This is a genomic window from Mucilaginibacter sp. P4_A11 (assembly GCF_056402535.1).
Map to the genome: position 1 here is coordinate 230,686 of NZ_JBFUHE010000007.1, position 57,671 is coordinate 288,356.

Annotated in this window: 45 protein-coding genes, 2 tRNA genes and 2 riboswitches (2 of these 49 only partly in view); of the genes, 22 read left to right on the forward strand and 25 right to left on the reverse strand. The window is 42.9% G+C overall.

Features of this window, described 5'->3' with window-relative positions:
* The 4 genes from metH to murQ all read right to left on the reverse strand — a co-directional run.
* Positions 1-3,190, reverse strand: the 5' portion of a protein-coding gene (gene metH / locus AC1DUD_RS15955; protein WP_477376021.1) for a methionine synthase. 515 nt of this gene lie to the left of the window's left edge; 3,190 of the gene's 3,705 nt are visible here — the first part of the coding sequence; its start codon is at positions 3,188-3,190; the stop codon falls past the left edge of the window.
* Between the two features lie 170 nt (positions 3,191-3,360).
* A riboswitch (SAM riboswitch) is annotated at positions 3,361-3,470 on the reverse strand.
* A 133-nt stretch (positions 3,471-3,603) separates the two neighbouring features.
* Positions 3,604-4,335, reverse strand: a complete 732-nt coding sequence (locus AC1DUD_RS15960; protein ID WP_477376023.1) for a Bax inhibitor-1/YccA family protein — start codon at positions 4,333-4,335, stop codon at positions 3,604-3,606.
* Positions 4,336-4,521: 186 nt separating this feature from the next.
* The gene (locus AC1DUD_RS15965) at positions 4,522-5,088 is read right to left on the reverse strand and encodes a hypothetical protein (protein WP_477376025.1); all 567 of its coding nucleotides are present in this window, start codon (positions 5,086-5,088) and stop codon (positions 4,522-4,524) included.
* 105 nt (positions 5,089-5,193) lie between these two features.
* Positions 5,194-6,000 carry an N-acetylmuramic acid 6-phosphate etherase gene (gene murQ / locus AC1DUD_RS15970; protein WP_477376027.1) on the reverse strand — a complete coding sequence of 269 codons (807 nt, stop codon included), beginning with the start codon at positions 5,998-6,000 and terminating at the stop codon, positions 5,194-5,196.
* 106 nt (positions 6,001-6,106) lie between these two features.
* Between murQ and AC1DUD_RS15975 the strand changes: the two genes are divergently transcribed.
* On the forward strand, positions 6,107-7,693 hold the full coding sequence (locus AC1DUD_RS15975; protein WP_477376029.1) for a S41 family peptidase: 1,587 nt from the start codon (positions 6,107-6,109) through the stop codon (positions 7,691-7,693).
* A gap of 155 nt (positions 7,694-7,848) precedes the next feature.
* On the opposite strand, the gene der is transcribed toward AC1DUD_RS15975, so the two are convergent.
* Together der and era are read right to left on the reverse strand one after the other, a co-directional pair.
* On the reverse strand, positions 7,849-9,150 hold the full coding sequence (gene der / locus AC1DUD_RS15980; protein ID WP_477376032.1) for a ribosome biogenesis GTPase Der: 1,302 nt from the start codon (positions 9,148-9,150) through the stop codon (positions 7,849-7,851).
* A gap of 165 nt (positions 9,151-9,315) precedes the next feature.
* Positions 9,316-10,191: a GTPase Era gene (era, locus tag AC1DUD_RS15985; RefSeq protein ID WP_477376034.1), complete on the reverse strand. Its 876-nt coding sequence runs from the start codon at positions 10,189-10,191 to the stop codon at positions 9,316-9,318.
* A gap of 148 nt (positions 10,192-10,339) precedes the next feature.
* Between era and AC1DUD_RS15990 the strand changes: the two genes are divergently transcribed.
* Positions 10,340-10,412 (forward strand) — tRNA-Met (locus AC1DUD_RS15990).
* A gap of 66 nt (positions 10,413-10,478) precedes the next feature.
* Here AC1DUD_RS15990 and AC1DUD_RS15995 read toward each other — a convergent pair.
* The 5 genes from AC1DUD_RS15995 to AC1DUD_RS16015 form a co-directional block, all read right to left on the reverse strand.
* Positions 10,479-10,895, reverse strand: coding sequence for a hypothetical protein (locus AC1DUD_RS15995; protein WP_477376036.1), 417 nt, complete (start codon positions 10,893-10,895; stop codon positions 10,479-10,481).
* 69 nt (positions 10,896-10,964) lie between these two features.
* Positions 10,965-11,369 carry a DUF4267 domain-containing protein gene (locus AC1DUD_RS16000; RefSeq protein WP_477376038.1) on the reverse strand — a complete coding sequence of 135 codons (405 nt, stop codon included), beginning with the start codon at positions 11,367-11,369 and terminating at the stop codon, positions 10,965-10,967.
* Positions 11,370-11,434: 65 nt separating this feature from the next.
* Entirely contained in the window at positions 11,435-12,010 is a 576-nt protein-coding gene (locus AC1DUD_RS16005) for a Crp/Fnr family transcriptional regulator (RefSeq protein WP_477376040.1), read from the reverse strand.
* 338 nt (positions 12,011-12,348) lie between these two features.
* Positions 12,349-16,020, reverse strand: a complete 3,672-nt coding sequence (locus AC1DUD_RS16010; protein ID WP_477376043.1) for an ABC transporter permease — start codon at positions 16,018-16,020, stop codon at positions 12,349-12,351.
* A gap of 143 nt (positions 16,021-16,163) precedes the next feature.
* Positions 16,164-18,452, reverse strand: a complete 2,289-nt coding sequence (locus AC1DUD_RS16015; RefSeq protein ID WP_477376045.1) for a T9SS type B sorting domain-containing protein — start codon at positions 18,450-18,452, stop codon at positions 16,164-16,166.
* A gap of 250 nt (positions 18,453-18,702) precedes the next feature.
* Between AC1DUD_RS16015 and AC1DUD_RS16020 the strand changes: the two genes are divergently transcribed.
* A complete protein-coding gene (locus AC1DUD_RS16020; RefSeq protein WP_477376047.1) occupies positions 18,703-19,287 on the forward strand; it encodes a C40 family peptidase in 585 nt (194 codons plus the stop codon).
* 98 nt (positions 19,288-19,385) lie between these two features.
* Here AC1DUD_RS16020 and AC1DUD_RS16025 read toward each other — a convergent pair whose 3' ends face one another.
* Positions 19,386-19,799 (reverse strand): hypothetical protein, encoded by a 414-nt coding sequence (locus tag AC1DUD_RS16025; protein WP_477376049.1) that lies wholly within the window; start codon positions 19,797-19,799, stop codon positions 19,386-19,388.
* Positions 19,796-20,353 (reverse strand): RNA polymerase sigma factor, encoded by a 558-nt coding sequence (locus AC1DUD_RS16030; RefSeq protein WP_477376051.1) that lies wholly within the window; start codon positions 20,351-20,353, stop codon positions 19,796-19,798. The genes AC1DUD_RS16025 and AC1DUD_RS16030 overlap by 4 nt, the downstream gene beginning before the upstream one ends.
* 125 nt (positions 20,354-20,478) lie before the next feature.
* Here AC1DUD_RS16030 and AC1DUD_RS16035 point away from each other — a divergent pair, with 125 nt between their 5' ends.
* Positions 20,479-20,811 (forward strand): DUF6249 domain-containing protein, encoded by a 333-nt coding sequence (locus AC1DUD_RS16035; protein ID WP_477376053.1) that lies wholly within the window; start codon positions 20,479-20,481, stop codon positions 20,809-20,811.
* 131 nt (positions 20,812-20,942) lie between these two features.
* Positions 20,943-23,366, forward strand: a complete 2,424-nt coding sequence (locus tag AC1DUD_RS16040; protein ID WP_477376055.1) for a TonB-dependent receptor domain-containing protein — start codon at positions 20,943-20,945, stop codon at positions 23,364-23,366.
* 160 nt (positions 23,367-23,526) lie between these two features.
* Here AC1DUD_RS16040 and AC1DUD_RS16045 read toward each other — a convergent pair whose 3' ends face one another.
* From AC1DUD_RS16045 to AC1DUD_RS16060, 4 genes are read right to left on the reverse strand one after another with little or no spacing between them, the layout of a single operon-like run.
* Entirely contained in the window at positions 23,527-23,784 is a 258-nt protein-coding gene (locus AC1DUD_RS16045) for a Trm112 family protein (protein ID WP_477376057.1), read from the reverse strand.
* On the reverse strand, positions 23,765-24,433 hold the full coding sequence (locus tag AC1DUD_RS16050; RefSeq protein ID WP_477376059.1) for a thiamine phosphate synthase: 669 nt from the start codon (positions 24,431-24,433) through the stop codon (positions 23,765-23,767). Before AC1DUD_RS16050 ends, AC1DUD_RS16045 begins: the two co-directional genes overlap by 20 nt.
* Positions 24,433-25,485 carry an AIR synthase family protein gene (locus tag AC1DUD_RS16055; protein WP_477376062.1) on the reverse strand — a complete coding sequence of 351 codons (1,053 nt, stop codon included), beginning with the start codon at positions 25,483-25,485 and terminating at the stop codon, positions 24,433-24,435. Before AC1DUD_RS16055 ends, AC1DUD_RS16050 begins: the two co-directional genes overlap by 1 nt.
* 9 nt (positions 25,486-25,494) lie before the next feature.
* Positions 25,495-26,208, reverse strand: coding sequence for a class I SAM-dependent methyltransferase (locus AC1DUD_RS16060; protein ID WP_477376064.1), 714 nt, complete (start codon positions 26,206-26,208; stop codon positions 25,495-25,497).
* Between the two features lie 96 nt (positions 26,209-26,304).
* Positions 26,305-26,406, reverse strand: a riboswitch (TPP riboswitch).
* 101 nt (positions 26,407-26,507) lie between these two features.
* On the opposite strand from AC1DUD_RS16060, the gene AC1DUD_RS16065 reads away from it, so the two are divergent.
* Positions 26,508-27,533: a hypothetical protein gene (locus AC1DUD_RS16065; protein ID WP_477376066.1), complete on the forward strand. Its 1,026-nt coding sequence runs from the start codon at positions 26,508-26,510 to the stop codon at positions 27,531-27,533.
* 47 nt (positions 27,534-27,580) lie between these two features.
* On the opposite strand, the gene AC1DUD_RS16070 is transcribed toward AC1DUD_RS16065, so the two are convergent.
* Positions 27,581-27,997, reverse strand: coding sequence for a nuclear transport factor 2 family protein (locus AC1DUD_RS16070; protein ID WP_477376068.1), 417 nt, complete (start codon positions 27,995-27,997; stop codon positions 27,581-27,583).
* Between the two features lie 219 nt (positions 27,998-28,216).
* Between AC1DUD_RS16070 and AC1DUD_RS16075 the strand changes: the two genes are divergently transcribed.
* Both AC1DUD_RS16075 and AC1DUD_RS16080 read left to right on the forward strand, forming a co-directional pair.
* A tRNA-Met gene (locus AC1DUD_RS16075) sits at positions 28,217-28,289 on the forward strand.
* Positions 28,290-28,591: 302 nt separating this feature from the next.
* The gene (locus AC1DUD_RS16080) at positions 28,592-31,042 is read left to right on the forward strand and encodes an ABC transporter permease (protein ID WP_477376070.1); all 2,451 of its coding nucleotides are present in this window, start codon (positions 28,592-28,594) and stop codon (positions 31,040-31,042) included.
* A gap of 264 nt (positions 31,043-31,306) precedes the next feature.
* On the opposite strand, the gene AC1DUD_RS16085 is transcribed toward AC1DUD_RS16080, so the two are convergent.
* A complete protein-coding gene (locus tag AC1DUD_RS16085; RefSeq protein ID WP_477376072.1) occupies positions 31,307-31,900 on the reverse strand; it encodes a carboxylesterase family protein in 594 nt (197 codons plus the stop codon).
* A gap of 113 nt (positions 31,901-32,013) precedes the next feature.
* A complete protein-coding gene (locus AC1DUD_RS16090; RefSeq protein WP_477376074.1) occupies positions 32,014-32,349 on the reverse strand; it encodes a hypothetical protein in 336 nt (111 codons plus the stop codon).
* Positions 32,350-33,012: 663 nt separating this feature from the next.
* Between AC1DUD_RS16090 and AC1DUD_RS16095 the strand changes: the two genes are divergently transcribed.
* Both AC1DUD_RS16095 and AC1DUD_RS16100 read left to right on the forward strand, forming a co-directional pair.
* On the forward strand, positions 33,013-36,447 hold the full coding sequence (locus AC1DUD_RS16095; protein ID WP_477376076.1) for an ABC transporter permease: 3,435 nt from the start codon (positions 33,013-33,015) through the stop codon (positions 36,445-36,447).
* 313 nt (positions 36,448-36,760) lie between these two features.
* On the forward strand, positions 36,761-37,168 hold the full coding sequence (locus AC1DUD_RS16100; protein ID WP_477376078.1) for an EthD family reductase: 408 nt from the start codon (positions 36,761-36,763) through the stop codon (positions 37,166-37,168).
* 187 nt (positions 37,169-37,355) lie between these two features.
* Here the strand turns inward: AC1DUD_RS16100 and AC1DUD_RS16105 are convergent, their stop codons facing one another.
* Positions 37,356-38,138, reverse strand: coding sequence for a carboxylesterase family protein (locus AC1DUD_RS16105; RefSeq protein WP_477376080.1), 783 nt, complete (start codon positions 38,136-38,138; stop codon positions 37,356-37,358).
* 786 nt (positions 38,139-38,924) lie between these two features.
* Here AC1DUD_RS16105 and AC1DUD_RS16110 point away from each other — a divergent pair.
* The 9 genes from AC1DUD_RS16110 to AC1DUD_RS16150 all read left to right on the forward strand — a co-directional run bounded on the left by AC1DUD_RS16110 (position 38,925) and on the right by AC1DUD_RS16150 (position 48,818).
* Positions 38,925-40,208: an MFS transporter gene (locus tag AC1DUD_RS16110; RefSeq protein WP_477376082.1), complete on the forward strand. Its 1,284-nt coding sequence runs from the start codon at positions 38,925-38,927 to the stop codon at positions 40,206-40,208.
* Between the two features lie 204 nt (positions 40,209-40,412).
* Complete coding sequence (locus tag AC1DUD_RS16115) at positions 40,413-41,597, forward strand: acetyltransferase domain-containing protein (protein WP_477376084.1); 1,185 nt, start codon at positions 40,413-40,415, stop codon at positions 41,595-41,597.
* An 80-nt stretch (positions 41,598-41,677) separates the two neighbouring features.
* Positions 41,678-42,076 carry a (R)-mandelonitrile lyase gene (locus tag AC1DUD_RS16120; RefSeq protein ID WP_477376086.1) on the forward strand — a complete coding sequence of 133 codons (399 nt, stop codon included), beginning with the start codon at positions 41,678-41,680 and terminating at the stop codon, positions 42,074-42,076.
* A gap of 9 nt (positions 42,077-42,085) precedes the next feature.
* Positions 42,086-42,544: a putative quinol monooxygenase gene (locus AC1DUD_RS16125; protein WP_477376088.1), complete on the forward strand. Its 459-nt coding sequence runs from the start codon at positions 42,086-42,088 to the stop codon at positions 42,542-42,544.
* A gap of 362 nt (positions 42,545-42,906) precedes the next feature.
* Positions 42,907-43,827, forward strand: a complete 921-nt coding sequence (locus AC1DUD_RS16130) for a Dyp-type peroxidase (protein ID WP_477376090.1) — start codon at positions 42,907-42,909, stop codon at positions 43,825-43,827.
* Positions 43,828-44,068: 241 nt separating this feature from the next.
* Entirely contained in the window at positions 44,069-45,196 is a 1,128-nt protein-coding gene (locus AC1DUD_RS16135; RefSeq protein ID WP_477376092.1) for an acyltransferase family protein, read from the forward strand.
* Between the two features lie 202 nt (positions 45,197-45,398).
* Positions 45,399-45,947 (forward strand): hypothetical protein, encoded by a 549-nt coding sequence (locus AC1DUD_RS16140; RefSeq protein WP_477376094.1) that lies wholly within the window; start codon positions 45,399-45,401, stop codon positions 45,945-45,947.
* Between the two features lie 156 nt (positions 45,948-46,103).
* The gene (locus AC1DUD_RS16145; RefSeq protein ID WP_477376096.1) at positions 46,104-48,347 is read left to right on the forward strand and encodes an FG-GAP-like repeat-containing protein; all 2,244 of its coding nucleotides are present in this window, start codon (positions 46,104-46,106) and stop codon (positions 48,345-48,347) included.
* 90 nt (positions 48,348-48,437) lie between these two features.
* Complete coding sequence (locus AC1DUD_RS16150; protein ID WP_477376098.1) at positions 48,438-48,818, forward strand: hypothetical protein; 381 nt, start codon at positions 48,438-48,440, stop codon at positions 48,816-48,818.
* A gap of 132 nt (positions 48,819-48,950) precedes the next feature.
* Here AC1DUD_RS16150 and AC1DUD_RS16155 read toward each other — a convergent pair whose 3' ends face one another.
* Entirely contained in the window at positions 48,951-50,297 is a 1,347-nt protein-coding gene (locus AC1DUD_RS16155) for a BamA/TamA family outer membrane protein (protein WP_477376100.1), read from the reverse strand.
* A 234-nt stretch (positions 50,298-50,531) separates the two neighbouring features.
* On the opposite strand from AC1DUD_RS16155, the gene AC1DUD_RS16160 reads away from it, so the two are divergent.
* Positions 50,532-52,271, forward strand: a complete 1,740-nt coding sequence (locus tag AC1DUD_RS16160; RefSeq protein WP_477376101.1) for a glycoside hydrolase family 13 protein — start codon at positions 50,532-50,534, stop codon at positions 52,269-52,271.
* A gap of 157 nt (positions 52,272-52,428) precedes the next feature.
* Here the strand turns inward: AC1DUD_RS16160 and AC1DUD_RS16165 are convergent, their stop codons facing one another.
* The 3 genes from AC1DUD_RS16165 to AC1DUD_RS16175 all read right to left on the reverse strand — a co-directional run bounded on the left by AC1DUD_RS16165 (position 52,429) and on the right by AC1DUD_RS16175 (position 55,942).
* A complete protein-coding gene (locus AC1DUD_RS16165) occupies positions 52,429-54,060 on the reverse strand; it encodes a GH35 family beta-galactosidase (protein ID WP_477376103.1) in 1,632 nt (543 codons plus the stop codon).
* A 100-nt stretch (positions 54,061-54,160) separates the two neighbouring features.
* Positions 54,161-55,180, reverse strand: a complete 1,020-nt coding sequence (locus AC1DUD_RS16170; protein WP_477376105.1) for a nucleoside hydrolase — start codon at positions 55,178-55,180, stop codon at positions 54,161-54,163.
* A 63-nt stretch (positions 55,181-55,243) separates the two neighbouring features.
* A complete protein-coding gene (locus tag AC1DUD_RS16175) occupies positions 55,244-55,942 on the reverse strand; it encodes an SMUG2 DNA glycosylase family protein (RefSeq protein ID WP_477376107.1) in 699 nt (232 codons plus the stop codon).
* Between the two features lie 123 nt (positions 55,943-56,065).
* On the opposite strand from AC1DUD_RS16175, the gene AC1DUD_RS16180 reads away from it, so the two are divergent.
* Both AC1DUD_RS16180 and AC1DUD_RS16185 read left to right on the forward strand, forming a co-directional pair.
* Entirely contained in the window at positions 56,066-56,995 is a 930-nt protein-coding gene (locus AC1DUD_RS16180) for a hypothetical protein (protein ID WP_477376109.1), read from the forward strand.
* A 206-nt stretch (positions 56,996-57,201) separates the two neighbouring features.
* On the forward strand, positions 57,202-57,671 hold the 5' portion of the coding sequence (locus AC1DUD_RS16185; RefSeq protein ID WP_477376111.1) for an SDR family oxidoreductase. Its footprint extends 274 nt past the window's final position; the window shows 470 of its 744 coding nt (coding positions 1-470); it begins with the start codon at positions 57,202-57,204; its stop codon lies off the right edge, out of view.

Genomic DNA, 57,671 nt, shown 5'->3' on the forward strand with positions numbered 1-57,671 from the left:
CGCCGCTTTCTTTTGGTGCGATAAAATCCGACAGGGCATAATACGGATCGTTCTTCACCTTTTCGGCCTGCTGGCGTAGGGTGTGGATACGGGTTAGCACCTCCGCGCGGGTTTCATCAGTATACAGCTCAATATCATCCCCCACGCTGTTTGCCGGCCAAAAACCGATAACACCGCTGGCTGTTAATAATTTGTCTTTTACAATGCGTTTCATGAGCACTTGTGCATCATCAAATAGCTTTTTGGCTTCAATGCCTACAAACTTATCATCAAAGATCTTTGGATAGCTGCCGCGAAGTTCCCAGGTATGGAAAAATGGTGTCCAGTCGATATAAGGCAATAATTCTTCCAGCGGATAGGCTTCAAATACTTTAGTGCCGGTGAATGCCGGTTTCGGTGCCACATCGCCATCCAGACTGATCTGGAATTTGCCTGCGCGGGCTTCGTCGATAGTTACGAAGCGCTTGTCGGATTTTTTATTGGCATGTGCCTCGCGGGCTTTGGCATATTCGTCCTTAATGCCCTGGATGTAGCCATCGCGGTTATCCTTGCTCATGAGGTTGCTGCACACGGTAACACTGCGGGATGCATCCAGCACGTGAATAGCTGCGCCCGAGTATTGAGGGGCAATTTTTACCGCAGCGTGGATGCGTGAAGTGGTAGCGCCGCCAACAATAAGCGGAATAGTAAACCCTTCGCGTTCCATCTCTTTGGCGAAATGTACCATCTCATCAAGCGAAGGGGTAATTAAACCACTCAGGCCAATGATATCAACGTTTTGTTTTTTAGCTTCTTCAATAATACGTTGTGCAGGTACCATCACGCCGAGATCGATCACCTCGAAGTTGTTACAGGCCAGCACCACGCCAACTATGTTTTTACCGATGTCATGCACGTCGCCTTTTACGGTAGCCATTAAAACCTTACCGGCGTTGGAGCGCTGATCGGCATTGGCGTTGTTTCTTTTCTCTTCTTCAATAAAAGGCAGCAGGTAAGCCACAGCCTTTTTCATAACACGGGCCGATTTTACCACTTGTGGCAAAAACATTTTCCCTGCGCCAAATAAGTCACCTACGATGTTCATGCCATCCATCAGCGGACCTTCAATTACTTCAAGCGGTTTGCTGTAGGCCTGTCGGGCTTCTTCCACATCATCGTCAAGGTATTCAACAATCCCTTTTACCAGCGAGTGGGAGAGGCGCTCCTGAACGGTACCTTTGCGCCATTCTTCATCGCGTACAATTTCTTTTCCTTTACTTTTGATGGTATCAGCAAATTCGACCAGGCGTTCGGTAGCATCCTGGCGGCGGTTAAGCAGCACGTCTTCTACCAGTTCAAGCAGATTTTTAGGGATCTGTTCGTAAACTTCCAGCATCCCGGCGTTTACGATACCCATATCCATACCGGCTTTAATAGCGTGGTACAGGAATGCCGAGTGCATAGCCTCGCGCACCGTATTATTACCCCTGAACGAGAAGGAAATATTACTCACCCCGCCGCTTACTTTAGCATGGGGAAGGTTTTGTTTGATCCAGCGGGTGGCTTCAATAAAATCAACCGCGTAGTTGTTATGTTCTTCCAAACCGGTAGCAACGGTAAGGATGTTAGGGTCAAAAATGATATCCTGCGGCGGGAACCCCACTTCATTCACCAAGATATCGTATGATCGTTTACAGATCTCGATCCGGCGTTCCAATGAATCGGCCTGGCCTGTTTCATCAAAAGCCATCACTACAGTTGCTGCACCATAGCTCAGGATCTTGGCAGCTTGTTCTTTAAACTTTTCCTCTCCCTCTTTAAGGGAAATGGAGTTCACGATGCCTTTACCCTGCACGCATTTCAAACCGGCCTCGATCACCGTCCATTTTGAGGAGTCGATCATGATAGGCAACTTGGCGATATCGGGTTCGGAGGCTACAAGGTTCAGGAATTTCACCATCACCGCTTCCGAATCGATCATGCCCTCATCCATGTTAATATCGATAACCTGCGCACCGCCCTCTACCTGCTGCAAGGCAACAGATAAGGCTGCTTCATAATCTTCGGCAAGAATAAGTTTAGAGAACTTTGGCGAGCCTGTAATATTGGTACGCTCACCCACGTTCACAAAAATACTTTTGGGTTTTATGGTAACGGATTCCAGGCCGCTCAGGCGCATATCCGGTTCAATTTCCGGGATAAGCCTGGGTGGATATTTGGCAGCTTTATCAGCAATGCATTTAATGTGTTCGGGTGTGGTACCGCAGCAACCACCAACAATGTTAACCAGCCCGGCTTTGATAAAATCATCAACCTGGTGAGCGGTTTCATGCGGGGTTTCATCGTACTGACCAAACTCGTTGGGTAAACCGGCGTTTGGATAGGCGGATATAAATACGCCTGCTTTTTCGGAAAGCTCGGCAAGGTGAGGGCGCATTTCCCTGGCACCCAAAGCACAGTTTAAACCTACCGAAAGCAGGTTAGCGTGGCTTATCGAATTCCAGAAAGCTTCAACCGTTTGCCCCGAAAGGGTACGGCCCGAAGCATCGGTAATAGTACCAGAGATCATGATGCCACCGCTATCGCGAAAAGCAGGAAAATCCTTACCTGCAGCTTTACATTCCAGCTCATAGCGTTTTATGGCGAAAAGTGCAGCCTTGGCATTCAGGGTATCAAAAATGGTTTCAACCAATAATAAATGTGAACCGCCATCAACCAAACCACGCACTTGGTCGTAATAAGCATCGGCCAGGTCATCAAAAGTAACGGCACGGTATCCCGGATCGTTTACATCCGGCGATAGGGAAGCCGTTCGGTTTGTTGGGCCTACGGCACCGGCTACAAAGCGCGGCTTGGCAGGATTGCGTAGAGTATACTCATCAGCTACTTCACGGGCAATGCGAGCGCCCTCGTAGCTTAGTTCATAAGCCAGCTCTTCCAGGTGATAATCGGCGAGGGAGATTACCTGCGTACTGAACGTGTTGGTTTCAATGATATCTGCCCCGGCTTCTAGGTATTCGGCGTGGATAGCCTTGATAATATCAGGACGTGTGATATTGAGCAGGTCATTATTGCCCTGCAGGTCGCTATGATGATCGCGAAAACGCTCTCCCCGAAAATCCTTTTCGGTAAGCTGGTACCGTTGTATCATGGTACCCATTGCCCCATCAATCACCAGGATGCGTTTCTGTAATTCTTTTCTAATGTCCATTTTTTGATTTCACCGATTTTTTATTTGATGATTTCACTGATTGGTTTGATTTTAAAGATTATTATGATCTACTGACGTATTAAGCAAATAGCTGGTCAGTCGTATCAAATCAGTGCAATCACAAATAAATAAAAAGCTTATCTCGAAAAGTCGGGTGTTATCATGACTTTCGCTTATCTGTCCCAGTGCCGTTTGGCTGCTGAGTAGAATGTAGCACCTTGTGAAGCACAGGTTGCTAAGACATCGCAGGGTCTAATCCCTCCGTCTTTCTCCATAAGCACTGCAAAGTTGCGCAATAAAGTTATCATTTGCAAGTGTATAACGTTTACGATATATCATAGCTAAGCCACATTGTTAAACAAAAAAAGCCGCCCTTTTTGAAGGCAGCTTTTTGATCGAATTTCTTAATGAGATTATCTTCTTCTGCCGAATAAACGGAGGATCATCAGGAAAAGATTGATAAAATCAAGATACAATGTTAAACCGCCTAAAAGGGCCATTTTGCTTGTTGATGATGTGCCGTATTCAAGACCTGCGCCTATGCGCTTAAGTTTCTGAACATCATAAGCAGTTAAACCTACAAATACTGCAATGCCAACATAGCTAATGATATATTCTAACTGGGTGCTATGCATAAACATGTTAAACAGTGAGGCAACGATTATACCAATAAGGCCCATCATCATGATTGATCCAAACTTGGTCAAATCTGTATTGGTGGTATAACCAGCTACAGCCATTATGCCAAAAACAACAGAAGTTGTAATAAATACGCCAAGTACCGAGCTTTCTGTATATACTCTTAGTATATAGCTTAAGCTGATGCCCATAACTGCTGAAAATGCGATGAACAACAATGCTGCTACACCATATGATAAGCGGTTAAAGCCAAATGATATAATAAGTACAAAAGCAAGCGGCGCAAACATAACAATAGTGCCTAAGCCTGTATTGCCGCCTGTAATTGGGTCCCTAAGCATTTCATATAATGCCTGGTTGCCTGAAAATATGAACGCGCATAAGGCTGAAAGCCCCAGGGCAACAAACATCCACACAAATACATTAGCTATGAATTTGCGCGATGCATCTTGTTCATTTAATTGTATTACGTTTTTATAAACGTATTCGGGATCTTTAATTTCCATTTTTTGTTATTAAATAATATACGAATTTATGAATAAAAAGTGAATGTAAGGTGAAGAGATAATACGGCTATCTACATCACGTCATTGCGAGGTACGAAGCAATCCCCAAGAAGCAGAGCGGCTATGCAGATTTCTCTGTACTGTCGGAGATTGCTTCGTACCTCGCAATGACGCGGTGGTTTAACGTTAATTCAGCCTCCTCATTAACTGCTCTTCTACCTTTTTGAAAACCTGTACGGGTTTCAACGCCCGCCAGCCAAGGTTATCGAGCTCGCCGCCGAAGTTGATGTAATAGTCGATGTTGTTGCGTTTAAATTCGTCAATCACGTGGTCGCGGAAGTTGATGCCTGCTATCCAGCCATCTTCTACATCCTGGAACCACTCTTCATAATAACAATCATCGCTTGAGTGAAAGTTGAGTACGTTTTCACCTATCAGGATAAAATGCGTGATGCCATTATCGATCATCAGGTCGAGTAGCTCACGCTTCAACAGCATGATGTCGTTATTAATGGCATCATTCCATTCACCTATCAATTCAATAATAGTGTAGCCTTTGTCATAATCGGCAAAAAGCACTTTAAGATAAAGTGTATTAGAGCCGAATGAATCCCACTGGGGATGCAGCAGGTAATTGTAAACCTGTTTGTCAAATTCAAATTCGCTGTATTCGGTAGCATAGAAAGGCGAAAACTCATCTTCAGATGCTACATAGTCATCTCGCCAGCGGTAATATGGTTCAATTTCGTGCATTGTGTTAGTTTCAATTTTCTGAACCTGAATTTTTTGAATTTAAAAATTTATCGAATGCGGCCTGGCATCTTCAAATTTTCAAATCAACACATCTTCAAATTCAGTTTATTTTTTAAAATGATCAACAGCGTTCCGTACGCTGCCGTATTGTTTCAATAACCCGGCTGCTTCTTCTTCGCTCAGCCCGGTTTCGTCCATTACCATGTGTGTGCCCCTGTTCACCAATTTATGGTTGCTTAACTGCATATCAACCATCCTGTTCCCTTTTACGCGGCCAAGCTGGATCATTACGCTTGTGCTCAGCATATTTAAAACTAATTTTTGCGCGGTACCGGCTTTCATACGGGTTGAACCCGTTAAAAACTCAGGCCCGGTCACCACTTCAACCGGGTATTGCGCCACGGCCGCTACCGGGCTGCCGCTGTTACAAACAATGCAACCTGTAACGATATTATGTTCATTAGCAGTTTTTAGGCCGCCAATTACATAAGGCGTAGTGCCCGAAGCTGCAATGCCAACCACCACGTCTTTTTCATTTATATCAAATTCCTGCAGATCTATCCATGCTTGTACTGCATCATCTTCGGCAAATTCAACTGCTTTACGGATAGCACCATCACCTCCCGCTATCAAACCCACCACCATATCAAACGGAACGCCGAATGTTGGCGGGCATTCTGAAGCGTCAACCACACCTAACCTGCCGCTGGTGCCGGCACCTATATAAAACAACCTGCCGCCGTTTTTCATCCTTTCGGCGGTGATGGTTGCAAGGGTTTCTATCTGCGGTAGGGCCTTTTCAACAGCAAGGGGAACCGTTTTGTCCTCGTTATTAATGTTTTCTAAAATTTCCCTAACGGTCTGTTTTTCGAGGTCTTTATAGTGCGATTCCCTTTCGGTGGTGGTTTCCATAGCCTATTTTCAAATAATTTATAACAAAATTCGGTAAAAATCATCAAATGCAAGGGTGCAGGTAAAAATTATTGACCTTGCATTTGTTAACTTTGTGTTATAAGTTATGAAGAGGACCGCGGGTGTAATTTTCCGGACAATGATCCTGCTATTTTTGGGGATAATGATAGGCTTGTTGCTTAACAGGGATTTTGCGACCCATAACCTCGGTCTTTCATTTACTTCCAATAGTAAAATTGCCAAGGTGCTGCAGTTAGTTGACCGCAACTATGTTGACAGCGTTAACATTGACAGCATTGAAGGAGTATCAGTAAATAACCTGCTTCAAAACCTCGACCCGCATTCGCTTTATTTACCGCAGCAGCAGGCTCAATCTATAAATGAACGGTTAGATGGTGGTTTTAACGGCATCGGTATCGAATACCAGTTGCTTCGCGATACCCTGATCATTACGCAGGTTTATGCCGGTGGCCCGGCCGAAAAGGCAGGATTGCTGGTAGGGAGTAAGGTGATCAATGTTGATGATAAAAAGTTTTCGGGCAGTAAACTTACGGCTGCCCGGATAAATGGTGTTTTCAGGGGCGAGAAGGATGCCGAAATAAAGTTGACCGTATTGCCTCCTTTAAGCAAAAACCTGGAAATGCTTAAGGTTAAACGCGGTCATGTGGATTTGAGCAGTGTTGACGCCGCTTATATGGCCGATGCCCAAACAGGCTATATCAAGATCAGTAAGTTTTCGGCTACCACAGATATTGATTTCAGGAAGGCGTTAACCACGCTGAAAAATGACGGGATGGACAAATTACTGCTTGATTTGAGGGGCAATGGCGGCGGTTACCTAAACGCGGCTACCTCAATGGCCGATGAATTTTTAACCGGCGGAAAGCTGATAGTTTATACCAAAGGCATCCACGAGCCACGTACTGATTATTTTGCCACAGATTCGGGCATGTTTCAGAAAGGAAAAGTCACCGTACTTATTGACGAATATTCGGCATCGGCAAGTGAAATTTTAGCTGGCGCTTTGCAGGACCTGGACAGAGCGACTATCGTTGGCCGCCGGTCGTTTGGGAAAGGCCTGGTGCAACAGCAGTTTGCTTTTGACGACGGATCGGCAGTGAATTTAACGGTGGCAAGGTATTATACCCCGTCGGGTCGTTCTATCCAAAAATCATACAAAAACGGTGTGGATAGCTATCGCAATGAACTGGCCCAGCGCATGCAAAAGGGCGAGCTTTTTTCGGAGCAAAGCAACCTGAACGATAGTGTTTTTAAAGGAACGCCGTCATACCACACTTCCATCGGGCGTAAAGTTTTTAGCGGCGGCGGTATCATGCCCGATGTTTTTGTACCGGCCGATACCAGCAGGTTTACGCCACTCATCCAAGACTTAAGCCAGCAGCAACTATTTACCGCATACGTTATTGACCGGCAGCAGCAACTGTTTGAAAAATACTCTACCGAGCGCGAATTTTTAACACAGTACGCGGTTAGCAATGATGAGGTAGATAAATTTATACTGTATGCTTCACAAACTATTAAAGAAATGGATTCGCACGAAGTGCAGATATCCAGAGAGCCTATAAAAATTATCCTTAAAGCCCAGACCGCGCGCTTTAAATGGGGGGATAATGCTTACTTCAAGGTGATAAACACCGATGACGTAGCATTTAAAAAAGGGTTGGAGCAGTAGGAATCCTGATTTTCTTGATTTGAGGATTTCCTGATAGAGCTATAAAAAACATGAGTTAAAGCAGGATGCTTCTACTGTAGAAGGGCATCCTGTTTTAACTCATGGTAATCCTCAAATCCTAAAAATCAAGGTTCATATCTTAAAGCAGGTTCAGATTACTTTTGCCTGAACCAAACTTGTATCGGCGCACCCGAAAACTCAAAGTTTTCCCTTAGCTTATTTTCGATAAAGCGGTAGTAAGGTTCTTTAACGTATTGCGGCAAGTTGCAGAAAAACGCAAACATTGGCGAAGTACCTGCAATTTGGGTAATGTATTTTATTTTAACGTATTTACCTTTTATTGACGGCGGAGGATAGTTTTCGATGATAGGCAGCATTACCTCATTCAGTTTTGAAGTAGGTATTTTGCGCGCACGGTTTTTGTAAACCTGGTTAGCTACATCTAAAACCTTTAATACCCTTTGCTTTTCGGTAACCGAGGTAAATACAATAGGCACATCACTAAAAGGAGCTAACTTTTCACGGATCTGCTCTTCAAATACTTTTGAAGTTTTATTGTTTTTCTCAATTAAGTCCCATTTATTAACCACAACCATCACGCCTTTTTTGTTCTTTTCGGCCAGGTGGAAGATGCTGATATCCTGCGATTCAAAGCCTTCAACAGCGTCAATCATCAGTATCACTACATCGGCTTCTTCCAGCGCTTTGATTGTACGCATTACTGAGTAAAACTCAATGTTTTCCTTAACCTTGGTTTTTTTACGCATCCCGGCAGTATCTATCAGCATAAAATCATGACCGTATTGGTTATAATGGATATGGATAGAATCGCGGGTGGTGCCGGCTATAGGGGTAACGATATTACGGTCCTTACCGATAAGGGCATTAATAATAGATGATTTGCCTACGTTTGGCCTACCGACAATAGCGTATTTAGGACGGGTGTTTTCTTCCAGTGCTTCATCTTCAAAGTGTTTTACCACTTCATCCAGCAATTCGCCGGTACCTGAGCCGGTCATTGACGAAATGCTGTAGATCTCACCAAGGCCGAGGCTGTAAAATACCATGGCATCGGCAACCTGGTTGTTGTTATCCAGCTTGTTCACCACTACAAAAACAGGTTTTTTGCTTTTGCGCAGACGGTTGGCGATCTCGTCGTCCAAGTCGGTGATACCGGTGGTAACATCAACAACAAATAAGATCACGGTAGCTTCTTCAATAGCAATATCAACCTGCTCACGGATGGCGGCTTCAAAAACATCGTCGGAATTGGCTACATAGCCGCCTGTATCAATAATAGTAAAGTTGTGGTTAAGCCATTCGGCAACACCGTAGTGCCTGTCGCGCGTGACACCGCTAAAGTCATCAACGATAGCCTTGCGGCTTTCGGTTAAGCGGTTATATAATGTTGATTTGCCTACGTTGGGCCTGCCCACTATGGCTACTATGTTACTCATTGTGTTATATTAAGAGTCAGGATGTAAGTGATCGAGATTCAAGAATTATGCAAATCTATCTAACTTAACAATCCGGTTCTATGAAAATTAAATTTTTATTGAATGAAACAGGATAGGAAGTGTGGATATCTTGCATCCTGCTTCTCAATGTCCTGTATCTTCTCCCTATTCGTACCCGAATTGTTTGAGGTAATTCTTTTTGGTACGCCAATCGGGAATCACCTTTACAAACGTTTCAAGGAAGATTTTTTTCTGGAAAAACTCCTCCATGGATCGACGGGCGTAGGTGCCTACTATTTTCAGCATTTCACCGTTTTTACCGATGATGATATTTTTTTGCGATTCGCGCTCAACAATGATCTCTGCACTGATGCGGTAAAGTTTCTCGCCTTCAATAAACGCCGTTACAATAACCTCGGTGCTGTAAGGAATTTCTTTTTTGTATTGTTTAAACACCTGCTCGCGGATCATTTCTGAAGCGAAGAAGCGGTCGTTACGATCGGTCAATGCATCTTTTTCGTAATAAGCCGCATGCTCGGGCAGGTTCCCGATCACAAAATCCATAATGGCCTTGATGTTGTGCCCATGCAATGCTGATATGGCGAAAATGGCTTTAGGGTTTAGTTTTTCCTGCCAAAACTCAACTTTCTTTTTTACGGTTTCCTCATCGCTCTGGTCAATTTTATTGATCAGAATAGCAAGAGGGGCCTCAGAGCGTTCCAGTTTTTTAAGAACGTCTGCTTCGTCATATTCCTCATAGATGTCGGTAACCAGCAAAATAAGGTCGGCATCAACAATAGAGCCATCAACCTGGTGCATCATGCTTTCGTGCAGGGCATAGTGCGGTTTGATAACACCGGGCGTGTCCGAAAACACGATCTGGTAGTTTTCATCATTTACAATACCCAAAATACGGTGGCGTGTAGTTTGCGCTTTAGGGGTAATGATGGACATTTTTTCGCCCACCAGCGCGTTCATAAGGGTTGATTTCCCTGCGTTGGGTTTACCTATTATACTTACAAAACCTGCCTGATGAGCCATAAAAAAATAATTAAAAATATATTTGGACTGCAAAGAAACGAATTATATCTTTGCAGTCCAATTAAAACGGAGTGCAAATTTGCATTTTGATAATTGGAAGGACCTTTCCGGGGTTATGACCGGATCTTAATTATATAGCACAATACAGTGCGGGATGGAGCAGTTGGTAGCTCGTCGGGCTCATAACCCGAAGGTCGTAGGTTCGAGTCCTGCTCCCGCTACAAGTTAAAAGCCTCAAGTCGAAAGATTTGAGGCTTTTTGTTTTTGCTGAAGGCATAGTTTGCCACTTAATTAAACTTAAAAACGGCCATTAACACCACAATAAAGAAGATGCAAAGCTGAATAAAATGAAACCTGATCATGGTACGGATTGCATCTTCTACCTGCTGGGTTTTCGCAATGTTGCCTGTCATCAAGCTTTGTTTGAGCCGGTTCCCGCTCTTTCGCCCCATTAGGATGCCGTTAAGTACAAGCCCAAGTACAAATATCATCTTAATTTTAAACCATAGCTGACTTCCAAAGGCATTATGCGTAATAATCAGAAAACCTGTTCCTGAAAGCACTAATAGTATACCTCCGATGAGTAGTAAAACGGAAAGTTTTGATAGTATACCAATTTGGTGCACTGCGGCATCTTTACTAGTTTGATAATTTTTTAAAATATTCCTGAAAGCGACGAACTCAACAATATCGGTTCCTGCCATTAGCGTGAGACCGGCAAGGTGCATAAGGAGGCATATTTGGAAAAGAGTGTACGAATTCATAAAAATTAATTAAGATTTAAACAATAAAAAACTGGTGATAGCTATGTAGGCCACAGTTAACCCATGGATCATTAAATGAGAAATATCTGAAGATCCGTTTGCTGAAAGCACAATCACGAAGTCGGCTGCCGGAACGATGATTGCCGATGTAAGTACCCAGGCTGTTGCCTTACGCATACGCAATAATAAAAGGGGCAGCAGCGCCACTCCCGAAAAAATGTCGCGGATGCCTTTTATTCTTCCAAATGGTAAATCATCGTTACTAATGAGGGGGACACCATAGCCTATAGCGCCGGTGCCGGGGCTTATTATAAAGCGGACACCGATAAAAATGATGCCCACTGCGATGAAGAGGGTCATCCAAAAGGATGCCGACCGGATGCCCCATTGTTGTGTTTCGTGTATTGTTTTCATGTACTGTTATTTTTAACAGTACAAAACTGGGCAATGGAAATCTTCCATTCATTCACCCAGGTTAATTAATGCTTGCCCGAGATCCGTTTACGGATACGGCTTAGCGATTGTGGTTTAATACCGACATAGGAGGCTATATAGTACTGAGGAATACGTTGTGCAACATCGGCATAATCACTTAAAAATTTCGTATACCTGGTTTCAGGCAGATCCGTATATAAAGAACCTATCTGGTTGATTACACTTACAAACACCTGTTCTATTGCCAGGCGGCCAAATCTTTCGCCTGCTGTTACCTCTTTATAAAATTGCTGTATACCAACGTAACTGATCACCCAGATAGTGGTATCCTCTAAGGTTTGTATATTAACGTATGAGGGACTTTGGGGCAGGAAACTCATGTAGTCACATACAAACTCGTTTTCTTTGTTAAAATAATTGGTTTGTTCTACTCCATCATTGTTGATATAATATCTCACAAGCCCGGTTTCGATAAAAAAAATGTAACGGCAAACATCGCCCGCTTTTAGTAGATGTTCGCCCTTTTTTAGCGCTTTCTTGTGAAATAAAGTGCGCACTATGCCTTCATCATCAAAAGAGAGCGGCACATAACTCTTGATCTTTTCTATTAACGACTCCATTACGCTAAATTAAATTACCGTATCGTTAAACCCAAACTTGTATTATCCTGATATCGTCATTCTGATGGTCAAGCCCAAGCCATCCTGCTAAACAGCGTTCTCCCAACAGCAACAAGAGCAACGTTCCAATAGGGGCGGAGGTTTTATGTAAAAGAGAGAAGCGTTTTGTTACCAAATGGAAAAACTCTCGGAAGTTATAAAGGAAGTACCTGCATGGAGTCCAGCCAGGGATGCATCAAATAATGTCATAGATGGAATGGTATTATTTGATGTAGAGAAAGCATCCTATTACATTTTAACTAAATCCTTAATGCCATGTAATGCTCTCGCAAGCTTCATTATTCATTTCTTAAACTTTTCACCGGGTTAGCCATTGCTGCCTTTATTGCCTGGAAACTTATGGTTGCCATTGCAATAATTATTGCAGCCATCCCACCTGCGGCAAACAGCCACCAGCTGATGTTGATGCGGTAAACATAGGCTTGCAGCCATTGGTGCATGTAATACCATGCAATGGGCGTAGCAATTACAAAGGCAATTGCAATAAGTATGACAAACTCTTTTGAAAACAAAAAAACGATGTTGGCCGCTGTGGCGCCAAGTACTTTCCGGATACCGACTTCTTTTATGCGCTGTACGGCCATAAATGAAGCTAAGCCATACAGCCCCAGGCAGCTAAGGAATATCGCGATTGCCGCGAAAATTTTATATAGCTGCGATAGCTGATTTTCCTGCTTGTAAAAGCTTTCGATCTTTTCATCAAGAAACTTGTACTCATAAACAAAATCAGGAAATGTTTGCTCAAACACTTCTTTAACAGATTTTATGGCCGAAGCAATGTTCGTAGTGGCCAGTTTTATTCCCGCCTGGTTATACATGGTGTTGTTTGTGCTGATAAGCAATGGTGCAAGATCATTGCGAAAAGATCTGTTATTAAAATCTTTCAAAACACCAACAACCGGGCATTTTATCTGACCGTTCCAGATACTTATTTCTTTATTCAATATTTCGTCAGGGCTTTTTATTCCCAGACTTTTCATCAGCGACTCATTTATCAAAAACTCCCTCGTATAATTTGAAGATTGTAAATCTCTTCCGGCTATTAAAGACAGCTTGTAGGCAGATACATAGTCCTTATCGGCGAATTTGGTAATCACTTTAAAGCCTGCATCTTTTTGAGCATGGTCAAATTTGAGGGTACTCCAGGTATCATTACCATTTTCAACCGGCGTGTTGGAGCTGTAGCTTACGGTTTGCACGCCGTTTACCGATAACAGCTGTTTCTTTAAATAATCCAGCTTGCTAATGCGAAGGCTATCAACACGGAAAGGAACATTTACAATTGCATCTTTATCAAAACCCAATGGTTGATTCATAAAGTAATTCATTTGCTTTACAATGATGAGTGTCCCGATAATGAGTGCCTGCGCTATGATAAATTGAAACACAACCAGTCCTCGTCTTAATGAAATCCCGTTTGTAGTATTTACGGTGAGTTTGCTCTTTAAAGCATTGACAGGATTAAAACGCGATAAAACAATAGACGGATAAAAACCGGCAAGCGCGGTTACAGCGATGGTTACCGCCAAAAGAAATAAAATAATGGATGGATTGCCGAGTACGTTGAAGGAAAGTGAAAGTTCCAAAAGCCGGCTTACGGAAGGCAATGCAAAAATGGTGAGCACAACGGCAAGCATTACCGCACCGGTAACTATCAAAAATGTTTCAACAATGAATTGGATCTGCAATTGAGATTTACTGCTCCCCAAAACTTTTCTTACGCCAATTTCCTTGGCTCGGTTAACAGCCTGCGCTGTGGAGAGGTTGATGAAATTTACGCAGGCAATTAGCAGAATGAATGCCGCGATGAGCCATAATACATTGAGCAGTTCACGACTGATGGTTTTGTTACTGTAATCGCCTGTTTGCACATCATAGTGTACAGCACTTAATGCCTGTATAATATGAGTATCTTTATTATCGGGAGATTTTGCCTTTTGTGAGTATGCCTTTAATTGCTGATTAAAATTGTAGGCGGAAGTATTTGGAGGCAGTAAAACATAGCAACCAAAATCAGTTACTGTGCTATTCCAATCGGTATTTTTAGCTAAGAAATCGCCGGTAAACCCTGTCCCAAAGCTAACGACCAGTTTTAATTGAAAATCTGAATTTGCAGGAATACTTGCCAGGATGCCTGAAACTTTCAGCACATCGGTACCGTGCTCAAACATGTAGCCGCCCATTTGCAGTTTGATGGTTTTGCCCATTGCTGCTTTCCAGTCACCAAAATATTTTTCGGCAATCTCTTTGGTAAGGAATACATTATCCGGATCTTTTAAGGAGGTGTATGAGCCTGCGAGCAACGGAAAGTAAAATATTTTAAAGAATGAAGGGCCTGTATAGAATACTCCTCTCTGCTCTTTGAATACTTTTTTCGGGGTCCCATTATCGTCAGGTATGAGCAGCTGATCATTTTGGCTTGCAAAAATTGGCGCTACCTGTTCTATTTCAGGGAAAGCCGTTTTCAAGCTTGCGGGCATTGGAAAGGGAACATCTTTTCCATATGCAATATTTGCGGCCTCTGTATGATGATATTCGGTTAACACACGGTAGATGCGATCTTTCTTTGAGTGAAAATTATCGAAGCTTGTTTGATATTGTATAATGATAAAGATCACCATACAAACGGCTATGCCAACAGCCAGGCCGGTAATATTAATAGCAGCATAACTTTTATTGCGTACCAGGTTACGCCGGGCTATTTTGAAATAATTTTTAAACATATAATTGCGGTTTAATTTGTCATGAGCTCCCATGGAAGGGGCTTCACGATTCAAAATTACCGGCGCAAATCGGGGCTGGCTTCCCAAGTTATAAGATGGCTGCTCTTTTTTTAGCTCATTTTTATATTCCAAGGGGCTTTTTCCGGTCATTTGTTTGAAAATGCGGTTAAAGGTGCTTTGGGAGTTGAATCCCGATTCATATCCAATCCCGAGCAGAGTAAGATGGTCATAAACAGGATCCTGCATTTTTTGGCTCGCTGCCTTAACACGATATTCGTTAATGAAATCATTGAAACTTTTTTTGAGCACCGTGTTGAGGATCCGGGATAATTCATGGGTATGAAGACCAAGTTTTTCGGCAAGTGAACTTAAGCTGAGTTCCGGGTCCTGGTAATAGTGGTTTGCTTTAACAACTCCCTTTAGCCAGGTACCTTTTTGCTTCAGATCAGCCGGTAGAGATGGTTTTAAAACCGGCACAATATCAGCTGATGAACCAATTTCCGGCCTTAAAAATGCCCTTGCTGCCATCCAGGTGATCATCGATATTAAAAGGAGGTACAAGGGGTAATAAAACTGGGTGCCCGATTGGTGCTTGTAATAAAAGTAATCTGTGGCTATAAAAGGGACCCATAATAGCCATAACAGCCCAAGGCATGTCAATAGATTATGCAGCCACTGCAGCTCATGCCGATAGCGGTCGCTTTCGGTGAATTTTATTTGCCGGTAAAAGTTTTCAATTAGCTTGTGGCACCGATATAGGTAGATAGCCACAGAAATGAACGCCAGTAGCTGCAATACAGGATTTAACCGGTGAAACATCAACGTATCATAAGTTGTCGCCCCTGTTTGTATGCTTTCGATGGTCTCTAATCCATGCACGCTTAATTCCAGCAGTAAGGGGCTGAAATGCAGCAGGTACCTGACCTGGAATTTATGATCCGGCCGGGTTATTTTAAGCACATAAAAGAAAATAAGGGGGCCAAGTGCCAGGGAAAATTGCAAGGGCAACCGGCTCCAAAAAGGGAGGTAGGCAGCGAGGTCAATGTCAATTGCCAAGATCCGGGCTATCCACAATGTAGCGATAGCCAGCGCTGCGGCCAGAAAGCGATTTGCAGATCGATTTGATTTCCTGGTGAACCACAAAAGCAGGAAAAAAGTGAAGCTGATAAACAGCATTCCAAAGAGCGCAGCATCACAAAGGGTAATATGGAATGTGTAGTATTTCAAGCAGGTTAATTGGCTCAATCATCTCAAATCTATAAAACAATAACAGATAAAACGTTAATATTGAGGGGAAAATAGATGGCATGCCTAAGCCAAACGAAACTTTTTATCGATTTCAGCGGTCTTGATACCTTATTACGCCCTCACTACCTTAAAATGCTAACCTCCCCGCTGCGCAAAGGGCTGCCATCTTTTAAATTAATAACATAGTAATATGCGCCTGTTGGCAATGGCCGGCCATTGAAAGTGCCGTTCCATGCTTTAGGATAGCCCTTACTTTGAAATACGATTCCTCCATTGCGATTGTAAACGGTTACGGTGCCGGTTGTATAGCCATCTAAATATTCGATGCTCCATAAATCATTAATCCCGTCGCCGTTAGGTGTAAAGGTATTGGGTATTTCGATATGAGGAATCACTTTTACTGTTACTTCAACTTTGGCATCGCAGCCACCAATCGAAGTTACAGTTAGCGTATAAGTGGTAGTAACCTCGGGGCTCGCTACCGGAAATTCTGAAGCTGCATCACTAAGCCCGGTTGAGGGTGTCCATGTATAGGTTGCTATATCGCCGGTTACTGACGGACTTAGGGTTACACTATTGCCTGAAAGGATTTCCTCCTTCGGTTTAAGTGTAATCACCGGCTCCGGGTTTACATTGATTTGGAGGTCAAGGCCAAGATTGGGGATGCCGCAGCCATTCCCGGTGGCAACGGCACAGTTTACGAGGTCACCATCCTTCAGGTTGTTTGTTGTAAATTTAAACGAATTGGGGCCAACGGGCTGGTCATTCACAAGCCATTGGAAAGATGTACCCGGATCGCCATTAATTACATCGGCGGTAAAGGTTACGGGATTGCCCGCACAAACTTTTAACGAAGGCGTGGACACTGCTACTGATCTGCCCGGCGGTGCTGCTGCATACTTGGCAGTGGCCATGAACGAGGTTGTAGCGACGCCCCCGGTTTTGTCAATCGCGGTTAACGTTACCTGTACGGGCACATTATTGTAGATGGTGGAGTTTGGCGCAGGTGTTTGCGTGATTTTGATTCGGCTATCAGGGCAGTTATCAGTTACGGATGCTTTTACGGCATAATTGGCCAGGTTGGCACAATCCTGAAGCGTAACATCGGTATATGCAGAAGTAAACGCAGGCGTACTCTGAACATCAACAGGTATAATGGCGGCGGATTGCCAGCAGGTGCTTGATCCTATATTGCCGGTGAGATGGTTAGGATCGCCGCCGGCTGTGGTTGAAACAAAAGCCCCAAGAGTAACTTTCCTGATGCGGTTGTATACTTCGTCGGCTACGTAAATGTTTCCGCACAGGTCCATGTCAATTGCACATACCTGTCCAAACAGGGCCTGGGTGCCGGGGCCGTCTACATAGCCAAAGCCTGCATAGCCGGCAAATGTTCGGGCTTTACCATATTTATCAAGAATTTTTATCATGCCTCCGTCGCCAATAAATAAATTTCCGGCCCTATCAAACTTTAGCGCGGTTGGGCCTACAACAAAAGCGTTTGCGGGGTCGGTAATATCATCCCCATACATTTTGCCAGGATTAAAATAAGTAGATACAGTACCGTCGGGCGCTATTCTTTTTACCTTTACTTTGTCGCCTACCTTAAACTCCAAAATACCCACAAAAACGTAACCGGCATCGTCAACAGCTATACTATAGATACAGTGGAACCTGGCTAATTTACCGGGGCCATCTACATCTCCATCGATTGTCCCGGCAAGTGTTTGAAGTACTCCGGCTGGCGTAATTTTATAAACTACGTATTCGGTATTTGATGCAACGTACAAGTTATGTTGCTTATCAAGCGCTATGGCACCAGGCTTCGTTATCATAACAAAGTCCGTTACCGTACCATCGGGGCTTAACTTCTTTACTTTGTTATTATCGATGTCTGAAAAAAAGACGTTACCCACATCATCACAAACCATCCCGCCTTGTGGTATACGTCCAACTGTGCCCGCTGAGCCTGTAAATATATTGCCGCCTGTGCCTGGTGGCCCGCCCGCAAAAATGCTCACTGTGCCATCAGGCGCTATTTTCCGTATCATTTGTATGCTTGCCCCTCCAAAATACAAGTTGCCTGCCGGATCAAAGCAAAGAGCAGTTAGGTCGGTTATACGAATGGCATCGGGGTGAGGCGCTGTTGATACCCCATTGGTTGCAGCAGCTACGGTAACTGTTTGGGGACCTGTTGTACTGCAATCAAAGGTTTCAGGCGCGAACCTGAATTTAGTAGTTGAATCCGTAGTATTGGTAACCGTTGCAAGGTCGGTAACAAAAGCAGGATGATCGCCGGAGGATGTGACTGTGTACTTACCCCCGGCATCGAGCTTCAATACAATTGATTGGTTTTTGGGCGTAATTACAGGAACCTGGGCAAAAACAGATACCCGCATGCAAAAGCATAGCATTGTAAATGCAGATCCAACTATTTTATAACTGATCAATTTTGGCCTTTGGGTTAATTGGTTTTGGCTCAGGTAAATATAGGTGAAAATAAAGGCCGTTTAGATAATCTGTTTGCCGCGATACATTTAAGCCGCCAAAAGGGCAACCATCTTTTTTACAATTCGATTACTATCCGTGGAAATTTTTACCTATCATTACAACATGCATTTTGTAATTGGTTCCAAACTCTTCCTTGTAGCTTGTTTATCACTTATGAAGCCGGCAAAGCCTGCTGTACTTCACGCATCAAAAAAACATAAGGCAAATAAAACGGTAAAGTTGCATAGCCACTCAAGGTTGAGGCATCATTATGCCGAAGTGGAGGCCAATTACGAAACCGGCGATGTTACACCTGCCGAACTCGTTGAGTTTGCGCAAACGCTTAAAGGCATCAGGTACCGATATGGCTCAAGCAATCCCGAAAATGGGTTTGATTGTTCGGGTTTTGTTAATTACGTTTTTACACACTTTGGTATTTCTATTCCGCGTAGCTCATCGGATTTTGCGCCGGTTAAGGGTATCGATATTAAAGATGCCAAATTTGGCGATCTGATATTATTTACCGGTACCCGCAGCCATAACTACCGCAGTGCAGGCCATATAGGTATCATTATATCTCAACCCGGCAAACCATTGGTATTTATCCACTCTACATCGGGCGATGAAAATGGTGTTACAGAAACTGCCATGAATGACCGTTATCAGCGCAGGTATATCAAAACCATTCGTGTGTTTAAGGAAGAAACAGAGACCCCGGAAGAGGAAATGGCTCCTGATGCAATAGAAGAAGCCCGTTAATATTTTTATGTAGAGACGCATAATTGCGTCTCCCGTTTGCAGATCATCAAACATGTGAGTCCGCCCCGTATTTTCAAAGACGCTATTATGCTAACTATCTAATAACTCCTCTTCACCAACCGCTGATCGATAAAAAGAAAGGCAAAGAAGCCAATACCCAAAGTTGCCAAAACCCATTTAAAGCTGATCACGGCATTTAAAAACATATCGCCGCTTTCGGGGCTGATCACCGAGAGCATGCCATAAGCAAGCGTTAACCCCAATACAAATATCGATAGGGCGATCAAATTAAAACGCAGGTCGCTTTTGCGGTTAGCCTGTTCCTGCAATTTTCGTCTTAGGTTTGTTGCGAAGCTCATAGGCAACCCTTGTTCCGGCTCGCTGCTCAGCGCGGTAAATAAGTTTTGATAAGCATGCAGGTCGTCCTTGTCTTCTTCCGAAAGTGTTTTGCTATCCGGAACCAAACCATTGTTTAATAGTTCCTGTAGTTCGTCGTCATCCAGCTCTTTCATCTGTTTTCTTTCTTAAGGTCTTTTTCAATTTTTTCTTTCAATAATTTGCGCGCCCTGAAAAGGTAGCTTTTCACCGTTCCTTCGGGAATACCGGTGATCTCCTCAATTTCCGCACAGGAAAACTCATTAAGGTGGTATAGTGTTAGTACTGTTTTATACTGATGCGGCATTTGTTCAATAAGCAGGTTAACATAAGCCGCTGTATTCTTTTTTATCAGTTCCTGTTCAGGTGTTTCATCGGTAAAGTGATAATTGTCAATATTTTCAGGATATTCGGAAGAAGAATTGTTCTTATTCTTTTTTAAATAATTTACAGCGGTTAAATAAGCTATGCGGGCTATCCAGGTTGATAACTTCGACTGAAATTCAAAGCGGTGCAGGTTTTGGTGGATCTTAATGAAAACTTCTTGGCATATATCCTCTTTGTTTTGCCGGTCTTGCACCAGGCGGTTTATCACAAAGAAAACCAGCTTTTCGTACTGCTTTACCAGCAGCTCAAAAGCCCGGAGATCTTTATTTAATACCCTGGATACAACCTCGTGTTCATTAAACATATTACAGTAGTCAAGATATGTGGTTTGGCGGTTGCAAAAAAGAAATAAAAAAATATTTAAAAATAATTGCAACCGGGTCAACAAGTATGTTGACTACTGTAGCAAATACTTAAACAAACAATATCATGAAACAGTTAATGCCATTCATCATAATCATCGTATTTTTTATACTGATAGCCATATTCATACTTGCCCTATATAATTACAGGTTAAAGAAACGCATTATCAACGCAGGTCCGCTGGATGAAAACAGCGTTAAATTTTTAGCCCAGTTAGGTTCGGGGAACGAGGCCTTAAAATGGGGGCTCATCCTGCTTTGCGCAGGTGTAGGTTTTATAGTAATGGAATTTATCCCTTACAGTGCCGAAGATTCGCCCGTGCCTTATGGGGTTGAAATGATCTTTATCTCGGCCGGCTTTCTGCTCTATTACCTGTTGCTTCGCCGTCGCAAGGATTAAATAATCAGCCTGAATTTATTGTACTAAGCGGGCGGTTTAGCCGCCCGCTCCATCAAATTTTAACGGGAGAAATTTCTCTCCGGGAACTCCTTTGCCTAAAAATTAACACTAAATCTAATACCCTCACACATATGAAAACTAAACAAACAATAATACGGCTCATCATGATGATAGCTGTATTTATCGCCCACAATATAAATAGCTATGGCCAAACACCTGTACAGGTAAAAGGGATCATTGCCGATTCGGTAAGTAAAGCACCATTGCCATTAATAACTGTGCGGTTAAAAAATGCCGGCAACGAAACCCTAATGATTACCGTTACTAAAGACGATGGCTCTTTCAGCTTTGTTTCTGTACAACCATCAAGCTATTCATTGGTGATCAACGCTATCGGCTACAGCCCCAAAACTATACATATCGATCTTACACATCAACAGCAAACACTGGTGCTAAAGCCGGTTTATTTGAGCGATGTAATGACCAACCTGAAGGAGGTTACCATAACAGCCGAAAAGCCGATCATCAGGCAAAAGGCCGATCGTATCATTTACGACCTGAAGGCTGATCCTGAAAGCAAGGGAAACAATGTGTTAAGCATGATGAGGAAAATTCCTTACCTGTCGTTAGATGGTGATGATAACCTGTTGCTCAAAGGAAATTCAAGTTTTAAGGTGCTTATTAACGGCAAGCCGTCAGGAAGTTTGGAAAGCAACCTTAAAGCTGTTTTAAAAAGCATCCCGGCATCAACCATTGAGCGGATTGAAGTGATCACCACCCCGCCATCAAAATATGATGCCGAAGGTTTGGCCGGCATTATCAATATCATCACCAGCAAAAAGATCAATGATGGCATCAGCGGGTCTGTAAACATTAATGAAAGCCTGCCCACAGGTGGTCCTGGTGTTGGAGGCTCCTTTGCCGCGAAAAAAGGAAAATTCGGTATCTCGGCTTTTGGCGGTGGCAGTATCAATAATTCACCACAAACCTATAATACCAACAAACGTGTGGATACCAGTTTGACCACGCTTGATCAGCACGGCTACCAGCGCTCAAATAATAAAACTGCTTATTTCGGTACAGAGTTAAGTTTGCAGATAGATTCGCTACAGTTATTAACCGCCCAATTAAACTATAATGGTAGCCGCGGAGACGATCATAGCGGGCAAACATCCTTTTTAACCGGTGCTAATCAACTTGAACAATACACGTTTCAAAATAACAACAAGGCAACCAGCCACGGTATTGATGCGGGCATTAATTATGAGTTGGGCTTCAAGGGCGTTAAAAACAGGCTGCTTACTTTTTCATACCTGTACAGTACCAATACTAACCACAAAAACGGTGGTATTAAATTTCTTGACCGTGTAAATTTCCCAACCCCTGATTTTCAGCAAAACGACAAGCAAAAATTTAAGGAACACACAGCACAGGTTGATTTTGTTACTCCTGTGAATAAGGTAACTGTTGAGGCCGGTGTTAAAGCTATATTCAGAAATAATAGCAGCGATTTCAGCTACAATACGTTAAATGATACCACCGGTTTATATGAGCATGACGCAGTGCAGTCAAACGGGTTTACCAATACCCAAAATGTGTTTAGTGCTTACAACTCATATCAATTGGCTTTAAACAGCTGGAATATTAACGCCGGTGTACGGGTTGAAGAAACAGTGATCCGAGCCAATTTCACGAGTACAGCATCTGTAGCCGATCAAAATTACTTTAACGTTGTTCCCTCCGTTTCGGTAAGTAAAAGGTTTAAAGACGAGAGCAGCATTAACTTTGGCTTTTCACAAAGGATCAGGAGACCGGGGATCAACAGGCTTAACCCTTATGTTGATCGTTCAAACCCTAACTACGAAATCACTGGTAACCCCAACCTGCGACCAGTTTTACTGAACGATATCCAGTTTGGGTACAGCAGTAATAAAAAGCTTTCAGTAAACATCGGGCTCGATTATTCGTTCATGAACAACCTCGATTTGCAGGTAGTGAATTTTGACAAGGCCACACAGGTTACACAAATAACTTATGCTAACACAGGCAAGGCCAGCAGCGCCGGTATCAATTTCAACTTAAGTTACCCCGTAACTAAAATATATAATGCAAGCCTTAACGGTAATGCAATGTACTTATGGCTGCAAGGTCAGTCTGATGGAAAAATAGTGAACAATAACCTGCTGATGTACAGTGCTACGCTATCAAACGTAGTACACCTTACTCATGGCTGGGCCCTAAATGCCGACCTTGGCATAAACAGCCGCAACCCAACAGGTTTACAGGGATATACCAATGGCTTTTTTTACAGCGCGTTCAACTTCAACAAGGATATCGTAAAAAACAAGTTCAGTATCTCTGGCGGCATAAAAAATCCCTTTACCAAATACCGTAACAGCATAAGCAAAACTTTTGGTCCGCAGTTTAATCAAACCTACCAAAGCATGAACTATTACCGGTCATTCAGCATCAGCCTTAATTATAACTTTGGTGGCTTGAAAGACAGGATCAACAAAAACAGGGTGGGGATTGAAAATAATGATGTGGCTAATTGATAGCGTGTCAAGACCTAATATTTAAGAGTCGTCATTGCGAGGTACGAAGCAATCCCCGATTTGCAGAGAAGCTATTCAAGCGTCCTGTATAGTTTGGGATTGCTTCGTACCTCGCAGTGACGTCGTGTTTTAAACCCCGGATAATCTACCGGCGTTTTACTTACGGCAGCAATTTAACATCAGCTAAATCATGTTCCAGTTTCCATTTTTCAATAATAGGTTGCTCCAGCTGGATCTGGCGGTATTCGTCAGGGGCCATAATGGGCACGCCATAAACAATAGGGTAGTTGCGCTGGCAAACAGTGCAGCTCAGGATGCCCTCTATAATATTTTGTGTCGTATCTTTTACTAATACCTGCAGGTTGAGGTCGCTTTTATCAAAGGGGCAACATAGTTTTTCAATTGTTTTGAGTTGCATGTTGGGTAGGGTTCGTGTTTAATGCGTTTTTAAATTCTTTAACTTTTTGCTCAGGATCATCGGCGCTTAATATGCCCGATATCACAGCCACTCCATCAAAGGGTGTGAGTTTTTTTAAACCGACAATATTTTGAGGTGTAATGCCTCCGGCAACAAAAATGGGCATACGGGTGAGTAGCTTTGCACGCTTTACCGTTGCGGGCATGACGATATCACAACGGTCTGCAGATGATGACGGAAACATAGAACAGAAGGAAACATAATCCAGCTGATTATCCTGGGCCCAAGCCACTGTTTGAAGATTTCCCGAACAGGTTATACCCGTTAGGAATAGCCGGTTTACCGCATTCCGGATAACGGATAAAGAAGCCGGAACTTCATCAAAATGGATCCCATCCAATACAGGGATATCTCGCAATAATGTCCAATCGGCATTGATAAGCAATGGGACAGAATATGGCTTGCAAATGTCAGCTATCTTCGCAATCAGCGCTTGTTTATCTGCGCCGGGTTGCCAGTTGTTCCATATTTGTACTACTTGTATTCCGCCCTGCAAGGCCGATTGTAGTTTAGTGAGCAAGATGTCTTCATCCATAGCGGGGTTTAGCACCAGGTAAATGCCACCCGTAATTTTATAGGTGTTTTCCATTATTTCCATCCGTTTTTATAAGCACTAAAAAAAGCTTCCCAGTAAGGGTCTTTACTAAAGTAAGGCATGTCATTTTCCACACTGTTTTCGATTAATTTGTAGCCATGCGTTTTTTTGGTAAACTCACCGATTACGGTTGCCGGAATATTATTCTCATTTAAGCGGCGCAGTACATTCTGGCTCCATTGCCTTTTAACGGCTATGATCATTGCCCCTGCACCAATGCAGTAACGTGGATCGATGTTAAACAACGAACAAATCCCAACTGCCACATCATCAATGGGGAGGAGCTCATTATTGATGATTACGCCATTGCCCGATGCTACAGCCATTTCATAAACCGCACCCAATACACCGCCCTCGGTTACATCATGCATGGCTGTTACCTTGTTGAAGCGGTTGCCTATCCCGGCAGCGGTTAAGCCATCTTTTAAGGATGATGTTTGGTAGAACATTTCGCAACCGAGGTTATAAGCTTCATTCCCCAGCTTATTTTTTACCGTTTCGGGAAAGCTCATAGCAAGTATAGCTGCCGACGATATGGCGCATTGCTTGGTAACGACGATCACATCGCCTGCTTCCGCATTTTTGCTGAGTAGGATCTCATTCAAAGGAGCGGTGAGCAGCATAGTGCCGCCGCCGGCAATGGTGGAATTTTGCCCCTCGATACTGCCGGTATGTCCGCCGGTTATGGCTACGCCAATGTCATTACAATATCGGTGAATGTGATCCCAGTAGGTAGTGAAATCATGCTGACTTAAATCTGGTGGCAGGTTCAGTACCATCTGCGCGTATTGCGGGGCAAAGCCGGTAGTAGCCATGTCATTGGCCATTAAATGTACCGACAGCCAGGCCGACTCCTGCAAGCCCAAAGAGGGGATGAGCGACAAAGGATCGCTGGTGAGCGCGAGGCCTAAACCACCGGGCAGGCTGATCACTGATACGTCAACACCAAATGCAGGCCCTCCGATAACTTCTGCACGCGGCCGACCGCAGCGTGGCAGGATGATCTGCTCAAAGCCATCGCCCGTTATTTTTCCGGATAGAGACATAGCCGTACGTTAATCGAGTAATTTAACATACAGACCAAAAAAATCGCCGGCAGGCACACTCCACTGCTGTACCGGGAACCATTTGGGCAAGCCGGTGCAGGTCCATTCAATGCTATATTGCCGGCCTTTTAACGCTTCGTCTATTTTTTTAATCAACATAGCCGGGGTATAAAAGGTAGCTGTTACATAGAAAGGATTTTTGCCGAACATCTGCTGAACCCTGCGACGTAGCACTTTGGGTGAGTTACGGTTCATCATACCGAAAGCGATACCATGTTTGCCAACTCTCGCAGCTTCGCGGATCACCTGAACCGGATCGCGGTAATATTCAAATGTGGTAATGAAAGCAACGGCATCGAAAGTATGATCCTTAAAAGGCATAAAGTGCGAATCGGCATTTACCAGGTCGCCTTTAAACAGGTGTACTGCCTGGCCAAGCATAAAAGGGGAGAGGTCGCCGCCGGTGGCGTCAATGCCTATCTCATGCCACCAGCGGGTGAAACGGGTAGTGCCGCAGCCAAATTCAAGCAGTTCCTTTACCCGGGTATCGGTACCAACTAATTGCGACATTACCTTTTTTTGCCATACTTCCGCACGTTTATAGCGCCCTTCGTACCATTGCTCGTAAGTATCGGTGTGTTCGCGGTTAAAAAACCATTCTTTGCGGCCCTGCCAGTTGGCAAGGCTTTGGGTCATGAGGCCAAAATTGTTTCCAGGTTCCATGTGTTAATTCATTAAATAAAAAAGCCTTGTTACTGGCCGGTAATACCGGTACAGAAACAAGGCTATGTATGAATAAACAGCAAACGCCGAAAATCAACTGAAAAGCCAGTGCATCCCTACGCCGGTATTATCCGTGTCAGGTTTTGCGGGTATTATCTCAGCCTTAACCCTGCGGTTAAAGCACCCCGTGCTATATAAAACGAAGGTAGTTTATTTAAGCTAAAAACAATAACATGAATTCATTTATTCGGCGCGGATATGGTTATATTTGATGATGGCTCTCTTAATTCTTCTTTGTTATGACCTTATCCTTATCCTCCGTTCACAAAAATATCTGGTTAATAATTTTAACTGCTTTTGCCATTTTGGGAGCAGGCCTGTTTTTAATGCACCATGTTAATCCGCAAAAAGGCGGCGCTGCTGCAACCGGTTTTATGTTAGATCTGGTGGTTACTTTTCCGGTAGCTTATTATTTTTTGATCATCAGGCCGTTTAAGCAAAAACTATGGCGCATCATGCTGGTTGTTACCTGCTGCTGCGGTGTTGCCTATTTGATTTTGCCGGCAGAACAGCGAGGCTATATCATTCAGCTAAGAAAATTAACTGCAGGCCTGGAGTTGGGGATGCTTATATATTGTATCAGCAAGATCATGCATATCAAAAAGGAATATAACAGGCTGCAAGCCGAATTTCCGGATGTTGCCTTTAATTTGCATAAAAGTATGGCCCTGGTATTGGGTGATGGGATCCCGGTAAAGATCATGGCTTCGGAAATAACTATCGTGCGGTTCGGGCTGCTCTGTTTTAAACGGGAAAAACAAATTGCGCCGGAGATCAAACGCTTTAGTATTTACAAAGAATCGGGCTATGCAGCTTTATTTGGGGTGATCATGGCTGTTTCGGTTATTGAGATGGTGGCTTCCCATTTGTTTTTAAATCGCTATAGCCCGATCGCGGCTACTATAGTAACTATATTGAGTATGTACGGCTGCCTTTTTATTACCGGGGATTTTTCGGCCTTAACAAAGAGCCCGGTGCTGCTATTGGAAAATAAACTGTTGTTACGCGCCGGATTACGTTGGCGGGCATTGGTTGAACTGAATAATATAGTTTCCGTTGAAAAAGTTGGAGGGAGTTTTGAACCTGGCGTGCAATGCTTTAAAGGCGGGGTAATGAAAAGCACTTTTAATGTGCTGATCACTTTTAACCAGCCTGTAACCGTTGAGCGCCTTTACCGGAAGCCGGCAGAAACCAGCCAGATGGTGCTGAGTATTGATGAGGCAGATGAATTTATTGAGATTTTAACTGACAATAAGTGCATATAAAAATAAAAGAGCCGTTTCAAACACGGCTCTTTTGTTTTAACTGTGAATTATTTGGTTAAATCAGCTAACCCGTTTGGAAACATTCCTTTTGCCACTATGGCCATATCCAGTGCTTCACGGATCAGTTTGATCTTGCCATTTTCGGCAACCAAACGTCCCATATAGGTTTGCGGATAAGGCCTACCGGTTGAGTTAGCTATGGCATTCACATCATACTCGCCGAAAGCCTGTTCGGGCGTATCAATATGGATCCTGATGTTTTGAAAATGGAAGTTGCCAAATGTGTTGGGTAGATTTTTTAGGAAATTGTAGATCACATCCCGTCCTTTCCATTGCCAGGGCAAACCGAGGCTTGCCAGGTAAGGCAGTTCAAAAACGGCATCGTCGGCAAAAAGTTCAATGGCTATATCAGGGTTGTTAATATTTTCAAGGTAGCTGAGCAATAATTCTTTAGCGGTTTTCATTTTTTGAGATTTTATGATCCTCTCCATTCATCGGTGAGGACATTACAAAAGTGCAAAGCTTCGTAAAACTGCACGTTGATATATCGTAATAAAGAAATTGATATTTATCAATGAAATTAATGGATTAGTTAAGAGATGTTTAAGCCAATATTAACTCGTGCATGCCGATTGTGACACATAGATGTGATAACTTATTGTACATTTGCACCATCAAAACAGTGCGGGATGGAGCAGTTGGTAGCTCGTCGGGCTCATAACCCGAAGGTCGTAGGTTCGAGTCCTGCTCCCGCTACGAAGAAAATGAAAGCCTCAAGTCGGAAGATTTGAGGCTTTTTGTTTTTAAAACTTTTTTGGTACAAGGTGCCATTTTTAAAATTAACGCCATCTTTTTCAAGAAAGATCAATGAATGGCAAACATCGCAACTAACCGTTCTTTAGTCTAATTTTCAATGAAGGGTTCAATATATTGTATTGATTTTGTTCGATAAATAGAATATAGTTTTATTTATTTTAAATTGGTGGAATTTAATATTGTAATTTGACGTCAGTGTTATTTCTAACCTTACCGATCATAAATCACCTATTTGAAAAGCCATGAAAAAAAGTTATTTCAGAATCGCGCTGCGTAATTTGGGGGCACGTAAATTTTTTACTTTTATTAACATCGTTGGCCTGTCTGTCGGAATCAGCGCGGCCCTGGCAATTTTTGTTATTGTAAGTTTCGATCTCAGTTTCGACAAGTTTCATCACGACAGCGACAGGATTTACCGGGTAGTAACAGATCTTTCTTATATGGACAAAGTTGTTGCTCGTGTTGGATTGGTGAACGGTCCGCTGCCCGCAACTATTGAAGCTGAAGTACCGGGTATAAAAAACGTAGCTCCATTCCTTGAAATAAAAGAAACAGATGTGTCGATTCCGGGTAGCACGGATTTACCTGTGAAATTCAGAAAACAAAGTAACATCGTATTAGCCAATAAAGAGTATTTCAAGCTTTTTAATTATAAGTGGTTAGCTGGCTCATCGGAGACAGCACTTGAAAAACCTTACAAGGTTGTGCTAACTTCAGATCAGGCACGGAGGTATTTTCCTGATATTTCCTATACCCAATTATTGGGTAAAACAGTTGTGTATGATAGTATTAAAACTACAATTTCGGGCATAATAGAGACACCGCCCCATACTACTGATTTCTATTTTAAGGATTTCATATCTTACAACACATGCCTCAACAATGCCGATTTAAAAAGTATGACCCGGTTAACCGAGTGGCCAAATGTAGTTTGGCAGCTATTTATAAAGATTGATGAGCATGCCAATACGCTTAATGTTGAAAAGCAAATCAATATACTGGTAAATAAGTATAACAAAGGATTTAGACCGGGCGATAGCCAAACGGAGCACCTTCAGCCATTGAAAGATTTACACTTTAACCAGGATTACGCCAATTTCAACAAGGGGAGAAGGGCAAACAAAACAGCTCTTTATAGCCTTCTGGCTATTGCCGGTTTCCTTTTACTGTTGGGGTGTATCAATTTTATCAATCTTTCTACAGCCCAGGCTACGCAAAGGGCCAAAGAAATAGGCATCCGTAAAACAATGGGAAGCAGCAGATGGCAGCTTGTTGTACAATTTTTGAGCGAAACTTTTATTGTTACATTTTTTGCCATCTGTATTGCGGTGGCTTTAACTCCGCTAATTCTGCAATTGTTCGCCGATTTTATACCACCAGGTTTAAGTCTTAATTATTTAGATAGCAGCCTGCTGCTGTTTTTATTGGCATTACTCATAGTCGTAACCTTGCTGGCGGGTTTATACCCGGCTATAATACTTTCTGGTTACAAACCTATGTTGATATTAAACAAACCAGCGGGTAATGATTTTGGAAACGGCAGCGGAATTGTATTACGAAAAGCATTGTCAGTTACACAATTAGTTATTGCCCAGTTTTTTATAATGACAACTTTACTTGTTAATAAACAGATTTTTTATGCGCTAAATAAAGATCTCGGGTTTAAGAAAGATGCCATCATTAACATTGAGACACCACGCAGCACTATAAACTCCAATAAGCAACAGTTATTTAAAGATAAAATAAGCCGCATTTCTCAAATTGAAATGATGAGCATAGGCAGTGAAGCTCCGGCAGCCGAAAATATAAAGGCATGGGAAGTGAGCTATAAAGACGGGAAAAAGGAAATAAAAACATCCCTGCAACAAAGAAACGGGGACGAAAATTATATTAAGGTTTATCATATAAAATTACTTGCAGGGCGTAACCTCATAGCTGCGGATTCGATGACCGCAGTATTGGTAAATGAAAAATATACACATATTTTAGGCTTTCAAAATCCTACAGATGCGATAGGAAAATCTTTTGATTATGAAGGAAACAAAAGGACTATTGTAGGCGTGGTAGCCGATTTTTATCAAAAATCATTACGGGACGCTGTTTTGCCAATGTCAATGCAGGCTCCTCATTATCGGTTTAATGACAACTTTTTCCATATACTTTTAAAACCGCAGGTTGCCGGGAGCGATGACTGGAATAAAGCTATCGATGGTATGAAAAGCGCCTGGAATGATATTTACCCCGATGTTGCATTTGACTATCATTTTTTTGATGATGAAATTGCCAGGTTTTATGAAAATGAGCAACGTACCTCTAAACTGCTTTCATGGGCTACAAGCCTCTCCATACTGATTAGTTGCCTTGGTTTATTAGGCTTAACTATTTTCAATACCAACAGGCGAACAAAAGAAATTGGCATACGTAAAGTGCTTGGAGCATCTGTTATGCAAATTGTAAAGCTGTTATCATCAGAAGTAGCATGGCTGGTTGTAGTTTCTTTGGTTTTGGTTATGCCATTGGCGTGGTTTGCGATGAACAAATGGCTGCAAAACTTTGCCGAGCGTACTTCAATAAGCTGGTGGCTATTTGCAATGAGCGGAACAATCATGTTTTTCACTGCTCTTTTGGCTTCTGTTTTTCAGACTGGAAGAGCCGCTTTGGCAAATCCGGTTAAAAGTTTAAGAAATAATTAGGAGAGCTTGTTAAGAGTAACAGGGAAGATGTAACCTTTAGGAGGCAAACTTTTATAAGGCTCTCCGCTGGTAAAGCGGACTTGGAATATCTAATTTATCGTGGGCAAACGTCGGATGCTCTCCAAAAAGTGGTTCGAGTCCTGCTTCCGCTACGCAATAAAAATGAAACGCCTCAAGTCGGAAGATTTGAGGCGTTTCATTTTTATGTTGCATTTTTTGTTTGCATGTATTGACGGGTATAAATCATGATATCGATGCTGTTGTTCATTTTCGCTTTTGGGCAAAAAGCCATTCCCAAAGACCGGGGGTGGCAATAACCTTGTCCCAAATGTTGTGGGCCCGATCAGGGTACTCTGTGTAACGGGGCTGCCCTCCTGCTTTTTTTATAGCCAAAATCATATCTCTTGATCCACTGATAGGCACATTCTTGTCTTTTGCACCATGGAAAGCCCATATAGGTATATTAACAACATTTGACGCAAGTTTGGGGTCGCCAGCACCGCATATTGGTATGGCAGCGGCAAAAAGATCGGGGCGGGCACAAATAAATTGCCAGGTTCCATATCCACCCCGTGAAACCCCTGTTACGTAGCGTCTTTTAATATCTATTCCCGGCTCATGCAGCCCGCTAATGGTTTCATAAACTAATGATTCCAGCGAAGCGATCCCGGAAATGCCTCCCCAACCTGCACCTTCCGGGCAATAGGGTACAAAAATAAATGCAGGGTACGTACTTCCGTCCATACCGGCTAACGACTCGGCCGCAGAAGCTTCATAACCACCATAAGGCAGGAATACAACCAATGGGTACTTTTTTTGCTTATCGTAATTCTGCGGTTTTATTAAAAGATAGTGCAAACTGTCTCCTTCGCTGTCAATAAATGTTCTGGCCCCGCCTGCTAACTTAACAAGTACCTGAGCCTGTTCAGCATTATAATTTTGCCCAACTGGTTGCGAACTACTTTCAAGGGTTATGTTGTTCCTATGGCTATCGTGAATACTATGGCGACTATGGCATAAAGCCCCATTGTGGTTTCTAAATATTTCTTCCTTAACGTATATGTGTTTTTGGTATTTAATTGCCAGAGCTCATCAATGAAATTCATGATGAACAGTACATTTGCCAGGCAGGCAGCAATCGAACTCCATCGGATAGTTTTTTGCAACCTTGCAATAACCAGGGCGTTTTTAGAATATGCGCTTCCAATAAATGACAAGGCCAAAACGAGAGTAATTATCACCCCGAAGATGCCTGCCAGCTTTAACCAATACCTCTTTCTTGCGTCCGAAAATATAAGGCTTGCCATATATATAATGATGGCACTTAAGTAAAGAAACAACGCTGGCAAATAATAACTTCTTAACGCAGCCGAGGTTAAGTTAATATAACAGACTGTAAAATAGCACAGGTTTGCTATACCTCCTATAATCCCTGTGAAAAACGCAAGTCGAAAGTTATTATGGAGATAATATTTAAATAGCAATACAGACCCTACGATTGCTGTGATATTCCCGCATAAAAACCAAGCATTATAGGAGTCCAGCTTATAAATTTCTATTCCAGTTTGAAACGTTATTATAAAGTTCCAAATACCCGTGGCAGTGTTTATGCTAAAAAAAACAATTAACAAAAGGTACAAGATTTTATTCATTGCTATGTTTTTTACGGTGTTTACTCGTCTGCCTGAGTCAACGATGTGTTGCTTGTAATATTGCTTATTTTTATTGATGCAAAATGAAATCGAACGCTTAATATCTCATTTAAATTGTAGCTGAAGATCTTAATCAATTTGCAACGTGGTTTGGTTTAACGCTGTTGGGGCCGCCCGGAAAAAGTCAAAAGCTTATGGCTCTTTATCGGGAGTATAAACTTTTGGACAATTTAAAATCGAACAGCCGATGTGCGGTATTGTTACAAAAGGTATCGATTGGGTTTTTAATAATAATCTATAAATCAGATTTTTATAAAATTGGAACGAAGATTGACCCCAAAAGCTGAATTGTTCCGTCATCAACTCCATATCGATATAGCTGACATGCTCCTATTGGGGGCTATATTCATTGGGCTGGCTTTCAGCCTGAGGCTATGGTTTTCCCGAAAGCCCGGCAGAACTGTCAATAGGCTGCTTAGCCTTATTCTGGCTACAATAGCATTGTGGGTACTGAATACCGTCTTTGAAGATATCCACCTGGGAAACTATTTCCCACGGTGGAGCTGGCTGCCTTTGCAATTTTCGCTTGCGCTCGGTCCGCTGGTGTTCTTTTATGTTCGCAGCATAACGCGGCCTGAAGAAAAGTTTACAGCCAGAGACGTCCTGCATTTCAGCCCCTTATTATTGGAACAGGGAATACACTTACTGGCTGTCATTCAAAGTACATACACAGGCTCCGCTACGTATGATACCCCGGCCTGCAAACAAGGGCACCCCGTATTACAATTACTGGCCTTTATTTCTATTGCTGTTTATCTGTACAGGTGCACTAAACTGGTTAAATATCCGGCAACGGGAGATCTCAATAAGATACCCGGGAAGCAATCGTCGCGCGCAAATCCATCGTCAACAGATAAGCTGATACAAAGAGGGTATTGGCTGCGGCATCAAATGAAAATAAACCGGTTTTATTTGGATGAGGACATAAGCTTAAATTCATTGGCCAAAGAGCTTGGGATCTCTATCCATGAATTGTCGAAGATCATCAATACCGGTCTGCGAAAAAACTTCAACGACTTTGTTAATGAATTCCGGATCCGGGACGTAACCCGGAAAATGAGGGACCCCGCATATGATCGGATCACACTTTTGGGTATCGCGTACGATTGCGGCTTTAACTCCAAAACCACTTTTAATCGGGCCTTCAAACAAATTGCAGGCAAAAGCCCGGCTGAATATAAGAACGAACTGAAAAAAAAGCGACCGAATCATGATTTGAACCCTTTTTCACCGCCCGCAGCGATAATTTCGGGTCACAAAACCATTCCTGTATGGTCTGGTAAGAAATTAAATCGCAATAATATGTTTCGTAATTATTTGAAGATCGCGTGGCGCAATATGCTGTATAATAAAGTTTACAGCGCGCTGAACATTGTAGGTTTGGCGACCGGCATGGCTGTGGCGCTCCTGATCGGTTTATGGGTGACCGATCAATATTCCTATGATCGTTTCTTGCCTGATTATGCGCGATCGTACCAGGTACAAATGAACCTGACCTCGCAGCGCAACGGTACATCTACCCAAACATCCATAGCGCTTCCTTTGGTTGAGGTGTTGCGAAAGGAAATCCCGGGAGTGAAGTATGTGGCCGAGTCAGACAATATCGGCCATATGAACCATGATCTTTTGGTAGGCGATAAAAAGCTGTACCTGGGCGGAGGGGCTGCCGGGCCTGATTTCTTTAAAATATTTCAATATCCGTTTGTTAAAGGCGATGCCAATTCAGCCTTGAAGGAGATTTACTCCATCGTGCTAACGGAATCAACCGCCAAAGCATTATTCGGCGATGCCGACCCGATGGGAAAAGTTGTGCGTTTTGATAACGTACAAGGCATGAAGGTTACCGGCGTTATTAAAAATATCCCCGCCAATGCAACGCATCAATTCAATTACCTAACGCCTTTTGCTTATTCGGAAGCAACCCAGGGCTGGATCAGGGATGGGCGTACCAAATGGACCTACAATTCATTCTCCGCCTATGTAGCATTGCAACCGGGTGTAAGCTATGCTCAAATTGCACCGAAGATCAGGGATATCGTTGATAAAAGGAGCCCTGAGATGCGATCGTTAAAACCAGAGGTTTTTATGCATCCTTTAACGGACTGGCATTTATACAACGATTTCAAAAACGGGAAAGTGGCTGGCGGGTTTGTGGATTATGTACGCCTGTTTGGTATCATCGGCATATTGGTATTGGCGATAGCCTGCATCAATTTCATGAACCTATCGACAGCCCGATCTGAAAAACGGGCGAAGGAAGTTGGTGTTCGTAAAGCGATCGGTTCGGGGCGCATCGACTTGGTTTATCAATTTTTGCTCGAGTCTGTTTTGATCACGTTTATGTCGTTTCTGCTGTGCTTACTTTTTGTTCAATTAGCATTGCCGTACTTCAATGCTTTAACAGGTTCTTATATCCAGATGCCATATGAAAACATAAGTTTCTGGTGCATCATGGTAGGCTTTGTGCTTGTAACCGGCTTGGCGGCCGGAAGCAGGCCGGCGTTTTACCTGTCTTCATTCAACCCGGTAAAGGTGCTGAAGGGGAGTATTCAAATAGGCAAAGCAGCGGCATTACCGCGTAAAATATTGGTGGTTGTACAATTTACCTGCTCGGTAGCCTTGATCATCAGTACCGTAATTGTTTATCAGCAGATCCAGTTTGTGAAGGACCGCCCAACCGGCTACAATGCCGACAGACTGGTAATGACCGATATGAACGGCGACCTTCCGAAACATTATGAAGCCTTAAGAAATGATTTGCTATCGTCGGGGTTGGTGGAGAGCGTTGCATCATCCACATCGCCGGCAACGCAGGTATACAGTCATTTTTCATTGCAGAAATGGCCGGGAAAAAATGCCGGGGAGGAAGAAGTGAATATTGGCGCGATATGGGTGTCGGATGATTATTTTAAAACTTTGGGCATGACCTTTGCCGAAGGGCGCAACTTTACAGGTGATTGGAAAAGCGATTCACTGAACGTGATCGTAAATGAAGCTACCGTAAAACGTATCGGTCTTAAAGACCCCATCAATCAGATGATAACCTGCAATTTCGGCGATAAGCCGGTGAAAATTATTGGCGTTGTTAAAGATGCCCTGATGGAATCACCCTATACGCCTGTAGCGCCTGCGGTTTTCGGTCATAGCCCCTATGGGTCTATCATTACCTATCGTCTGCCTAAGAACGCCAATACACATACTACTATAGAAAAGATCGGTAAGGTGTTTCAAAAATATAACCCGGCTTTTCCTTATCAATATAAGTTTATAGATGACGAGTATGAGAGTAAATTTAACCTGGAGGTGCTTTTAGGCAACCTGGCGGGTGTGTTTGCAGCCCTGGCTATATTTATTTCCTGCCTGGGTTTATTAGGCCTTGCAGCATACGTTGCTGAACAGCGCACCAAGGAAATCGGCATCCGCAAAGTTTTGGGCGCATCAATTGCGCAGGTGTGGGTGTTGCTGTCGCGAGATTTTGTGGTGCTGGTATTGATCAGCTGCCTCATTGCTTCGCCGCTTGCACTTTACTTCCTGGAACATTGGCTCCAAAAATACGCCTACCGCGTGAGTATTGGTCCATGGGCATTTATTGCATCGGGTATAGCTGCAATCGTGATTACCTTACTGACTATCAGTTTCCAGGCAATAAAAGCCGCGTTGACCAACCCGGTGAAAAGTTTACGGAGCGAGTGATTGGACGCATGTTTAGTCCTATCTTGCTACTCATTGGAAGCCATAAGCCTTAGGTCGAAAGATTTGAGGCCCTTTTGTTATATGTTGTTTATGTAGTCTTCTGGCATACCCGTTCGAAGAAATTGTAAACTTTAAGCAGCAAGGTAATGGCTGGTGAGCTATGATAGCTATTGTGAAATACCATCGAGGTCAAAGCACGATGGTGTAAAAACGTTAAATTTTAATCAGCATAACGTTTTGTGAATAAAGGCAATATTTCAATATTTGTGTAATGTATTAAAATTGAGTGCTTTAATAGTTAAATTAACCAATTATGAAATTAAGACTAATCTTATCATTTTTCCTTTTAACCACTTGTATTACTGTGTTTAGTCAAGAAAAGGAGAACGTAGCTTCTGTTGAAAAAGGCTTAGTTAAAGTATCCGTCATGTATCCTTATGCGGAAGGTAAAACTTTTAATATGGAATATTATGAAACCAAGCATATGCCAATGGTAGCACGATTTTTAGGGTCAAATTTGGTTAAATATACTATTGAAAAAGGGATTGCCAGTGGTATTCCCAATCAACCACTGCCTTTTATGGCTATTGGCACTTTTTATGTAAAAAGCCTAAGCGACTATCAGGCGGCTATCGGGCCGAATAGAGATGCCATTCGTGCTGATTTTTCAAACTACACCAATATCACTCCTGTGATTTTGATAAGTGAGGTGATAAAGTAAATATGACATTTTCACAAAATGGAGAACAACCCGCTGGTTGAATTAACTCTTAAATGTTAGCGAATGTAATCATACTTAAACGGTTAGGTAATAGTCCCGATCCTGCTATTTTAACTCAGAAGCCTCAAATCGAAGAAATTTGAGGCTTCTGGCGTTTAAAACACTTTTCATCAATAACTGGTAATCATTACTCTCGTTTCTGGGCAAAAAGCCAATCCCACAGGCCCGGTGTAATGCTAACCTGATACCAGATGTTATGCCCTTCACCGGCAAACTCTGTATACTTTGGTTTTAAGCCGGCTTTTTTCATCCCTTCAATCATACCACGTGAGCCGCTAACGGGAACGTTCTGGTCTTTGGCTCCATGGAAGGCCCATACAGCGACATCAACTATTTTTGAGGCCAGTTCAGGATTTTCGCCTCCGCATACGGGTATCGCGGCGGCAAACAGATCCGGGCGGGTGCAGATAAAATGCCAGGAGCCATATCCGCCTCTTGAAATGCCTGTTACATACCGCCTTTTCTCATCTATCGAAAACGCGGTATCCAGTGCTGTGATGGCTTTATAAACCAATGTATCTACCGAAGGATAATTGGGAATGCCGCCCCAGCCTGACCCCGCCGGGCAGTTTGGTACAAAAATAAACGCAGGGTGTTTTTGTCTGTTAACATCGGTCGATAGTATCTCAGCTGCGGCGGCACCTTCAAGCTGCCTTATTGTATCGGTTCCCGGCTGGCCGCCATATGGTAGTGATACCACCAAAGGGTATCGCTTTTTAGGATCATAATTCAATGGTTTTAGTAAGCGATATCGTAGGGTATCGCCTTTACTGTTCACAAAGATCCTGGCTTCAAAAAGCCGGGCCAATGCTTTTGTATTTTCAAAATTCCGCTCTCCCCAGTATACTTGGGAGCGCCATTGACAAATGATCAATATACTCAATGCAACTGTAGCTATAAGGCCTGCCATTTTCGCGTGCGCTAACTTATCTGTTAAAGACGCCGTTATTGGGATATCAGCATTGTCTGTCTTTAATAATTTTATCTCCGTTCTCAAATGCATGATGAGCAAAACGGGAATTAGATTGGCCGCGAGCGAGGTCCATTGCGTAATTCTTTCTAATAGATCTTGTTGTACAGAGGTACTCCAAATAATTGTCGACAGGAATACTATAGCAATGGCTAATATATATGCCCCCGCCATCTTTAACCAGAAACTTTTTCTGTTACCCGAGAATAGGAGGCTTATACCATATATGATCTGCCCGCATAAGAAAACAACGGACACAGGCTTGTAATAGCTTATCTCTTGCTTTGATATCAAAATACAGCAAAGGACAATAATATAAGCGAGGTTTGTTATCAACGCAATAATTGATGCATAGAAAGCAAACCAATATTTACGATAATGAAAATACTTTAATAAGAATACAGGTCCTGTAATGGAGACAATACTTGCCCCGATAACCCATATGACAATTGAATCCAGCGTGTATATTATTCTGCCAATCTCAAAACTGAGGAAGCCTTGTAATAAACCGCAAGCTATCGCTAAGCTTAAAAAAAATATTCCAAACGTATACAGTTTCTTGTTCATAGATTTAGGTTTTGCATGGTTTGATTTATGCAGGATTTGTAAAAGATTTGAGGTTTTTATTTTATGCAAGCAAAATGCTCACCGTAAATGTAAGTAAACTTCGCTTAGCAGGGATACATGTGATTTGCGCATTCACTCAAATTTAATATGTTTGGGCCTATGAACCAGCAGCCTATTCCAGCAAATCCTATAAGCCGTATACTTACCGCGAGCCTCATTGGTACTACTATCGAGTTTTTTGATTTTTATATCTATGCTACTGCCGCGGTGCTGGTATTTCCTAAGTTGTTTTTCTCGGCATCCAACCCAACTTCGGCCACGCTGGAATCGCTGGCTACATTTGCTTTGGCTTTTTTTGCACGACCACTGGGGGCGGCGATATTCGGGCATTTCGGGGATCGTAAGGGGCGTAAGGCCACGCTGGTTGCGGCCTTAATGACCATGGGGCCGTCAACAGTTGCTATCGGGCTTTTGCCGGGTTATGCTTCCATCGGTATTGCAGCCCCGTTGTTGCTGGCCTTATTTCGTTTTGGGCAAGGTTTGGGTTTGGGCGGTGAATGGGGAGGTGCCGTTTTACTGGCAACAGAAAATGCCCCTGCGCATAAAAAAGCCTGGTATGGCATGTTCCCGCAGTTGGGAGCACCCATTGGTTTCCTGATATCAAGCGGTACATTTTTTATACTGAGCAGAACCATGAGTGAAAGCGATTTTATAAGCTATGGCTGGCGCATCCCGTTTATTGCCAGCGCTATCCTGGTTTGGCTGGGCTTATATGTGCGGCTAAAAATATCCGAAACGCCTGAATTTGTGAAGATTATTGACAACAACGAGCGCTCAAAAGTGCCGGTTGCTGATGTTTTTGTTAAGCATACCAAAGCCATCACCCTGGGTACGCTGGCTACCATTACTACCTTCCTGTTGTTTTATTTGATGACGGTATTCACACTAAGCTGGGGTACTTCTGCGCTGCATTATACTAGAAGCAATTTCCTCATTATACAAATGATATCTATGCTCTTTTTCGGTTTGGGGATCCCGCTATCGGCCATACTGGCTGATAAGTACGGACGCAACAAAATGCTTATTGTGGCTACCATCTTTATTATGGCTTTTGGGCTTGTTTTCGCGCCTTTATTTAGTACCGGCAGTTTGCTTATAACCGCTGGGTTCCTGTCGTTGGGTATGTTTTTGATGGGCCTTACCTACGGGCCGATAGGTACCGCGCTGGCTGGTATTTTTCCACCGGCAGTGCGTTATACCGGGGCCTCACTTGCCTTTACACTGGCCGGTATTTTGGGAGCCTCGCTAACGCCTTATTTAGCCACCACATTGGCACAAAACTACGGGCTTGCTTATGTGGGCTATTATTTAACAGCTGCCTCGGCGGTTACACTGCTGGCTTTATTAGGAGCTAAGAAAATAATGAAGCAGCAGGCTGAATAAGCCAGACAAATTAAAGTAAAGCCTCAGGTGGAAAACCTGGGGCTTTTTTTATTAAGCGTCTCAGTCTCCGTGATAACTGAAACAATACATATGGCCTGGTTTCTGCGCAAAGTCATTTTTATAACTTTCGCAGATTTTTGGCGGAGTAGTTTGTCAAAATCATTTATTAAAAGTGCTACCTTTAATCTCATCCTAAAAACCTGAATGAGCACAATTATTAAAAACCGGATAACCTCGATAGATTTTCTCCGCGGTACAATCATGATCATTATGGCCCTTGATCATGTGAGGGACTATTTATATTCCGGTTCGTTTTATTATGATCCGCTTGACCTTACTAAGACAAGTGGCATATTATTTTTCACCAGGTGGATCACGCACTTCTGTGCGCCGATATTTATGCTGCTCGCCGGGACGTCGGCAAGCCTTATCGGGCAAAAGAAAAATAAAAAAGAATTGTCCGTATTCCTAATAAAGCGGGGATTGTGGCTCATCTTTCTCGAGATGTTCGTTGTTAACTTTGGCTGGAACTTCAATATTGCGTTCCCCATGTTTTTGTTTATTACCATATGGGCGCTGGGGCTAAGTATGATCATACTGGCTGTATTGATCCATCTGCCTAAAAAATTGATCCTGGGCCTAAGCGTTGTGATCATATTAGGGCATAACCTGTTAGATAGTGTTCATGTGCCGGGGAGCTCTTTAGAGGCTTTTGGCTGGTCGCTGCTTCATGATCAGCAGTTTTTTATGTGGCATAAGGAGATTTTATTGGTAGGGTATCCTATTGTTCCGCTAATGGCTGTGATGTCGTTAGGTTATTGTTTGGGCGATTGGTTTTCGGCCGGATATGATGCCGGTAAAAGGCAAAGAAACCTGCTGATTACCGGCAGTTGCTGTATTGTAGTATTCATTGTGCTACGTTATACCAATCTGTATGGCGACCCGGTGAAATGGACAACCCAAAAGGATGCATTTTTTACCTTCCTGTCATTTATCAAAGTAAATAAATATCCGCCGTCGTTATTGTACGTGCTGCTTACTGTTGGTTCGGCCTTCCTGTTTCTTTCATTTACCGAAAAATTAAAAGGGGCCGTTGTAAATGTAGTTTCGGTATACGGCAGGGTGCCGATGTTCTATTATCTTATCCACATTTATGTGATCCACCTGGTGGCGATTATCGCCTCCGCTTTTACACCCGGGCAGGACTGGAAGATTTGGTTTCTTAAACAACCTATCTGGTTTACCACTAACCTGAAAGGGTACGGATTTTCATTGCCGGTTGCTTACCTCATTTGGATAGCAATAGTAATTGCCATGTATCCTTTATGTAAACGTTATGATGCTTATAAACAGACCAACAAAGGGAAATGGTGGTTGAGTTATTTGTAAAGCGCATCGTTTAAGTGGATAATTAAAAATTCAAAACAATTCAGGATCCCTAAGCGATATCTTTATAAAAAGATTGACCTATGGAAATTAAACGCAGCGGCTCGCAGCCTTCAGGGAAAGGGCCCGGAGCATATTTTACCGGAACAGTACGTATAGACCCACTTTTTACCCCGCCCGATCCTGCCCGTGTGGCCATGGCGCTGGTAACATTTGAACCCGGGGCCCGTACGGCCTGGCATACTCATCCATTGGGGCAAACACTTATTATAACTGCAGGGAGCGGCTGGGCACAACGCGAAGGAGGCCCGGTAGAAGAGATCCATCAGGGAGATGTTGCTTGGTTTGCACCCGGCGAAAAGCATTGGCATGGTGCTACAGCTACTACAGCCGTGAGCCATATCGCTATCCAGGAAAAACTGAACGGATCGCCCGTCGACTGGATGGAACAGGTAACCGACGAGCAATACAACAACCGATAAGCCTTGAAAATGGAAGCAATAAATGTAACTCACGCAGTATCGGGAAAACAGATCTGCTCAAACCTGAAGCCTGCTTTGGGCAACGGGTTGTTATTAGTTTTAATAGTTTGTATCTTATCAGTATTTATGCCCAAAAGTGCCTTAGCCCAGGATAAAAACCAGGTGGTACGTATAGCCAAACTCCGGATTGATTCGGCTCAACTGGATAACTATATGGCTGCGCTTAAAGAGCATGCCGAAACAGCAGTACGTGTTGAGTCGGGTGTTTTAACCTTATATGCAGTGGCCGAAAAGAACGACCCAACCCGGATCACGGTTTTTGAAATATATGCTGATGCCGCAGCATATCAGGCACATTTGCAAACGCCTCATTTTAAAAAATACAAAAGCACTACAAAGGATATGGTTAAATCGCTTGAGCTTGTGGAGACTGTTCCGATAGTCCTCGCCGCCAAGCCGCGCATGTAGGATCGCATATAGCTAACTTTATTAATACTATCGGCGGATACTCCCAGCGCTTTTATTTAAGCGGTGATCAATTGCACCAGAGGTGAAAAAGAGTTGTAGAAGTAAAGTAACGGGGTTTTTAGTGTGCCAGAGGTCCACAACTCCGGTGTTCCGTACCTCTGGCACGGTTATTTTCGGTATATTATTATTGCTACAAACCTGTTCCCCCTCTGGGGGATTTTGCTTAAATAACTATATTGGCATACCTCCCAATGCCGATAAATTAAAGGATATGTAGAAGACGTAAAAAGGTTTTTATTAACATGTCCTCCTTTACAAATTTGTTTATTTTAGTACCTCACAATTGATACTTATAAAACCGTATGAAGCCGGAATCACAAAATGTAACAGATTATACTAATGACAATACCATATTTATGGTTTGGAATTTTAAGGACAATCCGGCGGTTGGCGATGTTTTTAAGCGGCTTTGTAAACTGGTTATCAACCTCAATAATTCTGTTAATGTTCGTTTCCCGGTTTCGAGGGCAAGCTGTGTAATGGGTATTGGATATGATGCCTGGCTTAAACTACAGCTGCCCGTTCCTTTGCCTAAAGAATTAATCAATTTTGTTCCCATCGTTGGTGAAAAACACACAGCGGTTTCTTCCAAAGGCGATTTGCATTTTCACATAAGGGCAGATAGTACCAGTATATGCTATGATATGGCCTCGGCAATATCAGATGTTTTAGCGCCGGTGGCAATTAGCATCGAAGAAATTCATGGTTTCAGGTATTGGGACAGTCGTTCTATTTTAGGCTTTGTTGATGGCACTGAAAATCCACATGGACAGGATCGCGAGCTATTTGGGATAGTGGGAGACGATGATGCGGCGTATACAGGTGGAAGTTACCTTTTTGTGCAAAAGTATATTCATGATTTAACGGCATGGAAGGCGCTCTCTACCGAGCAACAGGAAAAAGTAATTGGAAGGTCCAAATCCAATGATATAGAAATGGATGATGATGTAAAACCTTCAAATTCACATATTGCCTTGGCAAATGTAGGCGATGACTTAAAAATCGTTCGTGACAATATGCCTTTTGGTAATATGTCGACTAATGAAATGGGGACCTATTTTATAGCCTATGCAAGTACATTTACCACGGTACAAAAAATGCTGAATAATATGTTTATCGGTGTGCCTGAGGGGAATTATGATAGGATCCTGGATTTTAGCACACCAAAAACCGGCAGCTTGTTTTTTGCACCAACATTTGATATGATAGATGGATTTTCATGAATTCGATTTCCCATCGACGGCATTTGAAAATTGCTGATGATATGATTGATCGTTACTTCCACACCTCATGATAAAATTGTAAGAATTTTAATATATACGGTGAGTTCGAACCTCTTCGCTTGTCATGGTTTTGACTTGCCAATAAATTAAAGCATATTTATGGCCATACTGTTACGCCCTATTTACGAAGCGTATCATTAAACCTGAAACAACCAATTTCATTATACTTATTTTCCTGCTGATGAGTAAAAATACTACGTACCTTGAAACAAAAGGGCATTATCAAATTCTTGACGGGCTGCGTGGTGTGGCATCCCTTTTTGTAGTGGCCTTTCATGTTTTTGAAACCTATTCCGGCGATCGTTATCATCAAATTATCAACCATGGTTACCTGGCTGTCGATTTCTTTTTTGTGCTATCGGGTTTTGTAGTTGCTTATGCCTATGACGACCGCTGGGGTAAAATGACTCAATGGGATTTTTACAAACGACGCCTGATCCGCTTACAGCCTATGGTTATTATGGGCTCAATTATTGGCGCGGTGTTTTTTTATACACAGAGCTGCGGGCAGTTTTCGCTTATTCATGATACGCCTGTTTGGAAAATGCTGGTGATGATGGTAGTTGGTTTTACGCTGATTCCCGTACTGCCATCTATGGATATCCGGGGCTGGCAGGAAATGCACCCCTTGAATGGTCCGGCATGGTCGCTTTTTTTTKAATATATAGCTAATATTCTGTACGCCCTGGTGATCCGTAAATTCTCCAAGACCTTGCTTGCCATATTGGTGTTTTTATCGGCTTGTTTGCTGATCCATTTTACAGTGATGGGGCCGCAGGGCGATGTAATTGGTGGATGGTCGGTTGATAAAACACAGCTCAACATCGGCTTTACCCGCTTGCTTTACCCGTTTTTTGCCGGGATGCTGCTTTGCCGCGTGGGTAAGCTGATCCATATTAAAGGCGCTTTTACTGTTTGCAGTATTTTGATCATCGCTATACTATGCATACCCAGAATTGGCGGACCGGAGCATTTATGGATGAACGGCTTATATGAATCAGTCTGCATCATCATTATTTTTCCCCTGATTGTTGCTATTGGTGCTGGCGGGACTTTAAAAAGTAAAAGCTCAATCAGGGTTTGCAAGTTTATGGGGGATATTTCCTATCCGCTTTACATTACACATTACCCGTTAATTTACTTACATATAGCCTGGGTAGCAAATAATAAAGTACCAATGACTCAGGGCCTGCTTGCCGGACTGGGACTTTTTGTGGTTAGCGTTGCTATCGCCTATGGCTGCCTTAAGCTGTATGATGAGCCGGTTAGGGATTGGTTAAAGAAACGTTTCCTGTTGAAAAAGGCATAATATTGATCGTGCAAATGAAATGCTTTTTAATTATTGTTTTGTTTAAGGAGCGGAGCATGATTTGTGAAGCGCAGACAGCGTGGGTTAGCTCCGTATTAATATTATATACTTTTAAGGCTTTTTATAATTATTTAATCACACCGGCTCAAATAAGACTTGAAAATATCATTTATAAATCTCATCTTTAGGTTATTATAATCCATTGAAAAAGGCCATTGCTTTAATATTGCTGAATATTTACCTGCTCAATCTTAGCGGGCAGCTAATGTTGCATCAATATTTGGTTTATAAGTCCAATCTGTTTTTCAAGGAACAGATTCAAAAAGGGCTGTATAATGTAAATGACCTTACCGAAGTTACTATCCCTGTCAATCTGCCCACTATTCATGACTGGAGTACTTTTGAAAACATATCCGGGCATATAACATTCGGAAAGTCCACTTACAATTACGTAAAAATGCGAATGACAAGGAATGCCCTTCACCTGATGTGCATCCCTAACTACGAAACTACCCGCTTTGCCGATAATAATGTACTTGATGCCAAAGGAATAAAGGATATCCCTGTTCCGCAAAAGGAACATGTCCCTTTTGGTAAAATGGTTTTACAGGATAATGTAAGCCTTTCCTTCGTGCAGTTTAAATTTTATTGCCCTGTAATGCCATTGCCTGAAAACGTTGTACAGCCTGTACAATCGTTAATAACTTCTCATCTGGATATTCCGGAACAACCACCTAAAGCATCCTGCTAATTTCCTCTATTTAACTCAATTACAGGCTGGCATTTGCTGATGTCCCCCTGTAGGGTTCTGTTGTATCAAATTTTATATAATAATTTTTATTCCGTAGCAATTCTCACGCGGGTAATGTGCTTTAGCATTTTATCAGCGCGGGTAAATGAACATTTTATGATAAAGAAAAAAATTACCGCAGCTCTTGTGATGCTGTGCGGTTTCACCATAATAGCATCGTGCCAAAGCTCATCTAATGAAGAGATGGTATCGATCCTGAAGCAGATAAACAAGAAGAATTTCACTATTTCAAATCCTTTTAATCCGGAAGCGAAATTAGCTTACTGCGACTCATTGCTTAGAACCAAACGGCTTGGCAAAAGCCCTGAGGTTTTGTTTTCAAAGGCATCGCTGTTATTAAAAGCCGGACAGGAGCAGCAATCGGTAAATATTTATAAAAATCTGATGGATAATATTGACTATATGTCGACCGATGAAATGCTGCCCGACCAGGCCATAGCTTACATGCGTTTAGGTGAGCGAAGTAATTGTATGCTTAACCATACCGGTTCATCGTGTATTTTCCCTATCAAGGACGATGGTGTGCACAAGCTCCAAACCGGCTCAAGAAAAGCAATTGATATTTATAAAACATTATTAAAGCTTCACCCTGATGATTATGAATCGCGCTGGCTTATCAATATTGCTTATATGACACTTGGCGAGTACCCGAAAAAAGTGCCTCAAAATGTTTTGATCCCGGGCCTTAATACGGATTCGGATACGGCCTACCAGGTTAAGCCATTTGTTGATGTGGCGGCCAGTCTTGGTCTTAATATTAACGGAAGGGCAGGTGGTGTCATTGTTGACGATTTTAATAATGATGGCTACCTTGATATCATGACATCGGGCTGGGACCTGAGCGACCCAATGCATTACTTTCAAAACAACCAGGATGGCACATTTAGCGACCGTACAGAGGCTGCCGGCTTAACAGGTATTACCGGCGGGCTTAATATCCAGCAAACAGATTATAACAATGATGGCAAACTGGATATTTTTGTTTTGCGCGGCGCATGGCTTACAAAAGGGTTCGGTAATCAGCCAAGCTCATTATTGCGTAATAATGGCGATGGTACCTTTACCGATGTAACCACCATTAGCGGCTTATTTATGCTTCACCCGACTCAAACGGCAACATGGGCCGATTTTAATAACGATGGCTGGCTGGATGTATTTGTAGGTAATGAAAATTCAGAGTCGATGTACTTTGCCGATGAGTCAACATGCCAGTTATATATGAATAACCGTAATGGCACGTTCACTAATGTAACCACCGCTGCTCATTGCGGTATCAAAGCTTTCGTAAAAGGGGTAACATCTGCCGATTATAACCATGATGGCTTTATTGACGTATTTGTTTCGACTATGGACGGGCATAAATACCTGCTTAAAAACAAAGGTAAAACCGAAACAGGTGTGGATTTTGAAGATGTTACAGCTCAATCAGGCCTTGACCAGATCAAACAGCGGACCTTTACTACCTGGTTTTATGATTATAACAACGATGGCTGGCCCGATCTCATGGTTGCTAATTACCATTTCGAACGTACTTTAGGTTATTACAGCGCCGCCGCTGCCCTGGGTAAAGCCGTACCTGAAGCTGGCAACATCTACCTGTATAAAAATAATCATGACGGAACGTTTACCAATGTAACCAAAGAAGCAGGCCTGGATAAAGTAGTTTACAGCATGGGTGCCAATTTTGGCGATATTGATAACGATGGTTATCTGGATATGTACTTTGGCACAGGTAACCCCGATTTTAGATCGCTGGTGCCTAACAAGTTTTTCAGGAATATTGGTGGTAAAAGGTTTGCCGATATTACATCATCGTCTCGTATGGGTAATTTACAAAAAGGGCACGGTGTAGCATTTGCCGATCTTAGAAACGTTGGCCAGCAGGATATTTTTGCCGAAATGGGAGGGGCTTACATTGGCGACTCATACACAAGCTCATTATACTTGAACCCCGGTGTAAGCAATAACAATTGGATCAGCCTGAAATTGAATGGCACAAAAGCTAATAACGCGGCTATAGGGAGTCATATCAAACTTACTTTTGTTGAAAATGGGGTTAAGCGTTCTGTTTATAGAGATGTCAACTCAGGCGGAAGCTTTGGGTCATCGCCTTTGAGGCAGGAGATGGGCATTGGCCAGGCAAAGGTAATTGATGAAATTGAGATCAAATGGGCTGGCAGTGGTGCTGTGCAGTATTTTAAAAATGTAGCTCCTAACCAGTTTTTAAACATTACAGAAGGTAGTGCACAATACAAAACCACCCAGTTAACAAAATTGATTTTCCGAAGCAAAGGCATGCCTGTGTGTATGCCCATGCAAATGACAGCTAAAACAAATTAGGGTTATGTTGCTTTAATTGAAAATATTGGTTATGCATTGTATATCAAAATGGTTACATTTATACCAATAACAATTAATTAATCTTAAACCATGAGAAAGTTCCTCTTACTATGCTGTATGTTCATCGGATTAGCTGCAGCAGGCAACGCGCAAACTAAGCCCGGTGCCAAACCTGTTGAAAAATCAAAAGAGCTGCAAAAACAATTAAAGCTTACTGATAAACAAACTGAAAAAATCGCGGCGATATACCAGGAGTCATCTGATAAATTTGAAAAGATAAAAGCGGCAGATAAAGGTGATAACACTAAAATGCTGGTTGACATTAAGCCGTTAAGAGCAACAACTATTTCAAACATCAAAGCTGTTTTAACTAAAACACAAGCAGTGAAATATGATAAGCTTTTAAAAGGTACAAAAGCAGCCGGCGGCAGCGGTTGGGGTGATGGTTGGAGCGCTACCAACGGGCAATAAGCTGTTTCTCAATAACAAACAAATAAATAAACGGGCCGCTTTTCTGACAAAGAAAAGCGGCCCGTTTATTTAACAAACTTTTACGTCAAATTCATTTGTACAGAAATGATCCGGGATAGTTTCTATCAATGCTTAAAATGCCTCATTCAAGCCCAAAAAGAACCCTTTTTGACCATACCTGCCAAACGCGTAATCAAGGCAAAGATTGGTGCGGGTTGCTTTATTAAATAATACGCGCAAACCGCCGCCATAGCCCGGCTGCCACTGCTGAAATATTTTAGTGCCCGACTCATCATTGGCTGTTTGCAGGTTGGCAAAGGCAACGCCGCTAACAAATTTATTCCGCAGTATCGGGAAGCGGTATTCCACTTCCGAATAGTTGTATTGTGTGCCTTTAAAATATTGTACAACATAACCCCTTCCGCTTCTGAAGCTGGGGTCTTTACCGGTACCGGGCAGCTCGAGATAAGGGATATTACCACTAATAAGGTACGATCCCCAATTCCAGAAGGCAACAACATGTTCGGGGTTAGTTTCCGACAAGCTGAAATACTTTCTGAAATCGGTAGTGAACTGCACCGCGTTTCTTGAACTTCCCAGCCAGCTTTGGTTAACGCGGAATCCTGCATCAACGTAAATTCCCCGATATGCCCGGTTCTGGTTATCGCGCGTGGTGTATTGCAGGTTAAAGAGCATACCATTAGCTGCATAATGATCGCGGGCAAAACCGTGGCGATCACTGTAAATGTTGTATGGAGTGAGATCAGTTGTTGATTTGGTGTCTTCAATTTTTCGCCTGATGTCGAAAGATACACCTGCGCCTAAAAATAAGCCCTTGTCAATTTCTTTGTATACTTTCTCTCTCAGGTTATAATATTGGGAATGCAGCGCCCTGCCTTTGCGTTCGGGGTTGGCCAGCACCTGGTCGGCCTCGCTGCCGCTTGATGCCTGGCCAATTCCCAAACCGTAGTCGGGCGATACCGTTTTGGCTGCAACCAAATTGCCCTGGAAATTCCATTTATTACCCGGTGTGTATACGTTATGGTTGATATAAAAATAAATAATGCCCTTAGTGGTAATAGAAGCCGATGTAGCTGCTACCGAGAGCAGGGTATTCGGATCGTTTCCAAGTTTTTTACCGGCTACAGCTTTGATCCCGATCTGCGACCCAATAGTTGGGTTGGATGCCACATTAGGTATAATGGTAATTCCCGACGACTTTTTACCAGGCGCATCAGCTGGTCGACCGGGATGCAATATGTTGCGAACGAGGTCGCCAAAATCATATTGTTTGTATAAAGTATCTGTTGCCTTGACAGGCTGTACCGTTTTTTCTTTGATACGTAAAGAATCGGCTTTCACTGAATCGGCAGGTACCTGTACCTGGCCGTATGTATTATTAAATATGCCAGTAAGGAGGATGGATAATAAAGCCGTTAAAAACAGGAAAGAGCTTCTATGTGGTAGTTTGTGATGCACGTTAACTTATATAAATGTTTTAAATTCAATTTATTGCCTGTAAATTGTGATTGGCCTTAGCCCATTTTTAAACCCTGAAATCTGTAGAATGTTTGAAGTTTAAATTTCGGAAGAAGTTAAGCAAGGGCTCGGGGCGTATTATTTGATGTTTCGGTTAAATATTGGTACCTTAATAGTCTCTTATTATAAACCACAGAAACCCGTTCTGTCCTGCTGTACTTTTTTTAACCAATTATGATCACGAACGCACCTTGCACCCGTTTTATGGCTCTTATTGTTTTTATGCTCAGCTCCCTTTTAAGCTATGCACAAAACAACCAGGGCGCAACAGATACCATTAACCGCAAATGGTGGAAAGAGGCGGTTGTTTACCAAATTTATCCCCGGAGCTTTAAGGATAATGACGGAGATGGCATTGGCGACCTGAAAGGCATCATCTCAAAGCTTGATTATATCAAAAGCCTGGGGATTGATGTTGTTTGGCTTAATCCCATTTATAGTTCACCTAATGATGACAACGGGTATGATGTAAGCGATTACCGCAACATCATGAAGGATTTTGGAACGATGGATGATTTTGACGATTTACTGAAAGGCATGCATACCCGTGGCATAAAACTGGTTATGGACCTGGTGGTGAACCACAGCAGCGACGAACACGAATGGTTTAAACAAAGCCGCAGCTCGCGCAATAATCCGTATCGCGAATATTATCACTGGTGGAATGCCGAAAAAGGTAAACCGTCATACCGTTATAGTTTGTTTGATGTAAATCATGATGCCTGGCGATATGATTCACTCACCAATGCTTATTACCTGCATTATTTTTCGCGTAAGCAGCCAGATCTTAACTGGGAAAACCCAAAACTCAGGAATGAAGTGTACGGAATTATGAAGTTTTGGGCCGATAAGGGGATTGACGGCTTCAGGCTGGATGCTTTTCAGTTTGCTGCAAAGGACACTACGTTCCCTGCTTTCCCGAAAGGGTTTGAAAAAAACTTTACCCAATACTACGGTGTACAGGGCAATTTGCATGGTTACCTGCAGGAAATGAACAGGGAGGTGCTTAGCAAGTACAATGTAATGAGCGTGGCCGAGGGAGCAGGCAATACATTTGAAGACGGCCATAACTTAGTTGACGCCGACAGAAATGAATTAAATATGGCTTATGCATTTGAAGGTGTGGATATTGCCAAAACCGAGGGTTACAGCGTGATTCATTTAAAACAGGTTTTTACCAAATGGGACAGTGCCTTTGCAGCAAAAGGCTGGCTATCGATATTTTTGGCTAACCATGACCAGGCCCGGTTAGTAAGCAGGTTCGGTAACGATAGTCCTGAGTTTAGGATTGTATCATCAAAAATGCTCACTACTTTTTTAATGACCATGCGTGGTACGCCCTATTATTATAATGGCGATGAACTGGGCATGACAAACGCAGGTTTTACCACAATTGATGATTACCGCGATGTACAAACGCTTAACGAGTACCAGCGACAGAAAAATACCGGAGCCGATTTGCCGGCATATTTAAAACGGATCGCCTTTGAAAGCCGCGACAATGGTCGTACCCCCTTCCAATGGAACAGCACTGTAAATGCGGGCTTCACTACGGGTACGCCCTGGATAAAGGTAAACGCTAACTATAAAAATATTAACGCAGCTATTCAGGAAAAAGATGTTAACAGCACCTTAAACTACTTTAGGCGGATAGTAAAATTGCGCAAAGATAACCTGGCGCTGGTATACGGGAAATATACATTGCTCGACGCGCAAAACCCAGACATTTATGCTTATACAAGAGAACTGAATGGCAAAAAGCTGCTTGTGCTGCTAAACTTTACTAGCAAGCAGGCTTCGGCCCAAACCGGTGTGGATTTAGGTAATGCAACGGTTTTAATAGGCAATTATAAAAAGCCATCGAAAAATGGTACACTCATGCCATATGAGGCTGTTGTTTATGAGGTGAAATAGGAGGGATTTTAAGGGTACTAAAATGGAAAACAACAAAAGCGTCATTGCGAGGCACGAAGCAATCCCCAACTATACAGGGCGAACCTGCTTGTCGGGGATTGCTTCGTGCCTCGCAATGACGCCTTAGAGATACATTTTCTATCGTAAATTTAAAATCTTATCTCACCACCAATGAAATCTGTAACACCTTAGGTTTGTCGCCAATTGCCGGGCCGCCCCAATCTGTCTCATCGCCATTAAGGATGCGGAGTGATTTGAATGTGCCATGATCATACCAACCTACTTCAACCTTAAGATATTGCCAGGCTTTGCCGGTATTGCTTCCTGCGGGGCGGAACGTGATGCGGCAGTTTGTTCCGGTCATGATGAATTTATTTTCATCAAGGGTAACTATCATTGCTTTGCCGTTATGGTCTTGATTGGGTTTAAGCTCGCCGCCCCGGCCACTGCCGAATTTTATAACAGCATCCCATGCCCCAAGTTTAATGGCTTGTTCCGCGCCATCCTCATGTTCAATAACGGCTTTGATCTTGCCTTCAAAAGCCCATTGAGCCAGCTCGCGCATCATTGGGGCTGCCATCGCATATTCCTGAGCAAAAGGGGTAAGTCGCTCAGCGAGATGCTCATCGTTTGAGCTATCCCCATTATCATCTATTCCAAACGGCGAAAATCCGATTCCACCGTGAGTTAAAACATCATAAAAATATTTGGCATTATCGGCAACTAAACCGGCTTCGGGTACAAACAGGGCATTATCTGCACGAGCATACAGATCAATCACTTTCAATACTCTTTCGCTGCCCGACAGATAAATATCAGGAGCAAGCAGATCGATGGAGGGAGCTGCCGCTTTCCAAATGGGGATCACATTATCGGTGGCCCCACCGCTTTCATAATGGGTTGCAGGGGGATTGGTAAGTGGATCACGAAGTGCCACGTTTATATATAGTGGTAAAGGGTATTCCGCTTTGCCGGCAGCAGCAACCTGCTCAATGAAACGGGCTATTGACCAGGCCTGGAAATATTCATCGGCCCTGTCACCAAATACCTGCTGCCATGATCCTTTTGAGGCTGCCGGTATATCCAGGGCTTTTAGCATAGCCGGTTTTAACAGATCGGCGGGGACATCTGCCTCAAATAATTTTTGCGCTTTTGCCGAATAATCGCGAACAGTATCCCACGAACCCGGCTCATTTTCAACCTGAACCATAATAACGGTATGCTGCGTATCTGCCTGCTTTAAATACCGCATAACTGCCGAAAACGCTTTAACGTCAGCATCCAGTGTGGCCTTTGAATGCGGTGAGGGGGAGTCGATTGGCTTGCCTGTTTTACCGGTGACGTTCGGATATTTCTCTGCATCACGTTTCATCCATTCGGGCATATAATGGTTACTGCCGTTTTTCCAAGTGGCAAACCATAATAGCACCAGTTTTACATTGTGCTGCCGGGCTTGGGTAAGCAGCGTATCTACCAATGAAAAATCAAACTTGCCGGGTTGGGGTTCTATCTGTTCCCAGTAAATGGGGACTTCGAGCGTGTTGAGGTGCATGGTTTCAACCGACTTCCATACTCCTGGCATCAAAGCCGGCCATGCGCTTGAATTATGTGCCTGGCCGCCTAACATTAAAAACGGTTTTCCATTAACTAAAAATGCGTGCCTGCCATTTTTTTCAATGAGCTTAGGTAATGAGGCATCATTTGTTTGGGCAATTGCTTTGCTTCCTGCTAATAACAATGAAGCAAGCAGGAAAATATTTTGAGCTATTTTGCTAATTATTTTAAGCATGGTATCAAAGGTTTATGATCAGGCCAAAATAATTACAAAACAGCGCTTAAGGTAATACTAAATAAACCGTTTATGGTTAAAAATATACCACCGGTCGCCTTTACTTATTCAACTGCAGCTTGGCAAAAAAATCATTAAACATAAGGTTAATATCCAGCCGGCGATAAACCCGGATGTTACGGCCATGAGCGTTATAATCATACCCTCCCTGCGCATTAATGAGCGGACAAGGCTTTAACACATATTCGCTTGAGGAGGGATCGGCCTCGAATGATGATTGTAATGCGGTAAGCAGCACCAGCGGACTATCGCCTAAAATATAAGTCTCCCCAAGGTTAAGATGGTATTGCTGGATGCGGGCCATCAGGCTTTCGAGCGTATTAACCAGGTATTTCCCAATTTCGCCCTGTGGTTTTATTTTAAGCTGTAATTCAGAATAAGGCAATATGGCCTGGCGATAGCCATCCCTCGGGATTTGCCATAGTTTTAATTGCGAATGGTTGAACACAGCCCTTGCGGCATTGATGTCAATATTCAGGTTATACTCGGGGCTGCTGTAGTTTGGTGGGGGCAGTGCAAGATCAACGTATTCAGGCCCGCCTATCCATACCAGGGTCACTTTATCTGCAATTTTTGGATCAGTTAACACCGCAGAGGCAATTTCGGTAAGCCCGGCACCGCAAAGCACATAAAGCGGCAGGGAAGTATCAGTGCGTGAAGCTTCTTTAATGATGAGATCAACCGCCTGGCTTTTTACCGGGGTGCTGTCATTAACCATGGCCGTATTAGAGCCGGCTGTTACCGGGAAACGATCTTTGAGTTTTAAAACAGTTAATAGTTTGGTGGCTTCTTTTACCGCATTATCTGCCTGGGTTTTCGATTTGTCAAATCCATCGTTAGCATTTAAGTGTGAACCTATAATGCCCCTCACCTCTACCGATGGAGACAGGGCTAAATGAGTAAGTGCAAACAAGCCATCCGGATCGCCGCCAAAATCATTATCCATAATCACCCTGATGCGGGGCGAAATGAGTTTATTGGTAGCAGTTGATTGCCCTTTGGAAACAAAAGGAAAAACAAACAACAGCAGCAGGAATGGTAAAAACTTGCTTTTGATCATGGCTTACAGGCTAATTGGTTGGTGCACACAATATAGGTGTTTTGCCACGAAATAAGTACCGGTTTATCCGGCGATACTTTCAAAAGCCGCAAGATACTTATCAATGTAAAACTGCTTGCTTGCCGTTTTGTATTGCATGATAAAACGCGGATGTTCCAGTGCTATGATTTCGCCAAAAAAATGATATTCATCGTTCAGCTTGCGTAAAAATGCCTCGTTCTTGCCGGTGCCAAAACAAAAGCATTTATCTGTATTAATACCGAGGTCGATCTGCTTGCGAATATTTTCGATCATAAACTGATAAACAGCCCTGGTTAGTTCTTTGCTGTCGTAATAATTGTAATTCTTTTCCTTGCCGTTAGCATCAATGCTGGTAAAACCAAGCGGACAAGGCGAATTGATATAGATCTGCTTATAAAATGCTTCAGGGCCACCAAAAGCATTGATCACCTCATAAACAAATACGGACGAGGGCTCGTGCGACATTTTGCCTTCATAACTGATGTGGCATTCGGATATCAACCGTTTAGGGTCGGTAAAGGGGATGCCGGTTAGGCCTCCGCCAAACCTGCCGGGATTAATGCCTAAAATAACATGGCGTTGCTGGTTATCGTTATAATACTTGTTATAAAAAGCTTCAACAATCCGCATGGTTTGTGGATGCTCTTTAAAAGGGTTCATGATGCGGATCCCTTCTGGTAAAGGATCGCCGGTGTAGGTTAATTGCTCATTGAATTGGATAATCCGGTCTGCAAGTGTCATAACTCAAATTTAGCATTAGTTGAGCAATTGTTTTTGAACTGTTGAGGCTTTTTCCTTTAGTGTTTATAGCATTTGACTTATTTTGCGGGCGATAACAAAACCGTTTACCGCGGGGGGAGGCTTATGTCAAAAAAGAAAAAGGGTAAGATAGTAGCAATGAAGTCAGCTCAGCTAAGCCCGGAAAAGTATATTAAAACACAGGCACGTACGCTGCGTATTTTTGAATGTCTGATCAACGATGATTGGGAGACATCCGGCTTGTGTAATATCATAGTGGCCCGCCAGCACAAAAACGGAAATGTAACAGCAGGTATTTACCTGGTTGATATATTTTGCCTGGGTGTTAAGGGTGCCCAGTACGAATTCAATATGTACCAGGACGACTACGAAGATTTAAAAGACAGGTTCAATTGGGAAAGATGCGATTATATACTTGCTCATAATATCATTTTTGGCGCGATAGCTTACGCCGAAGATTATGGATTTAAGCCGCACAAGGAATTTGAAATAGCAGAGTATATTTTAGAGGAAGATGATGAAGCGACAGAGCTGATGGAGCTTGATTTTGGATTAAATGGAAAACCTCATTATGTATCGGGCCCTTATGATGACGCTGTGAAAGTCAATAATATCATAGCTACACTTGAGCGAACAGCAGGCGAAGGCAATTTTACTTATACATATCTTGGAGATGGATTTGACGATATGGATGATGAGGATTTGGACGACTGGGACGAAGATGACTATGATATTGATTATCCCAATGATGGAAACGGATTGGGGGCAATGCTGAAACTTTTGAAAAACGTAGGTGAGACATACGATGCTAAAATAAGGACCGAACAAGCCAGGCAGATGTTATCAGAGCATTATATTGGTGCCAAATATGAACTGAGTGAAACAGAAGGCGCATTGGAAGACAATCGTTTTGGTAGTGATGAAGAGGCGGGCGATTATTATAGGTTAAGAACGATTATTGCCAACAAAGAGATTGTTCCGGTAAAAGAGTTTGAGGAAGCGCGTTTAAAAGTTTGCAATTCTGGATCTTTTTAAAGCAAAATTTGCCGTTTTAACAGAGGGCGGATTTTTAGGTAAGTAACGTGCCTAACGCTTTTAGTATTTAAGGTGGATAATGTGTAGTTTATTGGTGATTGGTATCTCGATAATAAAGTTATTTGATATTCGCTTTTTACCAAATGGTAAGTGGAACCGGTTTTTCACGGAGGAAATTTGTGGTGTTTAAAAAAAGAACAAACATCATGAATAATCAAATTGAAAACAGATCGTCATTAAATGGCAAACGGGTAATTATATTAGGAGGTAGTACAGGCATAGGCTTCGCGACAGCAAAAGCCGCCGCTGCCGAAGGTGCTAAAGTTGTAATAGTTTCGGGCAATCAAAGTAAGATCGATAAGGCTTTGAGCCAGTTGCCTGAAGGTACCGAAGGCTATGCTGTTGACCTTTCGCATGAAGAAAATATAAAATCGTTTTTTAAACAAGCCGGTAAGTTCGATCACATGGTTTATACGGCTGCCGAAAATTTAAACCTCAATAATATCGACCAAACTGATATTGATGCTGCACGTAAGTTTTTCAATCTTCGTTATTGGGGCGCTTATGCTGCTGTTAAATATGGTACGCCATTCATTAATGCCGGAGGTTCGGTAAACCTAACCGGTGGTACAGCAGGTACAAGGCCTGCCGCGGGTTGGTCAATAGCCAGTAGTAT

Excerpts from the sequence above, each read along its gene's own strand:
- AC1DUD_RS16070 (WP_477376068.1), bottom strand. The coding sequence starts at position 27,997 with ATGAAAACCGCTAAAGAATTATTGCTCAGCTACCTTGAAAATATTAAC.
- AC1DUD_RS16050 (WP_477376059.1), bottom strand. The coding sequence starts at position 24,433 with ATGGAAAACACCTATAAAATTACGGGTGGCATTTACCTGGTGCTAAAC.
- AC1DUD_RS16025 (WP_477376049.1), bottom strand. The coding sequence starts at position 19,799 with ATGAAAGAGCTGGATGACGACGAACTACAGGAACTATTAAACAATGGT.
- AC1DUD_RS16150 (WP_477376098.1), top strand. The coding sequence starts at position 48,438 with ATGAGAAAGTTCCTCTTACTATGCTGTATGTTCATCGGATTAGCTGCA.
- der (WP_477376032.1), bottom strand. The coding sequence starts at position 9,150 with ATGAGTAACATAGTAGCCATAGTGGGCAGGCCCAACGTAGGCAAATCA.
- AC1DUD_RS16110 (WP_477376082.1), top strand. The coding sequence starts at position 38,925 with ATGAACCAGCAGCCTATTCCAGCAAATCCTATAAGCCGTATACTTACC.
- AC1DUD_RS15975 (WP_477376029.1), top strand. The coding sequence starts at position 6,107 with ATGAAGAGGACCGCGGGTGTAATTTTCCGGACAATGATCCTGCTATTT.
- AC1DUD_RS15960 (WP_477376023.1), bottom strand. The coding sequence starts at position 4,335 with ATGGAAATTAAAGATCCCGAATACGTTTATAAAAACGTAATACAATTA.
- AC1DUD_RS16055 (WP_477376062.1), bottom strand. The coding sequence starts at position 25,485 with ATGTCTCTATCCGGAAAAATAACGGGCGATGGCTTTGAGCAGATCATC.
- AC1DUD_RS16035 (WP_477376053.1), top strand. The coding sequence starts at position 20,479 with ATGAAACAGTTAATGCCATTCATCATAATCATCGTATTTTTTATACTG.
- AC1DUD_RS16080 (WP_477376070.1), top strand. The coding sequence starts at position 28,592 with ATGAAAAAAAGTTATTTCAGAATCGCGCTGCGTAATTTGGGGGCACGT.
- AC1DUD_RS16100 (WP_477376078.1), top strand. The coding sequence starts at position 36,761 with ATGAAATTAAGACTAATCTTATCATTTTTCCTTTTAACCACTTGTATT.
- AC1DUD_RS16015 (WP_477376045.1), bottom strand. The coding sequence starts at position 18,452 with ATGCTATGCTTTTGCATGCGGGTATCTGTTTTTGCCCAGGTTCCTGTA.
- AC1DUD_RS16030 (WP_477376051.1), bottom strand. The coding sequence starts at position 20,353 with ATGTTTAATGAACACGAGGTTGTATCCAGGGTATTAAATAAAGATCTC.
- AC1DUD_RS16145 (WP_477376096.1), top strand. The coding sequence starts at position 46,104 with ATGATAAAGAAAAAAATTACCGCAGCTCTTGTGATGCTGTGCGGTTTC.
- AC1DUD_RS16000 (WP_477376038.1), bottom strand. The coding sequence starts at position 11,369 with ATGAAAACAATACACGAAACACAACAATGGGGCATCCGGTCGGCATCC.
- AC1DUD_RS16060 (WP_477376064.1), bottom strand. The coding sequence starts at position 26,208 with ATGGAACCTGGAAACAATTTTGGCCTCATGACCCAAAGCCTTGCCAAC.
- AC1DUD_RS16130 (WP_477376090.1), top strand. The coding sequence starts at position 42,907 with ATGAAGCCGGAATCACAAAATGTAACAGATTATACTAATGACAATACC.
- AC1DUD_RS15995 (WP_477376036.1), bottom strand. The coding sequence starts at position 10,895 with ATGGCAGGAACCGATATTGTTGAGTTCGTCGCTTTCAGGAATATTTTA.
- AC1DUD_RS16180 (WP_477376109.1), top strand. The coding sequence starts at position 56,066 with ATGTCAAAAAAGAAAAAGGGTAAGATAGTAGCAATGAAGTCAGCTCAG.
- AC1DUD_RS15965 (WP_477376025.1), bottom strand. The coding sequence starts at position 5,088 with ATGCACGAAATTGAACCATATTACCGCTGGCGAGATGACTATGTAGCA.
- AC1DUD_RS16065 (WP_477376066.1), top strand. The coding sequence starts at position 26,508 with ATGACCTTATCCTTATCCTCCGTTCACAAAAATATCTGGTTAATAATT.
- AC1DUD_RS16175 (WP_477376107.1), bottom strand. The coding sequence starts at position 55,942 with ATGACACTTGCAGACCGGATTATCCAATTCAATGAGCAATTAACCTAC.
- AC1DUD_RS16090 (WP_477376074.1), bottom strand. The coding sequence starts at position 32,349 with ATGGCAAGCCTTATATTTTCGGACGCAAGAAAGAGGTATTGGTTAAAG.
- AC1DUD_RS16165 (WP_477376103.1), bottom strand. The coding sequence starts at position 54,060 with ATGCTTAAAATAATTAGCAAAATAGCTCAAAATATTTTCCTGCTTGCT.
- AC1DUD_RS16125 (WP_477376088.1), top strand. The coding sequence starts at position 42,086 with ATGGAAGCAATAAATGTAACTCACGCAGTATCGGGAAAACAGATCTGC.
- murQ (WP_477376027.1), bottom strand. The coding sequence starts at position 6,000 with ATGGAAACCACCACCGAAAGGGAATCGCACTATAAAGACCTCGAAAAA.
- AC1DUD_RS16115 (WP_477376084.1), top strand. The coding sequence starts at position 40,413 with ATGAGCACAATTATTAAAAACCGGATAACCTCGATAGATTTTCTCCGC.
- AC1DUD_RS16120 (WP_477376086.1), top strand. The coding sequence starts at position 41,678 with ATGGAAATTAAACGCAGCGGCTCGCAGCCTTCAGGGAAAGGGCCCGGA.
- AC1DUD_RS16160 (WP_477376101.1), top strand. The coding sequence starts at position 50,532 with ATGATCACGAACGCACCTTGCACCCGTTTTATGGCTCTTATTGTTTTT.
- AC1DUD_RS16040 (WP_477376055.1), top strand. The coding sequence starts at position 20,943 with ATGAAAACTAAACAAACAATAATACGGCTCATCATGATGATAGCTGTA.
- era (WP_477376034.1), bottom strand. The coding sequence starts at position 10,191 with ATGGCTCATCAGGCAGGTTTTGTAAGTATAATAGGTAAACCCAACGCA.
- AC1DUD_RS16045 (WP_477376057.1), bottom strand. The coding sequence starts at position 23,784 with ATGCAACTCAAAACAATTGAAAAACTATGTTGCCCCTTTGATAAAAGC.
- AC1DUD_RS16105 (WP_477376080.1), bottom strand. The coding sequence starts at position 38,138 with ATGGCAGGCCTTATAGCTACAGTTGCATTGAGTATATTGATCATTTGT.
- AC1DUD_RS16170 (WP_477376105.1), bottom strand. The coding sequence starts at position 55,180 with ATGATCAAAAGCAAGTTTTTACCATTCCTGCTGCTGTTGTTTGTTTTT.
- AC1DUD_RS16020 (WP_477376047.1), top strand. The coding sequence starts at position 18,703 with ATGAAGCCGGCAAAGCCTGCTGTACTTCACGCATCAAAAAAACATAAG.
- AC1DUD_RS16005 (WP_477376040.1), bottom strand. The coding sequence starts at position 12,010 with ATGGAGTCGTTAATAGAAAAGATCAAGAGTTATGTGCCGCTCTCTTTT.